Annotated in this window: 52 protein-coding genes and 1 pseudogene (2 of these 53 cut by a window edge); 33 read left to right on the plus strand and 20 right to left on the minus strand. The window is 71.1% G+C overall.

Going from position 1 to position 57248, the window contains the following annotated elements; all coding sequences use genetic code 11:
* Positions 1-262, plus strand: partial view of an IS66 family transposase gene (gene tnpC / locus ACN28F_RS18345; protein WP_421358849.1) — the 3' portion only. 1142 nt of this gene lie to the left of the window's left edge; the window shows 262 of its 1404 coding nt (coding positions 1143-1404); its start codon lies beyond the left edge, outside the window; it ends in the stop codon at positions 260-262.
* Here the strand turns inward: tnpC and ACN28F_RS18350 are convergent.
* From ACN28F_RS18350 to ACN28F_RS18365, 4 genes are all read right to left on the minus strand, one after another.
* Positions 169-786, minus strand: a complete 618-nt coding sequence (locus tag ACN28F_RS18350; protein WP_421358851.1) for a hypothetical protein — start codon at positions 784-786, stop codon at positions 169-171. The genes tnpC and ACN28F_RS18350 overlap by 94 nt on opposite strands.
* Positions 773-1216: a hypothetical protein gene (locus tag ACN28F_RS18355; protein ID WP_289209151.1), complete on the minus strand. Its 444-nt coding sequence runs from the start codon at positions 1214-1216 to the stop codon at positions 773-775. Before ACN28F_RS18355 ends, ACN28F_RS18350 begins: the two co-directional genes overlap by 14 nt.
* Positions 1217-1414: 198 nt before the next feature.
* On the minus strand, positions 1415-1819 hold the full coding sequence (locus tag ACN28F_RS18360; RefSeq protein WP_289209152.1) for a hypothetical protein: 405 nt from the start codon (positions 1817-1819) through the stop codon (positions 1415-1417).
* A complete protein-coding gene (locus ACN28F_RS18365; protein WP_289209153.1) occupies positions 1816-2004 on the minus strand; it encodes a hypothetical protein in 189 nt (62 codons plus the stop codon). The genes ACN28F_RS18360 and ACN28F_RS18365 overlap by 4 nt, the downstream gene beginning before the upstream one ends.
* A gap of 332 nt (positions 2005-2336) precedes the next feature.
* Here ACN28F_RS18365 and ACN28F_RS18370 point away from each other — a divergent pair, with 332 nt between their 5' ends.
* Positions 2337-3098 carry a transposase family protein gene (locus tag ACN28F_RS18370; RefSeq protein ID WP_289205445.1) on the plus strand — a complete coding sequence of 254 codons (762 nt, stop codon included), beginning with the start codon at positions 2337-2339 and terminating at the stop codon, positions 3096-3098.
* Between the two features lie 116 nt (positions 3099-3214).
* Here the strand turns inward: ACN28F_RS18370 and ACN28F_RS18375 are convergent, their stop codons facing one another.
* The gene (locus ACN28F_RS18375) at positions 3215-3454 is read right to left on the minus strand and encodes a winged helix-turn-helix domain-containing protein (RefSeq protein WP_289209154.1); all 240 of its coding nucleotides are present in this window, start codon (positions 3452-3454) and stop codon (positions 3215-3217) included.
* Positions 3455-3862: 408 nt separating this feature from the next.
* Here ACN28F_RS18375 and ACN28F_RS18380 point away from each other — a divergent pair, with 408 nt between their 5' ends.
* The 6 genes from ACN28F_RS18380 (at position 3863) to ACN28F_RS18405 (ending at position 10266) form a co-directional block, all read left to right on the plus strand.
* Positions 3863-4186, plus strand: coding sequence for a DivIVA domain-containing protein (locus ACN28F_RS18380; protein ID WP_421358854.1), 324 nt, complete (start codon positions 3863-3865; stop codon positions 4184-4186).
* Positions 4183-5793, plus strand: coding sequence for a hypothetical protein (locus ACN28F_RS18385; protein WP_289209155.1), 1611 nt, complete (start codon positions 4183-4185; stop codon positions 5791-5793). Before ACN28F_RS18380 ends, ACN28F_RS18385 begins: the two co-directional genes overlap by 4 nt.
* Before the next feature lie 370 nt (positions 5794-6163).
* Complete coding sequence (locus tag ACN28F_RS18390; RefSeq protein ID WP_289209156.1) at positions 6164-8902, plus strand: nitrate- and nitrite sensing domain-containing protein; 2739 nt, start codon at positions 6164-6166, stop codon at positions 8900-8902.
* Positions 8899-9330, plus strand: a complete 432-nt coding sequence (locus ACN28F_RS18395) for a roadblock/LC7 domain-containing protein (protein ID WP_289209157.1) — start codon at positions 8899-8901, stop codon at positions 9328-9330. Before ACN28F_RS18390 ends, ACN28F_RS18395 begins: the two co-directional genes overlap by 4 nt.
* Complete coding sequence (locus tag ACN28F_RS18400) at positions 9327-9692, plus strand: DUF742 domain-containing protein (protein WP_282224191.1); 366 nt, start codon at positions 9327-9329, stop codon at positions 9690-9692. Before ACN28F_RS18395 ends, ACN28F_RS18400 begins: the two co-directional genes overlap by 4 nt.
* Positions 9693-9711: 19 nt before the next feature.
* On the plus strand, positions 9712-10266 hold the full coding sequence (locus ACN28F_RS18405; RefSeq protein WP_421358857.1) for a GTP-binding protein: 555 nt from the start codon (positions 9712-9714) through the stop codon (positions 10264-10266).
* Positions 10267-10314: 48 nt separating this feature from the next.
* On the opposite strand, the gene ACN28F_RS18410 is transcribed toward ACN28F_RS18405, so the two are convergent.
* The 3 genes from ACN28F_RS18410 to ACN28F_RS18420 all read right to left on the minus strand — a co-directional run bounded on the left by ACN28F_RS18410 (position 10315) and on the right by ACN28F_RS18420 (position 14321).
* A complete protein-coding gene (locus tag ACN28F_RS18410; RefSeq protein ID WP_421358859.1) occupies positions 10315-11703 on the minus strand; it encodes a tryptophanase in 1389 nt (462 codons plus the stop codon).
* Complete coding sequence (locus ACN28F_RS18415) at positions 11703-12812, minus strand: tryptophan dimethylallyltransferase family protein (protein WP_421358861.1); 1110 nt, start codon at positions 12810-12812, stop codon at positions 11703-11705. The genes ACN28F_RS18410 and ACN28F_RS18415 overlap by 1 nt, the downstream gene beginning before the upstream one ends.
* Before the next feature lie 420 nt (positions 12813-13232).
* Positions 13233-14321, minus strand: coding sequence for a Ku protein (locus tag ACN28F_RS18420; RefSeq protein ID WP_289209162.1), 1089 nt, complete (start codon positions 14319-14321; stop codon positions 13233-13235).
* 149 nt (positions 14322-14470) lie between these two features.
* On the opposite strand from ACN28F_RS18420, the gene ligD (ACN28F_RS18425) reads away from it, so the two are divergent.
* The gene (gene ligD / locus ACN28F_RS18425; RefSeq protein WP_289209163.1) at positions 14471-15442 is read left to right on the plus strand and encodes a non-homologous end-joining DNA ligase; all 972 of its coding nucleotides are present in this window, start codon (positions 14471-14473) and stop codon (positions 15440-15442) included.
* Between the two features lie 20 nt (positions 15443-15462).
* Positions 15463-16398, plus strand: coding sequence for a non-homologous end-joining DNA ligase (gene ligD / locus ACN28F_RS18430; RefSeq protein WP_421358864.1), 936 nt, complete (start codon positions 15463-15465; stop codon positions 16396-16398).
* Between the two features lie 79 nt (positions 16399-16477).
* On the opposite strand, the gene ACN28F_RS18435 is transcribed toward ligD (ACN28F_RS18430), so the two are convergent.
* The 3 genes from ACN28F_RS18435 to ACN28F_RS18445 all read right to left on the minus strand — a co-directional run bounded on the left by ACN28F_RS18435 (position 16478) and on the right by ACN28F_RS18445 (position 20663).
* The gene (locus ACN28F_RS18435; RefSeq protein WP_289209165.1) at positions 16478-18148 is read right to left on the minus strand and encodes a DNA repair helicase XPB; all 1671 of its coding nucleotides are present in this window, start codon (positions 18146-18148) and stop codon (positions 16478-16480) included.
* A gap of 351 nt (positions 18149-18499) precedes the next feature.
* The gene (locus tag ACN28F_RS18440; RefSeq protein ID WP_421358866.1) at positions 18500-19516 is read right to left on the minus strand and encodes a family 43 glycosylhydrolase; all 1017 of its coding nucleotides are present in this window, start codon (positions 19514-19516) and stop codon (positions 18500-18502) included.
* 88 nt (positions 19517-19604) lie between these two features.
* The gene (locus ACN28F_RS18445) at positions 19605-20663 is read right to left on the minus strand and encodes a LacI family DNA-binding transcriptional regulator (protein WP_289210810.1); all 1059 of its coding nucleotides are present in this window, start codon (positions 20661-20663) and stop codon (positions 19605-19607) included.
* 348 nt (positions 20664-21011) lie between these two features.
* On the opposite strand from ACN28F_RS18445, the gene ACN28F_RS18450 reads away from it, so the two are divergent.
* The 7 genes and pseudogenes from ACN28F_RS18450 (at position 21012) to ACN28F_RS18480 (ending at position 28729) form a co-directional block, all read left to right on the plus strand.
* Positions 21012-21506 carry a carbohydrate ABC transporter permease gene (locus tag ACN28F_RS18450; protein ID WP_289210811.1) on the plus strand — a complete coding sequence of 165 codons (495 nt, stop codon included), beginning with the start codon at positions 21012-21014 and terminating at the stop codon, positions 21504-21506.
* A complete protein-coding gene (locus tag ACN28F_RS18455; RefSeq protein WP_421358868.1) occupies positions 21503-22660 on the plus strand; it encodes a serine hydrolase domain-containing protein in 1158 nt (385 codons plus the stop codon). The genes ACN28F_RS18450 and ACN28F_RS18455 overlap by 4 nt, the downstream gene beginning before the upstream one ends.
* Positions 22661-23008: 348 nt before the next feature.
* Positions 23009-23431: pseudogene (locus ACN28F_RS18460) on the plus strand (hypothetical protein); the annotation flags it as partial.
* 112 nt (positions 23432-23543) lie between these two features.
* A complete protein-coding gene (locus ACN28F_RS18465) occupies positions 23544-24296 on the plus strand; it encodes a hypothetical protein (protein WP_421358870.1) in 753 nt (250 codons plus the stop codon).
* Between the two features lie 842 nt (positions 24297-25138).
* Complete coding sequence (locus ACN28F_RS18470) at positions 25139-26506, plus strand: endo-1,4-beta-xylanase (RefSeq protein ID WP_421358871.1); 1368 nt, start codon at positions 25139-25141, stop codon at positions 26504-26506.
* A 31-nt stretch (positions 26507-26537) separates the two neighbouring features.
* On the plus strand, positions 26538-28253 hold the full coding sequence (locus tag ACN28F_RS18475) for a cellulose binding domain-containing protein (protein ID WP_421358873.1): 1716 nt from the start codon (positions 26538-26540) through the stop codon (positions 28251-28253).
* A 212-nt stretch (positions 28254-28465) separates the two neighbouring features.
* On the plus strand, positions 28466-28729 hold the full coding sequence (locus ACN28F_RS18480; protein ID WP_289209170.1) for a hypothetical protein: 264 nt from the start codon (positions 28466-28468) through the stop codon (positions 28727-28729).
* Positions 28730-28778: 49 nt separating this feature from the next.
* Here ACN28F_RS18480 and ACN28F_RS18485 read toward each other — a convergent pair whose 3' ends face one another.
* Complete coding sequence (locus ACN28F_RS18485) at positions 28779-31271, minus strand: helicase-associated domain-containing protein (protein ID WP_421358875.1); 2493 nt, start codon at positions 31269-31271, stop codon at positions 28779-28781.
* A gap of 108 nt (positions 31272-31379) precedes the next feature.
* Here ACN28F_RS18485 and ACN28F_RS18490 point away from each other — a divergent pair, with 108 nt between their 5' ends.
* Positions 31380-31994: an HAD family hydrolase gene (locus ACN28F_RS18490; RefSeq protein WP_289209172.1), complete on the plus strand. Its 615-nt coding sequence runs from the start codon at positions 31380-31382 to the stop codon at positions 31992-31994.
* A 33-nt stretch (positions 31995-32027) separates the two neighbouring features.
* Positions 32028-32414, plus strand: coding sequence for a cold-shock protein (locus tag ACN28F_RS18495; protein ID WP_282224171.1), 387 nt, complete (start codon positions 32028-32030; stop codon positions 32412-32414).
* 46 nt (positions 32415-32460) lie between these two features.
* Here ACN28F_RS18495 and ACN28F_RS18500 read toward each other — a convergent pair whose 3' ends face one another.
* Genes ACN28F_RS18500 through ACN28F_RS18510 form a run of 3 tightly spaced genes read right to left on the minus strand, consistent with a single transcriptional unit; the run spans position 32461 to position 35867 of the window.
* Entirely contained in the window at positions 32461-33318 is an 858-nt protein-coding gene (locus ACN28F_RS18500) for a 1,4-dihydroxy-6-naphthoate synthase (protein ID WP_421358877.1), read from the minus strand.
* 1 nt (position 33319) lies between these two features.
* Entirely contained in the window at positions 33320-33982 is a 663-nt protein-coding gene (locus tag ACN28F_RS18505; RefSeq protein WP_289209174.1) for a futalosine hydrolase, read from the minus strand.
* A 19-nt stretch (positions 33983-34001) separates the two neighbouring features.
* Complete coding sequence (locus ACN28F_RS18510) at positions 34002-35867, minus strand: MFS transporter (RefSeq protein WP_421358879.1); 1866 nt, start codon at positions 35865-35867, stop codon at positions 34002-34004.
* Between the two features lie 121 nt (positions 35868-35988).
* Between ACN28F_RS18510 and ACN28F_RS18515 the strand changes: the two genes are divergently transcribed.
* Complete coding sequence (locus ACN28F_RS18515; RefSeq protein ID WP_289209175.1) at positions 35989-36780, plus strand: DUF3027 domain-containing protein; 792 nt, start codon at positions 35989-35991, stop codon at positions 36778-36780.
* On the opposite strand, the gene ACN28F_RS18520 is transcribed toward ACN28F_RS18515, so the two are convergent.
* Positions 36749-36976 carry a DUF2530 domain-containing protein gene (locus ACN28F_RS18520; protein WP_289210813.1) on the minus strand — a complete coding sequence of 76 codons (228 nt, stop codon included), beginning with the start codon at positions 36974-36976 and terminating at the stop codon, positions 36749-36751. The genes ACN28F_RS18515 and ACN28F_RS18520 overlap by 32 nt on opposite strands.
* A gap of 279 nt (positions 36977-37255) precedes the next feature.
* On the opposite strand from ACN28F_RS18520, the gene ACN28F_RS18525 reads away from it, so the two are divergent.
* The 3 genes from ACN28F_RS18525 (at position 37256) to ACN28F_RS18535 (ending at position 40750) form a co-directional block, all read left to right on the plus strand.
* Positions 37256-38719, plus strand: coding sequence for an NCS2 family permease (locus ACN28F_RS18525; protein WP_421358881.1), 1464 nt, complete (start codon positions 37256-37258; stop codon positions 38717-38719).
* Between the two features lie 192 nt (positions 38720-38911).
* Positions 38912-39343: a MarR family winged helix-turn-helix transcriptional regulator gene (locus ACN28F_RS18530; protein ID WP_289210814.1), complete on the plus strand. Its 432-nt coding sequence runs from the start codon at positions 38912-38914 to the stop codon at positions 39341-39343.
* A 75-nt stretch (positions 39344-39418) separates the two neighbouring features.
* Positions 39419-40750, plus strand: coding sequence for an MFS transporter (locus ACN28F_RS18535; protein WP_421358883.1), 1332 nt, complete (start codon positions 39419-39421; stop codon positions 40748-40750).
* 30 nt (positions 40751-40780) lie between these two features.
* On the opposite strand, the gene sepH is transcribed toward ACN28F_RS18535, so the two are convergent.
* The 3 genes from sepH to ACN28F_RS18550 all read right to left on the minus strand — a co-directional run bounded on the left by sepH (position 40781) and on the right by ACN28F_RS18550 (position 44596).
* A complete protein-coding gene (sepH, locus tag ACN28F_RS18540) occupies positions 40781-41848 on the minus strand; it encodes a septation protein SepH (protein WP_289209178.1) in 1068 nt (355 codons plus the stop codon).
* 279 nt (positions 41849-42127) lie between these two features.
* A complete protein-coding gene (gene serC / locus ACN28F_RS18545) occupies positions 42128-43255 on the minus strand; it encodes a phosphoserine transaminase (protein WP_289209179.1) in 1128 nt (375 codons plus the stop codon).
* A gap of 234 nt (positions 43256-43489) precedes the next feature.
* A complete protein-coding gene (locus ACN28F_RS18550; RefSeq protein WP_289209180.1) occupies positions 43490-44596 on the minus strand; it encodes a citrate synthase 2 in 1107 nt (368 codons plus the stop codon).
* Positions 44597-44822: 226 nt separating this feature from the next.
* On the opposite strand from ACN28F_RS18550, the gene pdxH reads away from it, so the two are divergent.
* The 7 genes from pdxH to ACN28F_RS18585 all read left to right on the plus strand — a co-directional run bounded on the left by pdxH (position 44823) and on the right by ACN28F_RS18585 (position 52058).
* A complete protein-coding gene (gene pdxH, locus ACN28F_RS18555) occupies positions 44823-45482 on the plus strand; it encodes a pyridoxamine 5'-phosphate oxidase (protein ID WP_289209181.1) in 660 nt (219 codons plus the stop codon).
* 85 nt (positions 45483-45567) lie between these two features.
* Positions 45568-46518: an aldose 1-epimerase family protein gene (locus ACN28F_RS18560; RefSeq protein WP_289209182.1), complete on the plus strand. Its 951-nt coding sequence runs from the start codon at positions 45568-45570 to the stop codon at positions 46516-46518.
* Entirely contained in the window at positions 46518-47138 is a 621-nt protein-coding gene (locus ACN28F_RS18565) for a nitroreductase family protein (RefSeq protein WP_289209183.1), read from the plus strand. The genes ACN28F_RS18560 and ACN28F_RS18565 overlap by 1 nt, the downstream gene beginning before the upstream one ends.
* A 189-nt stretch (positions 47139-47327) precedes the next feature.
* A complete protein-coding gene (locus tag ACN28F_RS18570; protein WP_282224159.1) occupies positions 47328-47639 on the plus strand; it encodes a type II toxin-antitoxin system VapB family antitoxin in 312 nt (103 codons plus the stop codon).
* Positions 47640-47944: 305 nt separating this feature from the next.
* A complete protein-coding gene (locus tag ACN28F_RS18575) occupies positions 47945-48532 on the plus strand; it encodes a DUF4230 domain-containing protein (protein WP_289209184.1) in 588 nt (195 codons plus the stop codon).
* 295 nt (positions 48533-48827) lie between these two features.
* Positions 48828-50042 (plus strand): glycosyltransferase family 2 protein, encoded by a 1215-nt coding sequence (locus tag ACN28F_RS18580; protein ID WP_421358887.1) that lies wholly within the window; start codon positions 48828-48830, stop codon positions 50040-50042.
* 63 nt (positions 50043-50105) lie between these two features.
* Positions 50106-52058 carry an arabinofuranosyltransferase gene (locus ACN28F_RS18585; protein ID WP_421358888.1) on the plus strand — a complete coding sequence of 651 codons (1953 nt, stop codon included), beginning with the start codon at positions 50106-50108 and terminating at the stop codon, positions 52056-52058.
* 34 nt (positions 52059-52092) lie between these two features.
* Here ACN28F_RS18585 and ACN28F_RS18590 read toward each other — a convergent pair whose 3' ends face one another.
* Positions 52093-52299 carry a PspC domain-containing protein gene (locus ACN28F_RS18590; RefSeq protein WP_421358890.1) on the minus strand — a complete coding sequence of 69 codons (207 nt, stop codon included), beginning with the start codon at positions 52297-52299 and terminating at the stop codon, positions 52093-52095.
* Between the two features lie 390 nt (positions 52300-52689).
* On the opposite strand from ACN28F_RS18590, the gene ACN28F_RS18595 reads away from it, so the two are divergent.
* The 3 genes in view from ACN28F_RS18595 to ACN28F_RS18605 are tightly spaced (at most 8 nt apart) and all read left to right on the plus strand, a layout consistent with a single transcriptional unit that may run on beyond the window.
* On the plus strand, positions 52690-54846 hold the full coding sequence (locus tag ACN28F_RS18595; protein ID WP_421358892.1) for a DUF5941 domain-containing protein: 2157 nt from the start codon (positions 52690-52692) through the stop codon (positions 54844-54846).
* Positions 54843-57041 carry a bifunctional glycosyltransferase/CDP-glycerol:glycerophosphate glycerophosphotransferase gene (locus ACN28F_RS18600; protein WP_421358894.1) on the plus strand — a complete coding sequence of 733 codons (2199 nt, stop codon included), beginning with the start codon at positions 54843-54845 and terminating at the stop codon, positions 57039-57041. Before ACN28F_RS18595 ends, ACN28F_RS18600 begins: the two co-directional genes overlap by 4 nt.
* A gap of 8 nt (positions 57042-57049) precedes the next feature.
* Positions 57050-57248: the 5' end (the start) of a glycosyltransferase gene (locus tag ACN28F_RS18605; protein ID WP_421358897.1), read on the plus strand. The gene runs 2111 nt beyond the window's last position; only the first 199 of its 2310 coding nucleotides appear in the window; the start codon lies at positions 57050-57052; its stop codon lies beyond the right edge, outside the window.

Consider the following 57248-nt stretch of genomic DNA (forward strand, 5'->3'; position numbering starts at 1 on the left):
GCGACTACGGGACCGACGCGCCGACTACCTACGCTTCGTCACCGACCCGGCCGTGCCGTTCGACAACAACCCGGCCGAGCGGACCATCCGCATGCCGAAACTCCGGATCAAGGTCTCCGGCAGCATGCGCACCATGACCGGAGCCGAACACTTCGCCGCGATCCGCAGCTACACCGCCACCGCCACCCGACACGGCATCAACATGCTCGACGCACTCACCCGAGCCGCCGCCGGCAGCCCTTGGATCCCCACAACCGCCTGACCCACCTCGCGCGCTTGCGGTATTCCAAGGTCCCACGCACCTATCCAGTCACGGCTACCGTAGGCATCTTCGACCCTCAGCTGGGCGTCGAGGCCGTACTCCTCGGTGGACGCGATGGCCTTCGCGAGGACTGCTTCCAGCTCGTCTGTGCCGATCCTTGCCTGGTCGAGGAGGTGCTGGACGATCGCCACCGCCGATGCTGCCGCCACCTCCTGCGGGATCTCCTCCCGACGCTTCGCGTCCAGCACCGACATGATCATCCCTTCGGTCGCCCGAGTGTCGATCGACGTGTCCGAGGGGAGGTTGAGGCGAAGCTCCGCGACGAAGCGGATGACCTCGCCCCGGCTGGCGCCCTCCGGGAACAGTCGTCTCACGGCGTGAATGAACAGGGAGGTGATGAGGGCTGCCGCGCCGAGCTGGTCCTCAGGTGAAACATCCTCCTGGGCGGTCGGCACGTCTGCGTCATCATCGAGGGTGAGTAGCGCCCGCACGAGGGCAACCGCCCCTGGGCTAATCCTCTTCACTCCACTCCTCCGCGAGTTGACCAACCTCTGCGAGGAAGCGGTCCAACTTGTCGGCCGGTGCGTCCGAAAGCAGGTGCCACAGCACGACGAGCTCGGTTTCAAGTAGTGCGCCCTGCTCGGCGTCCTCGACGTCGTCGGTTTCGCCGGTGAGTGCCGAGACCAGCAACTTTTCGGCCAGTTCCGGATCGAGATTAAGCGTCGTATCCGCGAACTTGCTGCGAATATCGGCGACCAGGTGAATAACCTCGCCTCTGGTGGTCCGGTCCCCGAGTCGTTCGCGCGCGGCGAGGAAAAACGCTGCTCCGAGCACCAGGCCAAGCTCCTGCCACCCTGCTTCGTCAAGCTGCTGGCAGCGTTCCTGGTATATGGCCGGGTTGCCGTGGGTCAGTTCCCGAAGCAGTTCCAGGTGTGGTGTCCGATCAGTCGTCAAGCTTCCGCCTCCGGGTCTTTCGGTCATCTAGTTTCTTGAGGATCAGGGCGACTGTTGCCGCGATGACGATTGCGGCGGACTCGGCAGAGTCGGCGTAACCAGGGGTTTGGTTCGAAGGTCCTGGTGTCGGCGGATGTTGCACCGTAGACGTGCTGCCCTTTGGTCCAAGCTGGGCAATTGCATCCGCGACTTTCCCGGTCACGTCGCCGGCGGTCTCGGCATTCTCGACACTCTTCTTGGCGACCCGTCGGTGCCAGCCCTTCGGGCGTCCGGTGCTGGCGACGATCTCTTCGCCGCTGGTAGGCTGGTGTCGGGGTTGGCCTGGAGGGTGGGCATCGAGCCGGGGATGAGGCAATTGCCGCACCGCGAGAACGCCTCCGCTGACTTGGCGAGCAAGTTGCCGAGCCTGCCGGCCTTGGCTGCTGCGGTCTCCGCCTCGGTGATGGCGTCGCGAATCTCGTTGTGGTTGGAACCGGTCCCGGCGGTCGTGAGGTGCTGGTGAGCCTGGTCCAGGTCAGCCTGGGCGCGGGCGGCTCCGACTGCGGCCTGATCGAGTCGTTCGACGGCGGTGCGGAGCTGAGCGACCACGTCAGCCAGGGTCATCCGAGAGCCCTCCGGTAGGCCTGGGCGTGCTCCACGCAGCTGTCGATCCGCCGGCAAATCATCTCGACCTCATCAATGGCAGCCGTCAAGTGGTGCTCGCCCTCCTTGACGTAGTCGCACTGACTGCCGCGAACGGTGCGAAGGGCCAGGCCACCTGCTTCCGTCGCGACGTCGCTGAGCTGCACGATGAGCCGCTTGCCTCCTCGGCGGCCTCGATGGCCTGCCCGATGCGCACCTTGACATCCTCGACTGTCATGAAGCCGCCCGTCCAGAGAGGGGTAGCGCGGCAGCCTTCTGGTGACATGAAGGCTACCGGTAGTGGCCAACTGCGGGAGGCCCCTCGCGGCACAGTGGAGTCAGGTGGGTGGAAGCGTGGCAAGCCTCTCGACGGACATCAGGGAGGCTTATTCAGCAGGGCCTCGATAGCCCACAGTGGACCCCCTGATAAATGAGACGGCCCGCCCTCCCATAGGATGGAGTTACCACACAACAACCAAAGAAAAGCGGACCGCCGAACATGTATCATACCACCGGCTTCACGACCGATCAGATCCGCGACCTCTGCGTGCTGGTCCGCGCCGAATGCCGGAACCTGGGCATGGAACCGTGGCCACCGATCCTCGGCCTCTACCGCGCCCTCGTGGTCACGTTGACCTACATGCGGCGCAACCGCGTCCAAGCGGAGATCGCCGAGGCGCACGGCGTCTCCCAGTCGACGATCTCACGGGCGGTCACCGCCATCACCCCGGTCCTCGACCGCGTGCTGGCGGGGTTCGTGCCGACCGCCGACGAGCTCGACCCGACCGTCCAGTACATCGTCGACGGCACCCTGTTCCCCTGCTGGTCATGGCGCACGGACCGCTGTCTGTACTCCGGCAAGCACAAGACCACGGGCATGAGCGTCCAGGTCGCCTGCACCCTCGACGGCGCGCTCGTCTGGGTCTCCGATCCCGTCACCGGCAACCACCACGACTCGTACGCGATCAACGACACCGGTGTTCTCGTCAGCCTGAATCCTGCAGGCTGGATCGGCGACAAGGGATACGTCGGCAACGGCATGATCACCCCGTACAAGAAGCCCAAGGGCGGCGAGCTCACAGAGTGGCAGAAGGAATACAACAGGCAGGTCAACAAGATCCGCTGGGTCGTCGAACAGGTCATCGCGAATCTGAAGACCTGGAGAATCCTGCACACCGACTACCGCAGACCGCTCGCGACCTTCACAGAAACGATCTCCTGTGCCATCGGGCTGCACTTCTACAGGATCGCCTGTGAATAGACCTCAGGGTGTGGTGATTCGGATGCGCGTGGGCTGACGAGCCGTCGGCGCGTCGAGTCGATGAGGCGCAGTGGATCATCAATTGAGCAACCCTCGCCGGTGAGCGGGAGAGGGGCCTACGGCTTGCGCATCCACGTCGCCGGATCGGTGACGTAGACACCTTTGCCCTGGTGGCGGTCGATGACCTCGAGTGCTTCGAGGCGCACGAACACCAGGCGGATCGTTGACGGGCTCACGTCGTACTGCTTGCAGAGCTGGGCGATCGACGGCAGTTTGTCGCCGGCCTTGAGTGTGCCGTTCTTGACGTCGGCAACGATGGCGTTCGAAATCTTGAAGTAGTCGGGCAAAACAGGCATGGCGCTCCCTCGCGTGGCGCCTCCATTCGACCACGTCACTTATGTGTGGAGCAAGGTTTAGGTAGCCTCCACGCAGAGGTTGACATCGACGACATCCGCACATAAGTTCATCGCTACGAACGCTCCCTCGCGTGGCAACGACGGAGTGCTCGTGCCCTGGTCGGGGCGGGGTGGTGGCGCGCGGCCTGCCCGCCCCGACCGCCCTACCCGAGCGAACCCCCGCGAAACCCGCAACCCGCGACACCCGTACCCAGGAAACACACCAAAAGCCGCTCCGGGGTCGTACCCGCCGAATGAGGCTGCGACCGGCCGGAGCTGGGGCGACCCGTCGGCTACGAGCACTCCCGCTTACGCCTTCCCTGCCGGCGGGTCGCCCCATCCAACTCCTGATGAAGGGGAACCCCCGCGATGCGCAACCTTCTCCACCGGATCTTCAGTCGGCCCCGCCGCCTCCACCACGTCATCGAGCCGCCGCCGGGGCGGCCCCGCAACGGCGGGGTGTTCCGCCGCCCGCCGCTGCGGCCCCGGATCTACCCCAGCCAGGTCCGCGACCGCCGGTTCCGCGAGGTCCGCCGTGGTCTCGACCCGGACGAGGTGTACGCCTTCCTGCACTACGTCGCCGAGGACCTGACCGCCCTGCGGGACGATCTGCGGCGCACCGACGACGAGAACCTGCGGATCAAGTGTGCGCTGCGCGAGTGGCAGTCGGCTCAGACCCGGATGTACGCATGAGCGGCGGGCCGCGTACCCACCTGGTGTTGACCGTCGCGAACCTGGACACCGGCGCGGTGGCCTCGGCCAGTGTCGCCGCCGGCACCCACGCCGACTTCGGCGGTGGCTGGCGGGTGCCGCTGACGCCGGTACGCGACGAACTCGCCGCACAGGTCAAAGTGGACTGCTCGACGCTGCGCGAGCTGCGCCACCCGGCGTGGACGATCCTGCTCGGGCGGACCGTGGCGGCTGCCCCGGCCGGCGCCGACGGCCGGCTCGGCCGGCTCTGCGCCCTCGCCGACCTGCTCTGCCTGGACCTGGTCGTCGAGGCCCGGCGGGGTGTGTACGCGGCCGGCCTGAACTGGGACCTCCGGTTCGAGGTGCCCGGCGCGGCCGTCCCACGTGACCAGCGTGGGTACGCCGACAGCCTGCCCGCCGCGCTGGAGCGCACCAGCGTGCCCGACGCGCTGGCGGGGCTCGCCGAGCGGTCGTTGACCGCGCCGGCGTACTTCCTGCGGCCGCAGCAGGCCCGGTCGACGCTGCCGCCCGAGGAGATCGACGCCGACCAGCTGGAACGCCGGATCGTCCGGGACTGCGGCGACGGGCCGCCGACGCCCGGGGCGCAGGCCATCTGGCGGGACGGCCGTTGGCGGCACACGTCGCTGCGGCGGATCCTCGGCCCCCGGCCGGCGATCCCGGAGCGTGCGCCGCTGCTGTGCCGGGCTCAGCAGCCGCCAGCGCCGACGTGGTGGGGTGAGCCGATCCCAGGGGTGCCGTGCCTGGACTGTCACGCCACCGGTTGGCGGCACCCGGTGCTGACCTGCCGGCGCTGCGGCGGCCACGGCCGGCGGTACGCCGGTGCCGTCGTCACCGTCACGAATCTGCGGGACCGGGCGACGCACGTCGAGTGGCGGGCGTCGACCAACGACCCCGATCCCGCTTCCGCAGACAGTGCGGACCGGTGGCGGGACCATCGGTTGCCGGAGCGGTTCCGGCTGGGCCGGTGGGCGGGCGTGTTCGGGGTACGGCCGGTGGACCTGCTGGATCTGACCCACGAGCGGGTGCTGTCGCTGTGGCTGCGTGACGGCATCGCGGCGCGCGACGGCAGCTCCGGCAGTTTCGGTCACCCGGTCCGGCGGTACGTGGCCGAGGCCGCCGCCGGCCGGCCCAGTGCCCGGCTGCTGGTGCAGGCCGCCGACTGGGCCGAGTTGCCGGCGTTCGACGCCGTCGCCGCGCTGGTCGTCGGGCTCGGTCTGGCGCTGCGGGTCACCGCCTGTGAACTGCCCCGCGACGTCGACCAGCCGATGATGTCGTACGGCCTGTTCTGGTCGGTCGACGCGGTGCCGGCGGCGGTCCCGGTCGACGAGTCGGCCCCGCTGGACCGGCCGTTGGGCGCGAGTGTGCAGCAGGCGGTCGGTGACTGCCTGTACCGCCTGGAGCTGCGTGCCGCCGAGTCGGTGCCGATCGATCCGGCGCAGCCGGTGCCGGTGCCGCAGCAGTTGGTGCCGCCGTTCGTGCCCGATCTCGTCGGTCGGCTCACCGCGCTGGCCGCCGATGCGGTCGGCCGGGTGGTGGCGGCCCATCTCGACCACGCCGGCTGCCGCTACTGGGCCACCGCCGCCAGCTGACCGGCGACCCGCTGGATGTCGGCGATCTAGAAGGATTGTGGCTGGTATTCCGGCGAAATCCTGCTAGATCACCAGTCCGACAGCGAGAACGGCGACTCCGGGAGCCGAACGACGGCGGTGTTTCTGTCACTCTCAGTTAGACAGTGGTGTACGCCACAATTTGCTGGCGCAACTATCATCCGGGAGCGCTCCCATGGTCCCTGGTGGACCGGTTTAGCCAGGTCGCGCCGAGGGTGAGCGACCCCCTACCCATCGACACCGAAGGGGTGGTGTTGACTACGAGCTCAGCGGTATCGTGCCACGCGCATCGGCGTTGGCCAGCTGTGGACGTGCGCTGCTCCACTCAGGCCGCCATTCGATTGGATACAAGTTGGCACGCACACAGGCCGACGGCCAGCAGCCGAAGAAATCCCGACGCGGCAACGACCGTCAGCAGTCGATCAAGCGTAGGGTCATCCGGCTGGTCCTCATCCCCGGCGTGGCCGCCCTGGCGCTCTGGCTGGCCGCCTCCGGCTACCTGGTCTTCCAGGGCTTCTACAACCGACAGGTCGCCGTCGGCGTCCGTGAGGTGTCGATCCCGGCCGTTCCGGCGCTCGCCTCCATCCAGGAGGAACGCCGCCTCGGCATCGCCTACCTGGCCCAGTCCGACAACGACCTGCAGGAACTGCTCGACCAGCGGCGGCAGACCGACGAGCAGCTGACCGCGCTGCGTACCGTCGCCGAAGGCTCCCTCGCCGCCGCCCCCGACTCGATCATCACCCAGTGGAACACCCTCACCGGGTACCTGGATCAGCTGCCGAGCATCCGGACCACGATCGACTCCCGGTCGGCCAGCGGCCAGGAGGCGTACGAGTTCTACAACGGCCTGCTCGACGCCGCGACCGAGATGTTCGACATCCAGGCCCGGATCGTGCCCGACGTGACCGCCGCCCAGGGTGGTATCGCCGCCACCGAGGCGTTCCTCTCCAGTGACCTGATGTCGCGGGCCGGCTCCCTCGGTGACGAGGCGTTCAGCTCCCGGTCCTTCACCGAGCAGGAACATCTCGCCTTCGTCCAGCTGGTCGGGGCGTACCGGGCCACCCTGGCCGCCGTCTCCCCGCACCTGCACCCCGACGCCCAGCAGCGCTACGAGGAGATCGTCGCCAGCGACGCCTGGCAGCGGCTGCAGATCGCCGAGGACAAGCTGATCGCCGCCGGTGCCTGGGGCAACTCGGTCCCCGGTGGGCTCGGCATCGACCGTGCGCAGTGGGCCCAGCTCACCGCGCAGGTCTCCGCCGACCTGGTCGACCTGACCATCGTGCAGGCCGACTCGGTCTCCGCGCAGACCCTGCGTACCGGTAACAACCAGCTGCTGCTGGCGCTGCTCGGCAGCCTCCTCGCCCTGGCCGTCGCGGTCGCCGCGACCGTCTGGGCGGTCCGGCAGTCGCAGGTCCTGGTCGACCAGGCACTGTCACTGCGCCTGGCGCAGCTCGGCCAGGACGCCTCCGCGATGGTCGACGAGCGGCTGCCGGCGGTCATGGACCGGCTGCGCCGCCGCGAACAGGTCGACCTCTCCGCCGAACTCGCCACCAAGGACTACGGCGCCGACGAGATCGGCCAGGTGGCCCAGGTCATCAACCGGTCGCTGCAGGCGGCGGCGGCCGCCGCCGTCAACGAGGCGCAGACCCGTACGTCGAGTATCACCATGCTGATGGGTGTCGCCCGGCGCCCGCAGCGGCCACTGCAGCGCGGCCTGCGGGTCATCGAGGACCTGCAAGGTCGAATCGGTGACGAGAAGCTGCTCGGCGAGCTGTTCGACATCAACCACCAGCTCACTCAGACCCGGCGCTTCCTGGAGAACCTGGTCATCCTCGCCGGTGGGCAGATCGGCCGTCGGTTCAAGAACCCCGTCCCGGTCCGCCGGGTGCTGCTGGCCGCCTTCGCCGAGTCGCAGCACTACCAGCGGATCACCCTGCGCAAGGCCGCCGACCTGGCGGTGCACGGGCACGCCGTCGCCGGCACCATCCACCTGCTCGCCGAGCTGCTGGACAACGCGCTGGCCTTCTCGCCGCCGGAGACGATGGTCTGGGTCACCTGCAACGAGGTCAAGCACGGCCTCGCGGTGGAGATCGAGGACGCCGGCATGGGGATGCGCGGCGAGGCGCTGGACCGGGCCAACGACCTGCTCGCCACCGCGCCGACCCCGGACGTGATGGCGTTGCGCGACGGCGCCCAGGTCGGTCTGCACGTCGTCGCCGAGCTGGCCAAGCGCGACGGCATCCAGGTCAGCCTGCGGACCTCGGCGTACGGCGGCCTGCTGGCGATCGTGCTGCTGCCGGAGCGGCTGCTCGCCGGCCGTACCGACGACCGGACCGGCCGGGACCTGGAGCAGGAACGGCTCGTCCCGGCCATGGCCGGGGCGGTGGCCCGACCGAACGCGCTGCGGCACCACCCCCGAGCCGCCGCCAACGCCGCAACCGCGACCGCGACCGCGACGGCACCTGCGCAGGCGTCGGCGACCGCGACGGCGCCGGCACACCCGCAGGCACCCTCGGCCACACCGGTTCCGACGACCGTCGGGACGACCGGGGCAGCGGCCACGAACGCCGTCGCGACCGCGGCGGCGCCCGGCAGCACCGTCGGGCCGGCCCCGGTGATCCCCGGACCGGCGTCGACGGCCGGTTCCGCCCCGGTGGGCGGCGGCACGGTGTACGAACGACGGAGCACAGGCGACGTGGCAGGACATCCGTACCGTACCGGCGACCCGGCCGACTACCGCCGCAACGGGGCCGCCCAGGTGGAGTGGCGGCTCGACCCGGAGCCGGCCGAGCCGGACCCGGCGGCCGGCGGCGGCACGACGGCCACCGGTACGCCGCCGTCCGCCCCGCCGGCCCGGCCGCCGCTGCCGCACCGCCAGCCGCAGCAGCACATCGCGCCGGAGCTGCGCGACGAGATCGCGGCGGACGGCGACCCTGGTACGGACGCCACGCCGATGCGCTCCCCGGAGGAGGCCAGGAACCGATTCAGCCGGTACCAGCGGGCCTGGAGCGCAGGTCAGGCGGCAGCCAGCGACGACGTGGCGGCCAACGACGCCCCGGCAACTAATGATGATCAAGGCAGGAACGCGTGACCAACTCTCACCCGCAGAACGACCTGACCTGGATGTTGGACGACCTCGTCGAGGTCCCCGACGTCCTGTACGCGGTGGTCCTGTCCACCGACGGTCTGATCATCCAGAAGTCCACATCGCTGCCACAGGACCAGGCCGAACTGCTCGCCGCCGGGGCGTCGTCGCTGCACAGCGTCGCCGCCGGGGTCAGCCGCCGGTTCGACAGCGGCCCGGTGCACCAGGTCATCGTCGAGTACCGGGGACAGAGCCTGTTCATCGCCGCCGCCGGGCACAACGCCCGGCTCGCCGTACTCTGCGAGCAGAGCGTCGACATGGGCACCGTCGCGTACGAGATGAGCCGGCTGGTCACCCGCATCGGTGAGTACCTGAGCACCGATCCACGGACCGCGGTGACGCAGATCAACGGCAATGCCGGGCCGGGCCGATGACACACGACGTGTGGGACGGCGACGACGACTCGGAGGCGGGCCGACTGGTCCCGCTCTACATCCTGGTCAACGGGCGGACCAGCCCACGCAACACCAACCTCGACCTGGCCACCCAGGTGGTGGCGCTGCCCGCCGACCTGTCCCGGCTGGAACCGGAGTACCGGGAGATCGTCGAGCGCTGCTCGACCTGGATGTCGATCGCCGAGATCGGCGCCTACCTGCACCACCCGCTCACCATCACCAAGGTGATGGTCGACGTGCTCCTCGAGCAGGGCTACCTGGACATCGGTACGCCGGCCCAGCAGAAGATCGCCGACCGTGACCTGCTGGCGACCGTGCTCGCGGGCCTTCAGCGACTGTAGACGAGAAGGACTGATCACCGTGGATCGCAAATCGGTCAAGGTCGTGGTCGCTGGCGGATTCGGCACGGGCAAGACCACCATGGTCGGCTCGGTCAGCGAAATTCCGCCGCTGACCACCGAGGAGGTGCTGACCGAGGCCAGCATCGGCGTCGACGACGTCACCGGCATCGAGGACAAGACCAGCACCACCGTCGCCCTCGACTTCGGCCGGATCACCATCGCCGAGGACGTCGTGCTCTACCTGTTCGGCACCCCCGGGCAGGACCGCTTCTGGTTCATCTGGGACGAGCTGGCCCAGGGCGCGATCGGCGCGGTCGTGCTGGTCGACACCCGCCGGCTGGACAGCAGCTTCGCCGCCATCGACTACTTTGAGCGACGCGGCATCCCGTTCGTGGCCGCGGTCAACCAGTTCTTCGGCGAGTGCCTCTACACCGAGGACGAGATCCGGGGCGCGTTGGAGCTGGATCCGGCCGTACCGCTGCTGTGGACCGACGCCCGGGACCGGGCCTCCTGCAAGGAGACCCTGATCGAGCTGGTCAAGCACGCGATGCGCCGGCTTCCGGTGCCAGGCTGAGCCCCAGCCGCCCGGCTACGCCGGGGCCAGCCGGACCGTTACGCCCGGCTACGCCGGGGCCAGCCGGACCTTGAAGTGGCGCAGCAGCGGCGGTGCGGAGACGATCCGGTAGCCGCCGACCCGCTGCGGATCCTTGGCGATGTCGGCCAGCACCTCGGCGACGTACTCCAGATGGGCGTCGGTGTAGACCCGGCGCGGGATCGCCAGCCGGACCAGCTCGAACGGTGCCGGCGTGACCAGCTGGTGGTTGTCGTCGAGCCCGCCGAGGTACAGCGAGCCCAGCTCGGCGCAGCGGATCCCGCCGTCGAGGAAGAGCTGGCAGCCCAGCGCGTGGCCGGGGAACTGGTGCGGCGACAGGTGTGGCAGCAGCCGGCCCGCGTTCAGGTAGAGGGCGTGGATGCCGGCGGGGGCGACCGTGGCCACCCCGGCGTCGGCGAGCAGCCGGGCCAGCCGGGCGGTCGAGGCCGCACGGGAGCGCAGGTACGCCGGTTCGAGCACCTCCCGGACGCCCTGGGCGAGCCGTTCCAGGTCGTGGCCGGCGAGTCCGCCGTACGTGGAGAAGCCCTCGGTGGCGATCAGGTTGGCCTCGCAGGCGGTGTACCGGGCCTCGTCGCGCAGCCCGATGACACCGCCGATCGCCGACAGGCCGTCCTTCTTCAGGCTGATGACGCAGCCGTCGGCCAGGTCGAAGGCGGCGCGGGCGATCTCGCGCGGAGTCTTGTCGCGGTACGCGTCCTCCCGTTGCGACACCAGCCATGCGTTCTCGGCGAACCGGGCCGCGTCCAGGAAGAACGGCACGTCGAAGCGGCGGCACAGGTCGCGTACGGCGGTCAGGTTCGCCATCGACACCGGCTGTGCGCCGAGCCCGTTGTTGGTGATCGTCATCAGCACCACGCCGACCCGGTGCCCGTCCGGGCCGGCCAGGGTCCGTTCCAGCGCGTCGAGGTCGATGTCGCCCTTGAACGGTGCGTCGTCGTCCAGGTCGGTGGCGGCGGCGCAGGGCAGGTTGACCGCCTGCGCGCCGGCCAGCACCACGTTGGCGTGGGTGGTGTCGAAATGGGTGTTGCTGATGCTGATCTGGCCGGGTTTCAGCAGGTCACCGAAGAGGATCCGTTCACCGGCCCGGCCCTGGTGCACCGGCAGCACGTGCGGGTAGCCGGTCAGGTCGCGGATCTCGTCGCGGAACCGGAACCAGGAGCGGGCCCCGGCGTACGATTCGTCGCCGAGCGCCGCCGCGGCCTCCTGCAGGGTCGAGGTGGCCCCGGTGCCGGAGTCGGAGAGCAGGTCGACGGTGATCTGGTCGGCCCGCAGGTTGAACGGGTTGTAGCCGGCCTCGGCCAGCGCGGCGCGCCGTTCGTCGGCGGTCAGGAACGGGATCGGCTCCACCACTTTGATCCGGTACGGCGGCAGGGTGGTGCGTCGGTCGGCTGGCTGCATCACATGCTCCCGGCGTTCATCGGCGTACGGTCTCGCCCGGGTCGCGGTGCGGCGACCTGGTGGGCTTCGGCGGACAGGTAGACGGTGATGCCGGGGCGGGGGCGGCCGACCCGCAGTGACACGTGCGCGATCAGGCCGACGCCGTCGGCCAACGGCCGGTCGGTGACCGCCTCGATGGCCGGGTCGAGCCGGCTGGCGTCGAGGCCGTACCGGTCGAGCAGTTCGCGGACCCGGTCGCGGGCCTGGACGTCGTCGTCGACGTAGTCGCGGATCGGCACGTACAGGCTGTAGCCGACCGGCTGGGTGGCGCCGGTGGTGAAGGTGTAGCTGCTGACCAGCGGACGCCGTTCGTACGGGCCGGGGCCGCCGGCCGCCGTGGTGCAGAAGTCGGCGACCTGGTCGGGGTCGATGTCGTCGACCACGCTCGCGGCGCGGACGGCGTCGTCGACGGTCGCGTCGTACTGGCTGACGTAGAGCTTGACCCGGGACTGGTCGCCGTCGTGCAGGTCCAGCGCGAAGAACGTCAGCTGGTCGCGTCGGCCCAGCTCACCGGGGCGCAGGCCGCCGTCGACCATCATCGGGTACGCGGCGTCGAGCCCCAGCTTTCGTAGCGCTTCGACGACCAGCGTGGCGCGGTGCTCCTCGCCGCGTACCGCCGGGTTGAAGTAGACCTTGAGTTCGGGTCGGCGGCCGCTGCGGAAGACCAGCGAGTACCACAGTGCGAAGGCACCGCGCGGTCGGTCGGTGTCGAAGACCTCGCGGACCGCGTCGAACCGGCTGGTGGCCAGGTCGAACCGGTCGACCTGGCGGTCCAGGAAGCGGTACGCGGCCTGGGCGTGCGCGGCGAGGTCCCCGGTGGCGGCCTGGGCCTCGGCGAGGATCCGCAGGGTCGGCGGCTCGGCCTCGTTGAACGCGACGGAGTACTCGACCGGGGTGTGGTCGTCGGCGACGTCGGACGGCCAGGCCGGTGGCTGGTCGACGGGCCGGGTCGCGGCCGGGCCGAGCAGGTCGGCGACGAGTTGCCGAGGGACGGCCGGGTCGGCGTCGACGACCGCGCAGAGCCGGGTCAACTGTCCGGCCAGTCGGTCCAACAGGGAGGTTCCGTGCATGTGTCGCCTTCCGCCGCGCCTCGCAACATCCTGGCCCCTTGGTGATCACCCGACTTCACATAGTGATCTCCGACCGAGGTAGTTGTCGAGTGAGACAAATTTCACTGATCCTGAGTGGATTGTCAGGATGAGTGAAATGCCAGCTTGGCGCGGTGGACGAATCCGTCCTATGCGGGAGTAGTGGACCTGTGGCGACTGTGCCGAATAGTGGGATTGACCAAGTTTGATCCGCTGTGGTGCAACGCCGCTGGTCGGCGGGGTCACGCGGTGCGACCAGCAGTTATTCCTGTGTGGAATAAATATTCCACACAGGAATGCACGTCAACGGGAACCTGCGTCGGACTGCCGCCTGCCGCCTGCCGCCTGCCGGCTGCCGCCTGCCGGCCGCCCGGCCGATCAGGCTGCTGGCCGCCCGGCCGATCAGGCGGACTTACGGTCGGTAGCCTTCCTCGCCGTCGAGCTGCGGGAGCTGGCCTTCTTGGCGGCAGCCTTCTTGGTGGCGGTCTTCGTGCCGCCGGTCTGCTTGGCGGCAGCCTTCTTCGCCGGCTCGTTCTTGCTGGCCGGCTCGGCCTGCTTCGCTCGCTGAGTCTTCTTCGCCGGTTCGGCCTGCTTGGCGGGATCGGCCTTCTTCGCGGCGGTCCGGCGCGCCGCCGGGGCCTTGCCGCCCGCCTTCCTCGCCGAGGTGATCGGGGTCGGCTCGGCCGGGGCCCGGTCACTGTCGGCGGCCTCGCCACGGGCCACCCGGGCCCGCTCCACCGAGGCCCGCAACGCCGCCATCAGGTCCACCGCAGCCGGCGGAGCCTCCGCCTCCTCCTCCGGGGCGACGATCTCCCGGCCCTCCACCTTGGCGTCGATGACCTCCTGCAACGCGGCCCGGTAGTCGTCGGTGTACTCGTCCGGGGCGAACTCACCGGCCATCGAGTCGATCAACGACGCCGCCATCGCCAGCTCCGGCGGCCGGACCTGCACGTCGTCGTCGAGGAAACCGAACGACGCCTGGCGGATCTCGTCCGGCCAGAGCATCGTGTTGAGCACCAGCACGTTGTCGCGTACCCGCAGAGTGGCCAGCTGCTCCCGCTGCCGCAGCGCCACCTTCACGATCGCCACCCGGTCGGAGTCGGCCAGGGCGTCGCGCAGCAGCACGTACGGCTTGGTCGCCGTACCCTCCGGCTCCAGGTAGTAGGCCTTGTTGTAGAGGATCGGGTCGACCTGGTCGGCCGGCACGAACTCCAGTACGTCGATCGCCCGCGACGTGCTCAGCGGCAGATCCGAGAAATCCTCGTCGGTCAGGATCACCATCTCGCCACCGCCGAGGTCGTAGCCCTTGGCGATGTCGTCGTAGCTGACCTCCTCGCCGTCGACCGAACAGACCCGCTTGTACCGGATCCGGCCGCCGTCGGTGCGGTGCACCTGGTGGAACCGGATGTCCTTCTCCTCCGTGGCGGAGTACAGGCGTACCCCGATCGACACGAGGCCGAACGACACCGCGCCTTTCCAGATCGCGCGCATGGTGAGTCCCCTTCGCCACCACCGGCGGCCGCCGCCCTGTCCTGCCCTTCCCCAAGGTCAAGATCGTCCAGGTCAGCCCGGTGTTGATCCAGGATCGCATCCGACAGAACTCAGCGCGACCACTTCGTTGCTGGTTTTACAGTGGCAGGATGCCGGGTGGACCGCTGCGGCCGATGCTCGCGACGACCGGGGAGCTGCCCACAGGCCCCGGCTGGCGGTACGAGTTCAAGTGGGACGGCGTCCGCGCGCTGGCCGACATCTCCGGCGGCGCGCAGCGTCTGTACGCCCGCTCCGGCGCCGAGATCACGGTGGCCTACCCGGAACTGTCCGGCCTGCCCCGCGCCCTGGACGACGCCCTGCTCGACGGCGAGATGGTGCTGCTCGACGCCGCCGGCCGGCCGTCGTTCACCGCGCTCGCCGAGCGGATGCACGTACGGGACCCGGCGCGGGCCGCCCGGTTGGCCGCTGGGGCCCCGGCCACGTACATGATCTTCGACCTGCTGCGGCTGCGCGGCGCCGACCTGACCGGCTGGCCGTACCACGACCGGCGGCACGCGCTGGAAGCCCTCGGCCTGGCCGGGCCGGCGTGGGCGGTGCCGCCCGGCTTCGCCGACGGGCCGGCCACCCGGGCCGCCGCCGCTGAACACGGCCTGGAGGGGGTGGTCGCCAAACGGCACGACGCGATCTACCGTCCAGGGGTGCGCAGCCCCGACTGGGTCAAGGTCAAAATCGAGCTGACCAGGGATTTCGTCGTCGGCGGCTGGCGGCCGGGGGTACGCCGCGTCGGCGGGCTGCTGGTCGGCGTACCGGGGCGGGATCCGGCCGGTGCGGCGACCGGTGCCCTGCGGTTCACCGGCCGCGTCGGTGGCGGCATCGGGGCGGCGGCCGAGCGCGCCCTGCTGGCCGCGCTCGAACCGCTGCGTACCGACGGGTCGCCGTTCGACACGCCGCTGCCGCGCGAGGACGCCAGGGGCGCGATCTGGGTCCGCCCCGAGGTCGTGATCGAAGTACGGTACGGCCAGCAGACCCCGGACGGGCGGCTGCGCTTCCCCCGCTTCCTGCGGATCCGCCCGGACGTGCCGGCCACCGACGTCGACGCCGAGGCCGCCGATGGCGGCTGACTTGAGGCGGGGTGCCGCCGATGCCGGCTGACCGGGGAGCGGGCGCGGCCGGGCGGATCCGCGTGGAGGTGGCCGGCCGGGCGCTGGAGCTGTCGAACCTCGACAAGGTGCTCTACCCGGCGGCCGGGTTCACCAAGGGCGAGGTGATCGACTACTACACCCGGGTCTCCGGCGTACTGCTGCCGCACCTGGCCGACCGGGCGCTCACCCGGATCCGCTACCCGAACGGGGTCGACAGGCAGTACTTCTTCGAGAAGAACGCCCCAGCGAGCACCCCCGACTGGGTGCGTACCGCCCGGTTGCCGACCCCTGGGTCCTCGCGCGGCCGCGACGAGATCGACTTCGTCGTCGCCGACGACCTGCCCACCCTGGTGTGGCTGGCCAATCTGGCCGCGTTGGAGCTGCACACCCCGCAGTGGCGGGTCGGCGCCGACCCTGATCTGCTGGTCGTGGACCTCGATCCGGGGGCACCGGCCGGGATAGCGGAGTGCTGCGTGGTCGCGGTGGCGATCAGGGACCGGTTCGCCGACGACGGGATCGCCTGCTGGCCGAAGACCTCCGGCCGCAAGGGCATGCAGCTGTGTGCGCCGGTTTCTGCCACCCAGTCGGCCGAGGTGATCTCGGGGTACGTCAAGCAGGTCGCCGAGGAACTGGAGTCTTCTTCGCCGGCGAAGGTCACCTCCAGGATGGCGAAGCGGCTGCGCCCGGGAAGGGTCTTCATCGACTGGAGTCAGAACAACGCGGCGAAGACGACGGTGGCGCCGTACTCGCTGCGGGCCGGCCCGGTCCCGGCCGCCTCGACCCCGCTGACCTGGCCGGAGGTGGAGGCCGCAGCGGCGGGGGACCTACTAGGGGCCGTCCGCCAGTTCACCGCCGCCGAGGTGCTGGACCGGATCGACGAGTACGGCGACCTGCTGGCCGACCTGCTCACCCCCGGCCCACCCGTCCCCTCATGATCCCGACGATCTTGCGGTTATCGCGAGGATTTGTCGGATTCGGTCAACGATAAGCGCAAGATCGTCGCGATCATGGGGGTCAGGGGAGGGCGGGGCCGAGGACGTCGTCGGCGTCGACGATCGTGTACGCGTAGCCCTGCTCGGCGAGGAACCGTTGCCGGTGTGCGGCGTACTCGGTGTCGACGGTGTCCCGGGAGACCACGGTGTAGAAGTGCGCCTGCCGGCCGTCGGCCTTCGGGCGCAGCACCCGGCCAAGGCGCTGTGCCTCCTCCTGGCGGGAGCCGAACGTGCCGGAGACCTGGATCGCCACCGCCGCCTCCGGCAGGTCGATGGAAAAGTTGCCGACCTTGGAAATGATCAACGTCGGGATCTCGCCGTGGCGGAACGCGTCGAACAGCCGTTCCCGCTCCTTGTTCGTGGTGGCGCCCTGCACGATGGGGGCGTCGAGGTACTCGCCGAGCTGATGCAACTGGTCGATGTAGGCCCCGATGACCAGCACCTGGTCGCCCTGGTGCCGGTCCACCAGCGCCTTGACCACCGGCAGCTTGGTGCGTGCCGTCGCCGCCGACCGGTACCGCTCCTCGGTCTCGGTGACCGCGTACGCCATCCGTTCCGCGTCGGTCAGGGTGACCCGGACCTCGACGCACGCGGCCGGGGCGATCCAGCCCTGCGCCTCGATGTCCTTCCATGGCGCGTCGTACCGCTTCGGGCCGATCAGCGAGAAGACGTCACCTTCCCGGCCGTCCTCGCGGACCAGGGTGGCGGTCAGCCCGAGCCGCCGGCGGGCCTGCAGGTCGGCGGTGAACCGGAAGATCGGCGCCGGCAGCAGGTGCACCTCGTCGTAGACGACCAGGCCCCAGTCGCGGGCGTTGAACAGGTCCAGGTGGGTGAAGGCGCCCTTACGCCGCGACGTCAGCACCTGGTACGTGGCGATGGTGACCGGGCGGATCTCCTTGCGTTCACCGGAGTACTCGCCGATCTCCTCCTCGGTCAGCGAGGTCCGGGCGATCAGTTCCCGCTTCCACTGCCGGCCGGCGACCGTGTTGGTGACCAGGATCAGCGTGGTCGCCTTGGCCTGCGCCATCGCCGCCGCGCCGACCAGGGTCTTGCCGGCACCGCAGGGCAGCACCACCACCCCGGAGCCGCCGGCCCAGAACTGCTCCACCGCCTCCCGCTGGTACGAGCGCAGCGTCCAGCCGGGCTGCCCGTCACCGCCGGCGGTGGCCAGTTCGATCGGGTGCGCCTCGCCGTCGACGTAGCCGGCCAGGTCCTCGGCCGGCCACCCCAGCTTGAGCAGGCCCTGCTTGAGGCGTCCCCGCTCGGACGGGTGCACCGCGACGGTGTCGTCGTCGATCTTCGCGCCGAACATGCCGGCGAGTTTCTTGCTCTTGACCACCTCGGTCAGCACCGCGCGGTCGGTGGCCCGCAGCACCAGCCCGTGCGCCGGGTCGTTGGTCAGCTGCAGCCGGCCGTACCGGTCCATGGTCTCGGCGACGTCGACCAGCAGCGCGTTCGGTACGGGGTACCGGGAGAACTTCAGCAGCGCGTCGACGACGCTCTCGGCGTCGTGCCCGGCGGCACGGGCGTTCCACAGCCCGAGCGGGGTGAGCCGGTAGGTGTGCACGTGTTCCGGGGAGCGTTCCAGCTCGGCGAAGGGTGCGATGGCCATCCGGCAGGCGGTGGCGTCCGGGTGGTCGATCTCCAGCAGCAGGGTCTTGTCCGACTGGACGATGAGCGGGCCGTTGTGCACGTCATTCCCCCTTGTGGCCGACCTGCCAGTCTGGCACACCGGCCGGCCCCGCGCCCCGGCTGCGGTGATCGACGCCACTGTCGGGGTCCCGATTGAAGAGAATCGCTCGGATTACGCAACCGACCTGGCCGGTGTGGCGTCTGTAACCACGACGGCCGTCCCGGTCGGGTGCGTCCGTCACGGTGATCGGTGGGTGTCGCGGGACGCGTTCGATCCGCACAGCGACCCACTCCGGGCGGCAGCGCCGGCCGGAGAGTGCGGCGCGGCGGGCGGAGCAACGGGGGCGAGCGGTCCGTGGGCGGCGCCCGACCGGCACCGTACGGCCGCCGTCCGCTGACCGACCCTCCCCGGTCAGCGGGCGGCGGTCTCCGCGTGCGCGACGGCGGCCTGTGCCGGGGCGGTGGGTGTCCGGGGGGTGGCCGAGGCGTCCGGTCCGGTCGGGACCAGGCCGACACCGGGTACGTAGCGGACCGGGAGCGGGTCGGTGATCTCCCCGATGAACCGGCCGTCCTCGTGGTCGCGGAAGCCGATCAGTTGCCAACCGCCAGCGTCGTCGGGCAGCAGGCGTGGCGCGTAGAGGCTCGGATGGGCGTACGGCATCGCGGCGGCGACGTCCCACGGGCCGGTGGTGGAGGTCCCCGGTGCCACCCAGACCAGGGGCGCGTCCGGACCACCCCGGTCGGCGGTGACCGAGTTGGTGCAGAACAGCATCAGCGGCTGGCCGTCCATCACCACCACCTGCGGCACCTCGAGGTGGCCGAAGCCCGCCGGGGTGGACACCGGTGGCTGGACCTGCCAGGTGAGCAGGTCGTCGGAGGTGGCGTGGCCGGTGACACCACGCGAGTCGGCCGCGCCGTCGCGGGCGCGGGCGGTGATCAGCATGTGCCAGCCGTTGCCGGCCGGGTCCGGGTAGACCCACGGGTCCCGCCAGGCATGTTCGTACCAGGCGTCGGGGTCGAGGGTCTCGTACCAGGTGGGGTCGGCTTCGACGAGCGGTCCGTCGCCGTGGCGGTGCCAGCTGACCAGGTCGTCGGAGACTGCCAGGCCGATCCGCTGGACCAGGCCCTGTTCGGCCCGGCTGACGCCGGTGTAGAACAGGTACCACCGGCCGTCGGGGCCGCGTACCGTGCTGCCGGTCCAGGTGGCCAGGTCGTCCCAGGCGGGGGTGTCGGCGGCGACCAGCGCGTCGGCGACCAGTCGCCAGTCGCGCAGGTCGGTGGAGACCGCGTGGCCGATGGTGGCGCGGTGGTGGCGGCGGTGCGGGTCGAGCAACGCCCGGGAGGCAGGCAGGAAGAACGCGTGCCACAGGCCGTCGTCGTCCCGTGCGTACCAGCTGTCCCACACCCAGTGGTCCGATAGCCGAAGCATGCGTTGGAACCTTACGGTAAATCGGTTTATCGCCAAGCGCGGGGACCGGTCCGGATCGGTCCCTACGCGGCCCGGGGGCGGCTTGAGGTCAGTGCGGCCGGGGGGCGGCGATCGACTTGCGGCGGCGCAGCGGCATCGGCACCACGTACGGGGCGCCGGGTGCGCCGTCGAGCAGGATCTCCACTGCCCGGCGGCCCATCTGCTCGTGCGGCAGGGCCGCGGTGAACAGTCCTGGGCGCAGCCAGGTGGCGATCGGGTCGTCGTCGAACGAGACGATCGAGATGTCCGCCGGGACGGTCAGGCCCGCGTCGGCGACCGCCTGGTACGCACCGAAGGCGAGCCGGTCGTTCATGCAGATCACGGCGGTGGGGCGGTCGGGTCGGTCGAGGATGCCGCGCATCGTGGTGTAGCCGTGTTCGGGCAGCCACTCCCGGCAGGACGGCTCGGCGTACAGCTTCGCCCCGGCGGCGGACAGCGCGTGCCGGATGCCGCGCAACCGGGCCTCGGCGGCGAGGGAGACCTCCGGGTCGCGTTCCTTGAGCCGGTTGCGCCCGATCAGCGCGATCCGGTCCCGGTGGCCCTGCTTGAGCAGGGCCTCGGTGACGGCGCGGCCGGCCTGTTCGTCGTCGGGGAGCACGCAGGGCAGGTCCTCGGCGCTGGTGGCGTTGAGCAGCACCACCGGTCCGCCCAGGATCGCCGGCGGTACGGTCAGCCGGCGGGTCGCCATCGCGGCGTAGATCACCCCGTCGACCTGACGGTCCAGCATGGCCTCGATCGCGTACCGATCGAAGGCCGCGTCGCCCTGGGTCTCGGTGATCAGCAGGACATGGTCGCGCTCCCGGGCGGCGTCCAGTGCGCCCCGGATCAGCCCGCCGGCAAATCGGGTCGTAGCCACAATGTCGGACACGAAGGCAATGGTGGCAGTTTTTCTGGTCCTGAGGCTTCGGGCGGCGACGTTGGGGCGGTAGCCTAGTTCCTCGGCGGCGGCGAAGACGCGCTGATGTGCCTCCACCGACAGGCGCGTCCCCTCCCGGCCGTTCAGCACCATCGACGCGGCGGTCTTGGACAGCCCGGCGCGTTGGGCGACATCTGCCAGTGTCGCCCGATTTCGCGGTGTTGATCCGTTAGATGAGGTTTCTTTGTCCACAGCGTTGCCTCCGCCGGTCAGGCCCATGCTCAATGATGCGATGGTGGGCCGGCCGGGTCACCGGCGGGTCACCGCCGTGGTGGCGCCGGATCGCTGGTAGCGACCGGTTCGCCGGGGTGGCGTCGGCCGATCGGGTGGCCGACCGACGACCGACGGGGTGGGTGTGCCGGGACGGCCGGTCCAGTGTGAACGAGCCGTTTCCGGACCGTTGCCAACTAGTCCTTGACAGCAGCGAGCAATCGGAAGCATGCTCTGATAAATCAGTTTAGCTAGGGAGTTCCCGACGACCTCGGCCGTCGGCCGGTGAACCCGAAACACCAGTTGCGCCGCGTGGGATCGGCGCAACTGGTGAGAACTCAAGGAGTCCCGATATGCGTAGTTTCGCGCGCGGAAGCTCCACGCCGGTCGCCCGGCCGTGGTGCTGGCGCCGCTGATGGCGGCGGCCCTCGCAGTCAGCTCATACCGTTCGGCGTGTTCTGGATGCGGACGCACTTCATCAACGTGCCACCGGAGCTGTCCGAGGCGGCCCGGGTCGACGGCAGCACCACCTGGCAGCTGTTCTGGCGGATCCACCTGCCGCTGGCCCGCCCGGCGATCGCCTCGCTGACGATCCTGCTGTTCCTGTGGACCTGGAACCAGTTCCTGCTGGCCATCGTGCTCGTCGACGACGGCACCAAGCGGACCATGGCCGGGGCGCTCGGCGCCTTCCAGGGCCAGTGGGGCACCGACCAGGTCCTGCACTGCGCCGGATCGCTGCTGATCCTGACGCCGACCCTGATCGTCTTCCTCATCTTCCAGCGCCAGTTCATCAAGGCCCTGCTGCAAGGGTCGGTCAAGGGATGAGCGTGCCGACAACCACTGCCGTGCACGGGGACGTGGCCGACGGCTACGGCCCAGTCGCCGACGTGTTCCGGGACAACTTCGCCACCCGCGGCGAGGTGGGTGCCGGCCTGGTCGTGCACGTCGACGGCCAGGTCGTCGTCGACCTGTACGGCGGACTGGCCGATTCGCGTACCGGACGGGCCTGGACCCGGGAGACACCGGCGGTCGTCTTCTCCTGCACGAAGGGGATCCTGGCGGTCTGCGCCTACCTGCTGGTGCAGTCCGGTCAGCTCGACCTGTCGGCGCCGGTCACCCGTTACTGGCCGGAGTTCGGCGCCAACGGCAAGGCGGACATCCCGGTCCGGTGGCTATTCACCCACCAGGCCGGGCTGCCCGCGCTGGACCGGGACCTGACCCGGGCCGAGGTCATCGCCGAACGGCCGGTGATCGAGGCGATCGAGCAGCAGCGATCGCTGTGGCAGCCGGGGACGGCGTACACGTACCACGCCCTGACGTACGGCTGGCTGGTCGGTGAGCTGATCCGGCGGGTCACCGGGCTGCCGGCGGGGGAGTACTTCCGCCGTACCCTCGCCGGGCTGTTGGGGCTGCGGACCTGGATCGGCCTGCCGGCGGCCGAGCGCGACGCGGTCGCCTGGACCCTGGCCCCGCCGGGCGGCCCGATGCCCTTCCCCGACGAGGTCAGTGAACGGTCGCTGACCATGGGCGGCGCGTTCGACTTCCCGGCCGACGCCGACGGGCTGGTGAGCTTCAACGACCCGGCGATCCAGGCCGCCGGGATCCCCGGCGCCGGCGGGGTGAGCTCGGCCGCCGGGCTGTCCCGGCTGTACGCCGCGTGTGTCTCCGACGTCGCCGGCGGGCCGCTGCTGAGCACCGCGTCGGTCGACGACGCCGTCGTGGTCCGGGTCCAGGGCCAGCAGCGGTACGGCGGACCGGACGCCGGCCAGCGGTGGGGGACCGGGTTCCTGCTGCGCTCGCCCCGGGTCCGCCCGATGCTCAGTGACCGCAGCTTCGGTCACGACGGGGCCGGTGGTCACCTGGCGTTCGCCGACGACCGGTTCCGGGTCGGTTTCGGGTACGTGCTCAACCAGATGGGCGGTGTGGTCGACGACCGGGCGAACCGGCTCACCGAGGCGCTGCGCGGCTGCCTGGACTGACCGCCGCACCGGGCTTGACCACCTGCGGCACGCCGGGCGGGACGTTTCCGTGGCAACGGATCTGTCCCGCCCGGCGTTTCGTCGTGGCAGGCGGCGTTCAGCTGGGGGTATCGGGGGTATCAGCCGTCCCGCCAGCATCTTTCGTATTTCCAGCCGATTTCCAGCCGGCGTCTTGACAGCGGCTGATCACGGCGAGCATGCTCCGAGCTAAATCAGTTTAGCATCGATCTACGACCAGTCGGGGAGTCATCTGGCCACCCCCCCGCACCTGGTAGCGACCCGGTGGTGACCTGGCTGGCACACGCGCTCTGCGCGAAAAGGAAGGACGCAGTGACCCTCCGCAGGAAGATGGTCGCGCTGCTGGCCACGGCCGCAGTGCTGACCAGCGCCGGAGCGGCATACGCTCAAGGTGGCAACAGCACGAACGTCGTCACCGGGATCCAGAGCATCACCCCGATCACCGAGGTCTACACGTACGGCCAGCGGGTCTCCGCCGTCGCCGTCGAGTACAGCGCCAACGTCGACCCCGCCTCGATCGACCCGACGTCGTTCACCGTCTCCGACACGGTGTACAACTTCCGGTTCAACCCGATCGACGAGCTGTCGAAGATGGCCGACCGGACCATCACCAACGTCTACACCAACAGCCGGGCGCACACCCGGCACAACAAGCAGTCCGTCCACGGCCGGTACGTCATCATCGAGCTCGACCCGGCCGACGTCGGTGGGTGGACCGTGATCGTCTCCAAGTGCCCGACGTTCCTGTGCACCGTCAAGGTCAACCCGGACCTGCCGACCACGCTGGTCCAGCGCAAGCCGGTCCGGGCCCTGGGCAACGGCGGGCCGGTGCTCGCCCCCCGGCACCCCGAACCGCGTCCGCGCGATGACCAACGAGCCGGTGAACCTGCTCGTCGACGAGTTCTCCTCCGACGCCTTCCTCAGCGGCGGCATGGTGCTGCCGTACCACTACCACCTGCCGGCCAACTACGACCCGGCCAAGAAGTACCCACTGATGGTCGTCCTGCCCGGTCACGGCATGGGCTGGGACGGGGTCAACACCGGCGTACAGATCGCGGCGGACATCCCAGCGGTGGCCTGGCTGCAGCGCAGCTGGACCGGAAGCGACGAGGACGTCATCGTGCTGGCCCCGCAGAACCAGCGGGTCGGTGCCGCCGCCGAGGCCGACCTGCTGGTCAAGTTGATCGACCAGTTCATCGCCAACCACAGCGTCGACACCAGCCGGGTCTACGCGACCACCGTCTCCTACGGTTCGCAGTTGGCCTGGGAGGCGTTCGCCAAGCGGCCGGACCTGTGGGCGGCCGGCCTGATCACCGGCGGCTTCCAGGTCAACGCCACTCAGGCCGCGGCGATCGCCGAGGCCGAGATCCCGATCTACCTCACCCACGGGGTCAACGACCACCTGCTCAACATCTCGCTGGCCCGCAACTCCCGGGCGGCGCTGACCGCCGCGTACACCGAGGACGGCAAGACCGAGCAGGAGATCGCCGACTTGTTGCGCTACGTCGAGTACGGCAACGAGGAGTTCTCGCTGCCGGACTACCACGCCGCCTACGGTCCGACGTACGAGGATCGCAGCATCCTGAAGTGGGTGCTCAGCCAGCGCAAGGACGGCTGACCAGCCGGCCCTGTCGGCAGTCGTGTTGCCGGACCAGCCTGCTCGGACACCGTGCGGCGCGGCTGACCGGGCGGGAGCCGTGCGGCCGTTACCTACCTACCTACCTACCTACCTACCTACCTACCTACCTAACGCACCAGCGCGACCCGTCTGTCACCGTAGCCGGTGGCGGGCGGGTCGCTGCTTGCCGTCGAAACGGTTCGGCGTTTCGCTATTATAGTCAAGAACTCGGCGGCTGAAGCGTGGGTGGCGTCCTGCGTAGGAAAGACCCCTAAGTGGGATCTGTATTTGATCGGCCGCTCTTGACAACGTTTGGCGATTGTCGCTGCTCGATCTCTTGTGAATGTTGGCAATCACAACTATGCTCATGCTCGAGAGCGCAGGGCACGCTACGTGACTTCCGTGAAGGCCGACGCGGCCCGGCGGAGTCGGCACGGGCAGCGTTTGGACGCCGCCTGTCCGGGCCGCAGTGCCAGGCGCTTCATGCCGTCGATCCGGGCCCGACGGCGACCATCCGTTCCACCGGCCGCTCAGACCATCGATCCGTCACCGATGGCGACCTGGCGTGCCCGATCCCGCACCCCCTCCTGGTCCCGCGAGAAGGCGTACAGCAGTGCAACGCTCAGGTCTTCGACTCCTGACTGACGCGACGGCGGTGGCCACCGTCGAGGCTTCGATCGGGTATTCACGTTGCGCAACGGGTGGCAGTGCTTCGGTACCGGTTCGGGATCTGCAAATCGCGCGACGCGGGTGCTCGGTGGCGCCGTCACCGTCCGACGGTTCGAACTGAGCGTGCCGCGAAATGCCGCACGACACTGCACCCCCCCACGAAAGGCAAGGTAATGAGAAAGACCAGAAGCATCCATCTCATTGTCGCGGCCTCCGCGACGATGGTGATGGCTGCCGGAATGGCGGCGATTGTATCGACGCCAGCCAATGCGGCGACGACGCTTGGCGCGGCGGCGGCAGAGTCCGGCCGCTACTTCGGTGCCGCCACCAACTCGTTCATGCTGAACCGTCAACCACACGCCACGGTCCTCAACCGTGAGTTCAACTCGATCGTGGCCGAGAACGAGATGAAGTGGTACCACACCGAACCCAACCAGAACCAGTTCAACTTCACCGCAGGCGACCAGCTCATTGCCCACGCCCGCGCCCGAGGGATGACCGTACGCGGCCATACCCTCGTCTGGCACGCGCAGCAACCCGCGTGGGCGCAGAACCTGTCCGGCACCGCTTTGCGTAACGCCATGATCAACCACATCAACCGGGTCGCCGGCCACTGGCGGGGCCAGATCCACTCCTGGGACGTGGTCAACGAGGCCTTCGCCGACGGCAGCGGCGGCGGCCGGCGCGACTCCAACCTGCAACGCACCGGCAACGACTGGATCGAGGTCGCTTTCCGTACCGCCCGGGCCGCCGACCCGAGTGCCAAACTCTGCTACAACGACTACAACACCGACGGCGTCAACGCGAAGTCGACCGGCATCTACAACATGGTGCGCGATTTCAAGGCCCGTGGCGTGCCGATCGACTGCGTCGGACTGCAGTCGCACCTGGGCACCACCCTCGACCCCACCTACCAGCAGAACATTCAGCGCTTCGCCGACCTCGGCGTCGACGTACAGATCACCGAGCTCGACATCATGCAAGGCTCGAATCAGGCCAACATGTACGGCCAGGTCACCCGTGCCTGCCTCGCCGTCGCCCGGTGCACCGGCATCACCGTCTGGGGCGTCCTCGACCCCGACTCCTGGCGGACCGGAGCGAACCCGTTGCTGTTCGACGGCAACGGCAACAAGAAGCCCGCCTACGACGCAGTCCTCAACGCACTCAACGCCGGCGGCAACAACCCGCCGCCCGCCACGGCGCCGCCCACCACCGGGCCGCCGCCAATTACCACTCCACCGCCGTCGGGCGGCGGCTGCTCGGCCAGCGTGTCGCTGAACTCCTGGAATGGCGGCTTCGTGGCGACCGTGCGGGTCACCGCCGGATCGTCGGCGATCAACGGCTGGCGGGTGCGGCTCACGGTGCCCTCCGGCGCCACGGTCACCGGCGCGTGGAACGCCAACCGCAGCGGCAACACCGGTGCGGTGGACTTCACCAACGTGGACTACAACGGCCGGGTCGCCGCCGGCCAGTCGACAGAGTTCGGCTTCCAAGCCACCGGAAACGGCTCCATTCCCGCGCCCAGTTGCACCGCCAGCTGAGCCCGAGGTCGGATCGGATGAGGAGTAACAGATGGGAAGACTGAAGACCAACGCCGCCATCGTGTCGACCGGTGCCGTCCTGCTGGCCTCGGCGGCCGTCGCTGCGGCGGTGCCGGCCTCAGCGGCGGCCGGCTGCTCGGTGAACTACACGGTGTCGTCGTCGTGGCCGGGTGGGTTCGGCGCCAGCGTCACCATCACCAACCTCGGTGACGCGGTGACGAGCTGGACGCTGAACTGGAGCTTCGGTGCCGGGCAGACCGTCACCCAGGCGTGGAACACCACATTGACCCAGAGTGGGGCAGCCGTCACCGCGAGGAACGTCAGCTACAACGGTACCATTGCGACAAACGGGACGACGTCGTTCGGCTTCAACGGCTCGTGGAACGGCAGCAACCCCGTACCGACCGCCTTCACGATGAACGGCGTGGCCTGCACCGGCAGCACCACGCCCACGACGGCGCCGCCGACCACCGCGCCGCCGACGACCGCACCGCCCACAACGCGGCCGCCGACCGGCCCTGCGGACATCACGGTGAACACCGGCACCAGGTACCAGACAATCGACGGGTTCGGTGCCGCCACCTGGATCTGGGGCAGCAGCACCTGGTCGACAGCCGAGACCCAGACCCTGGTCGGGCTGGGCCCCAACCAACTGGGGTTGTCGATCGTCCGGACAGGCATCTCGCCGGAGTCCAGCGAATGGTCGAACCAGGTCAACGCGCTGCGAACGGCGAAGTCCGCCGGCTCCGGCGTGAAGATCCTGGCGTCACCGTGGACGGCGCCGGCGGCGTGGAAGACCAACAACAGTCGGATCAACGGCGGCAAGCTGCGGACCGACTACTACGACGACTACGCCAACCATCTGAACAGCTATGTCCAGTACATGCGCAACCAGGGGGTGACCGTCGACGTCACCTCGGTGCAGAACGAGCCGGACTGGCACCCCAGCTACGACTCGATGGACTGGAACGGGACCGAGCTGCGAAACTTCGTCCGCGACCACGGGTGGCGGGTGCAGAACACCGAGCTGATGGTTGCCGAGGCGGTCAACATGAACTACAGCTACACCGATCCGACCCTCAACGACGCAGGCGCGCGCAACAACATCGGCTACATTGGTGGCCATCTGTACGGCCTAGAGTCCCAGGGTCGACTGAAGCCGTACAACCTGGCCAACCAACACGGTAAGCCGGTGTGGATGACCGAGTGGAACCATCACGAGGCCGACGGCAGCGGCTCCAACATCTGGGGCAACCCGAGCAACGTTGCCGTCTGGGACGAGACGCTCGACGACATCATGCGTACCGTGCACCGGATTATGGAGGCCAACTGGGCCGCCTACATCTGGTGGTACGGCAAGCGGTTCTACTCCTTCATCGGTGACGGTGAGTCGGCCTTCGGCACCACGGCGGGGGCACCGCTCAAGCGCGGGTACGCCTTCTCGCAGTACGCCAAGTACGTCCGCCCCGGCTACCAGCGGGTCGCCCTGACCAAGAGCTCCAAGGCGTCACCGCTGGAGGTGACTGCGTACACCGGCGACGGGAAGACCACCCTGGTCATCCTCAACCGGTCGAACAGCGCGGTCAACGGTGCGGTCGTCGCGGCCCCGCAGAACGTCACGCGGGCCGAGCACTACCTCACCTCGCAGTACTCCAGCGCGGCCAGCCAGTCGGTCGGCGTCAACGGTAACCAGGTCACCGTAAACGTCGGCGCACGCAGCATCTCCACGGTCGTGCTCACCCACTGAGCCGATCCCGGTCCCGGTGCCGGTGCGGGCCCACGGCCCGCACCGGCACCGGAGGTCACCGTGCCGGACCTCCCGCCGGCAGGGCAACCTCCCGCCGGCACCGGGTGCCGCCGCCGACATCGGACACGTCGGCCGGCACCGGTTGCTGTCCGATCCCTCGCCGACCTGCCAGTCTGGAGACAGCGGTGTAACGATCGGACCGGGAGGCGGTCATGACGGTCAACGACAAGCCGGATCGACCAGGACCGGCCGACCGGAGCTACCCGGGGCCGGTCTCGCGGGCCACCCTCTTCTGGTACGCGTTCGCGTCCACTCTGCTCGTCGGCTGGTTCCTGTTCGGCTGGCTGGTCCTGCGCCAGGGCTTCATCGACTCCGTCGGCGAAGCCCTCGGCACCGGCTTCACGCTGCTGCTGGCCGTGTCGGTGGTCGAAGCAGCCCGCCGGCACCGACACGACGGCGGACCCCGCCCCGGCTGAAACCGGACGGCAGCCGGTCACCGCACCCCGCGGCCTGCCGCCGCCGTCGTCAGTCGTGCACCACGGCGGCCGTCACCCGCTGCAACGCGAAAGTGTGCAGCGTCTCGGTCCGCTCGTCCTCGGCCCGCAGGAAACCGGCCCCGATCGACACCGGCCGGACCAGACGTGACGCGGCGGCCCCGTGGGCGTCAACGTAACCCACCCAGACCAGCGACTTGTCCCGTACCGCCTGCTGCAGCACGGCCAGGGCCTGCGCGTGCGCCTGCACCGCCGCCAGCCCCTCGACCGGCTGGCCGTTTGCCGCCCGGACCGGCCCGGGGGCCCGCCGCGCCGCCCGGACCGCCGCCTCGCCACGCCGCAGCTGCTCCACCAGCGCGTCGATCCGGGGTTTGGTCAACGGCGGCGCCGCCAACGGGTCGACCGGGCGCATCGTCGCCGGATGCGGCGCCGGTGCCCGGCGTACCCGGGGCGGTCGCCGCAGCGCCGCCCCGGAACCGTCCTCCACCGTCGGCGCGTAGCCGGCCTGCCGCAGCGCGTCCACCAACCGGCCGGCCGTCGCCGCGCTGACCAGCACCGTCGGTGCCAGCCGCCGCAACGCCAGCCCGCCGAGCCGGCGGTCCGCCAGCACCTCGGCCAGCAGCGCCTCGTCGTCGCTGCGCAGGTACCCGCCGGCCGAACCGGCCCGCAGCCCACCGTGGGTACGGGCGGTGTCGTCGACCAGGTAGGTCAACCCCTGCGGCACCGGGGTGCGGGACCGGCGGGCGAACAGCTCGTGCAGATCGTCGGCGGACCAGCCGGCGTCCAGGGCGCGGCGGACACTGGCCGGGGTGACCCGGTGCACGCTCGCGGCCCCGGTCGACTCCGGCTCGGCCACCACCTCCAACTCGGCGGCGAGCGACGGCTCCGGCGGGCCCGGCACCACCACGGTCAGGTCGGCCTGGACCAGGAAATGGTCCACTGGGTCGGGCAGCAGCGCCGCCAACGCCCGCTCCACGGCGGACGCCTCGCCCCGATGCTCCCGCCCGGTCGACCGGACCCCGAGCGGGTCGTCGTCCACACTGGCCCAACCGGTCGCCGGATCGTCGGCGAGCAGCAGCCGGCCGTACCCGGTCAACGCCCCGAGCGCGGTGACGCCCAGGTGGGCCGCTTCGTCGAGCACCTCGCGGTGCAGCTCGTCGCGGCCCCGGCTGCGGCGCGGTGCCTGCCAGGCGAGCAGGGTCAGCACGTCGTCGGCGGTCGGTGCGCCCCCCGGCGCGAGCCCGGCCAGCACCGCCAGCACGGTACGGCGTACCGCCGGTGCGCCGGCCCGTTCCACCGCCGCCGACCGGGCGGTGATCGCCCGGTCCCGGTCGTCGCGGCCACCGATCAGACCGGGCCGGCGGGTCATCGCCAACCACGCCTGCGCCAGCTGCTCCCACCGGCGGGCCGGTGGCCGGGCGCACCACAGGTCGTAGCCGGTGGTCGGCAGCAGTTGCTGGTCGACGGCGGCCCGGTTGGCCGCGCCGCCGGCGTCGACCTCGCCGATCAGCCCGGCGGCGTACCCGACCTCGACCACCAGCCCGGCCAGCTGCTCGCTGACGCCGCCGGCGCGGGCCAGCCGCCGCAGCTCGCGTACGCCGATGCCGCCGGTACGCAGCATCGGCACCGGCTCCGCCGCCACCGCCTCCAACAGGTCGCCGGCGTGCCGGACGAACTCCATGGCCTGACCGGAGCCGGCCGCGTCGACGATTCTCGGCGTCCGCGCAGGGGCGGTCACCAGCGGCGGGTCGGGACGCAGCACGCCGAGCGGGCCGGTTTCCCGGCGCAGCAGCAGCCCGACCTCCCGGGGCAGTTCGACGGTCTGCCCGCCCTCGGCCCTCGGTACGTCGGTGACGACGGCCAGCAGTCCGGCGTCGACGAGCCACCGCACCGGACCCGGCTGGCCGGGCCCGGTCTCCGCGCCGCCGGTGCCGGTGCCGCCGGAGCCGGAGCCCGTGCCGCCGGTGCCGGATCCGACGGTGCCCAGCGGCGGCCCGGCGGCCAGCCGGTCGAGCACCGCCCGCGCCGGCGGTGCGGCGCTGAGCAGCGTACGGCGCAGCTGCGCCGGGTCCGCACACCGCCGCGCCACCTGGTCGTCCAGCTCGGCGGCGGGTCGGCCCAACCCCGCCGGGTACGGCGAACCCGCCTCGTCCACCCCGCCGGCCACCCGCAGCCCGGTCGGCGGACCGTAGAGCAGGCAGCGGGCCCGTAGCCGGTCCAGCGCCTGCCGTACCTGGTCGGTGGTGGCCGCGCCGCGCGGGGTGATGGCCATCGCGAGCACCGCGTCGACCGAGGTGACCCCGTCGGACGGATCCCTGGACAGCCGCGCCGCGTCGAGGATCCGCAGGGTGAACTCGTCCAGGTCGTCGAGGGCACGCGTGGTGGAGATCCGTGACTGGGCGCGGGCGGCCAGCGTCGCCAGGTCGGTCGGTGCCGGCACGACCAGATCCGGGCGCAGCCGCAGCAGTTCACCCAGCTCGGCATCGGAGCGGGACCGCAGGTGGTCGGCGAGTGTGGTGGTCATTGTTGTTCCACGCTAGCCCGCCGACGGCCGGCCGTGGCCCCGGCCGTGCCGCAGTGGGCCGAGTGGCCCGTGCGACGATGGCTGCCTGCCTGGGGAGGGAGCGGTGCGATGCCGCTGGTGGTCGGGTTCGACCTGGACATGACGTTGATCGACTCGCGGCCGGGGATCGCCGCGACGTACCGGGCGCTGACCGCGCGGACCGGGGTGCACGTCGACGCCGCGGTCGCGGTGTCCCGGCTGGGCCCGCCGCTACGCCACGAGATCAGCCAGTGGTTCCCGGCCGAGCAGGTCGACGCGGCGGTCGAGCAGTTCCGGGCGCTCTACCCCCGGTACGCGGTGGCGCCGTCGCTGCCGCTGCCCGGCGCGGTCGCCGCCCTCGACCTGATCCGCTCCCGGGGCGGCCAGGTGGTGGTGGTCACCTCCAAACTCGGCCGGCTCGCCCAACTGCACCTGGACCACCTGGGGCTGACGGTGGACGTTCTCGCCGGGGACCTGTTCGCCGAGGGCAAGGCGGCGGCACTGCGGGAGCACGGCGTACAGGTCTATGTGGGTGATCACACCGCGGACATGGTGGCCGCGCGGACCGCCGGCGTCCCCGGCCTGGGTGTCGCCTCCGGGCCCTGCCCGGCGGCGGATCTGCTGGCCGCCGGGGCGGCGGCGGTCATCGACGACCTGACCGGATTCCCAGCGGCGCTCGATGGTCGGCTCCGGCTAGCCTGGTGAGGTAAATCCGCCCAAGTGAAGTCGAGGTCAGTGGTGCCGACGGGTCGAGTGAAGTGGTACGACGCAGGGAAGGGTTACGGCTTCGTCACCAGCGACGAGGGCGGCGACGTGTTCCTGCCGAAGGGAGCGCTGCCAGCCGGCGTCACCGACCTCAAGTCCGGTCAACGGCTGGAGTTCGGCGTGGTCGACAGCCGGCGCGGTGCCCAGGCGCTCGGTGTGAAGCTGCTCGAGGCGCCACCGTCCGTCGCTGAGCTGCGACGCCGGCCGCCGGAGGAGCTGCATGGACTGGTCGAGGACATGATCAAGGTGTTGGAGGCGAAGGTCCAGCCGGACCTGCGCCGGGGTCGGTTCCCGGACCGCCGGACCGCGCAGACGGTCGCTCAGTTGGTGCACGCGGTCGCCCGCGAGCTGGAGACCTGAGCCACAGCAGGACAGGCAACGCAGCCGGACGCGGGCGGCAGCCCGATCAGCCGGGCGGCAGCGGCGGGGTCAGCCCCTGCGCTGCCGCCCGTTCCAGTAGGGCGGTCACCGCAGCCCGCCCGTCGGTGCCGAGGTCCTCGGTGAACTCGTTGACGTACAGCCCGATGTGCCGGTCCACCACCTCCGGCTCCATCTCCTGGGCGTGCCGCAGCACGTAGTCCCGGGAGGCGGCCGGGTCGGCCCAGGCCCGGCGGACCGAGTCGCGCACCCAGTCGGCGGCCTGCCGCGCGTCGACCGTCGAGCGGCGGGCCAGGATCGCCCCGAGCGGGATCGGCAGTCCGGTGTCGGCCTCCCACCAGGCGCCGAGGTCGACCAGTTCGGTCAGCCCGTACCGGGGGTAGGTGAACCGGGCCTCGTGGATCACCAGTCCGGCGTCGTAGCGGCCGGCGGCCACCCCGGGCATGATCTCGTGGAACGGCACGACCTCGATCCGGGCCGGCGGACGGTCCGCCGACCAGAGCCGCAGCAGCAGGTACGCGGTGGTCCGTTCACCGGGTACGGCGACCGTCGCCCCGGTCAGGTCACCGGTGGCCAGGCCGCTGTCAGCTCGGGCATCGCCGGCCTGCTTGCCGGCCTGCTTGCCGGCGGTGAGCAGCAGCGGGCCGCAGCCCCGGCCGAGCGCCCCACCGCAGGGCAGCAGTTCGTACTGGTCGAGCAGCCACGGCAGCGCCGCGTAGCTGACCTTCACCAGGTCGAACTCGCCGCGCGCGGCGGCGGTGTTGGTGACGTCCACGTCGGCGTAGGTGACGGTCACCGGTGGCGCGCCCGGCACCTGGCCGTGCGCCAGGGCGTGGAACACGAACGTGTCGTTGGGGCAGGGGGAGAACGCCAGGTGCAGAGCCACGTCAGCCACGGTAGTCGGCGTACCGGCCGGTGAGCGCGGCGGCGGCGTCGGTCAGCGCGGCCAGCGCAGGTGGGATGCGCCACGCCGCGCGGTCGCGTGGGCCGACCGGGTTGGAGATGGTCCGCAGTTCCGCGAAGGGCAGGCCGAACAGCCGGGCCGCGACGGCCACCCCGAAACCTTCCATGGCTTCGGCGGTGGCGTCCGGGTAGCGGTCGGCGAGGGTGGCGGCTGTCGCGGCACTGCCGGTGACGGTGTTGACGGTCAGCACCACCCCCGGCACGGCCTGCGGCAGGGCGGCGCGCAGCCAGCTGGTGAGCCGCTCGTCGGTGCCCGCGACCGCGCTGCCGAAGCCGAGTTCGTCCAGGCTGAGGAAGCCGTCCGGGGACTGTGCGCCGAGGTCGGCGGCGACGCTGCGGGTCGCGACGGTGGTCTGTCCCAGGTCGATCCGGCCGGCGAAGCCGCCGCCGATCCCGACGCTGAGCACCCCCTGGTACGGCCGTCCGGCGCTGGCCGCGAGCGCCAGTTGCCGGCTGGTCGCGGCTGCCGCCACGGCGGCACCGACACCGACGGCGACCACCTCCGGCGGCGTACCGGGTGTCGCGGTCAGCCCGTGGCGTACGGCGGCGGCCTCGGCGTCGACCGCCGTCACGATCAGCAGTGGCACGCGGTGGTCCTTCCGGGGGTCACCGGCCCGGTGGCGGCCCGCTGGTCGGGCCCGCTCCGTCGGGGCGTGGCCGGGCCGTCGACGGTCGGTAGATGTGGAAGCCGGGTGGGGTGGCGTCGTCGGGGTCATCCTGCCCGACGTCGGTGCCGGCCGGTGCGGCGGTCGGCGCGCCGCCGGTGGCGGCTGGCCCGGGGGTGGCTCCGGCCGCTGGCCCGGCGGTGGCTGCCGATGTCGCCGGCTCGGCCCCGGTGGCTGAGGTGCCGGCCGGACCGGCGGGGACCGGTGCCGGTGGCGCGGACCGGGAGCGGGGCCGGGGCCGGGCCGGAAAAATGGACCGGCGGGCCCGTGGCGGCACGGGGCCCGGCCCGACCGCTTGCGCCGGGGCGGCCGCCGGGCCGTCCGCGCTGTCGTGGGAAGGGCCGTCGTCGGTCGCGCTGTCGTTTGCTGGGCTGTCGTGGGCCGGGCCGTCGTCGGCCGGGCTGTCGTGGGCCGGGCCGTCGTCGGCCGGGCGACCGTTGAGCCGCTCCCGCCGGTGCCGGCTGGCGACGAACGCGGCCCGCGCCGCCGCGAGTACGGCGAACCCGGCCGCCGCCGCGACCCCGATCCGGCCGTCCATCGGGATGAGACCGAGCGCCCCACCGGCCACGAAGGCCAGCATCAGGATCGTCTCGGAGTGGGCGAAGGCGCTGGCCCGCTGTCGTTCGGCGATCCGTTCCTGGATCGTGGCGTCCACGGCGAGTTTCGCTATCCCGCTGATCACGGCGGTGACGAAGCAGAACAGTGCCACCATCGGCAGGGAGAACTGCACGATGGCGAGCACCCCGACGCCGGCGACGATCACCAGCCCGCTGGACTGCAGCGCCAGCGGTCGGTGGATGCGCATCCGGCTGCCGATCGCGGTGGCGATGAAGCTGCCGGCGGCCAACGCGGCGCCGACCACCCCGAGCGCGCCCTCGTCGCCGAGGTCGCGGCCCAGCACGACGGTGGTCAGGTCGCCGGCCTTGATCGCGAAGGCGAGGTAGAGCAGCAGGAAACCGTAGAGGCAGCGCAGTGTGGCGCTGCCGATCAGGGTCGCGATCACCAGCCGGCCGGTGAGAATCCGCTGCCGGTGTGCCTCGCGACGCAGCCCGAACACGCGCAACGCCCGCGGGACCCGCTCAGGTGGATCCGAGTCGGCGCGTGGCGGCAGGCGCAACGCGATGACCATGCCGACCAGGAAGATCACCGAGGCGACCCGCAGCGGCCACTGCGGTCCGAACCAGAACGCCGCCAACCCCAGCGGGGCCACCACGGCACCGGCGATCGTGCCGTAGACGCTGGCCCGGGCACCGGCCTGGGACAGTCCCAGGCCGGGTGGGAGCAGCCGGGGTACGGCGGCCGAGCGGCCGACGCCGTACGCGCGGGACAGGGCCAGCACCCCGAACGCCGCCGGGTACAGGCCGAAGCCGTTGAGGTGGTCGGCGATCAGCCAGGCCAGGAACGCCCGGCCCAGCATGGTGGTGGCCAGGGCGTACCGCCGGCCGTGCCGGAAATGGTCGAGCACCGGGCCGACGACCGGTGCCAGCAGGGCGAACGGGACCATGGTGACCAGCAGGTAGAGCGCGACGCTGCTGCGGGCCTCGCCCAGCGGGGCGCTGAAGAAGATCGTGCCGGCGAGCCCGATGGTGATCAGCGTGTCGCCGGCGCAGGAGGTGGCGTGCAGGTCGAACAGCCGGGTCATGCCGGGTTCGCCGCCGGCGCCGCGCTGGCGTACCTGCAGGACCTTGCGCCCCGCCCAGCGACTGCTGTACGCGGTGCCGCGCAGCACGGCGCGGGTGCCGCGGACCGCGGTCCCGGTGGTGTGCCCGATCGAGCGGAACAGCCCCATGTGCTCATCCTCACCCATCCGCACACGCCCCGTCTCGGGCTGTACCGGAAATCCGGCACGAGAGGGCGGACGCGGCGGCGGTACGGACCGGTCGGGGAGTGCCTGTCGCCGACGCCGGCCGGTAGGCAACAATGGGAGGGTGACCAGGAGCACCGCTCGCGCCTCCCGCCTCGATGCGGTCTGTGCCAAGGCTGTCGACGTCGCCTACGCGGCGCTTGCCGAGGCGGTGGACCCGGCCGAGATCGGCGACCACCTACAGGCGGTTGCGGAGGGTGAGAGATTGGTCACCCACCTGTTCGAGTGTCGGTTGTCCGGCTATCAGGGCTGGCGCTGGGCGGTCACCGTCACCCGGGTGTCGCGCAGTCGCCAGGTGACTGTCTGCGAGACGGTGCTGCTGCCCGGCCCGGACGCGCTGCTCGCCCCTGGCTGGCTGCCCTGGCACGAGCGTCTGCAGCCGGGCGACCTCGGCGTCGGCGATCTGCTGCCGACGTCGTTCGACGACGACCGGCTGGCCCCCGGCTACCTGCAGTCCGACGACCCCGCCGTGGAGGAGGTCAGTTGGGAGCTCGGCCTCGGGCGCAGCCGGGTGATGTCCCGGCAGGGGCGGGCCGACACGGCGCAGCGTTGGTACGACGGTGAGCACGGGCCGCAGGCACCCATCTCGACCGCTGCCCCGGCCACTGCCCGCTGCGGTACCTGCGGCTTCTACCTGCAGTTGGCCGGGGCGTTGCGGCAGGCGTTCGGGGTGTGCGGCAACGTGTACGCGCCCGACGACGGCCGGGTGGTGAGCGTGGACCACGGCTGTGGGGCGCACTCCGAGGCGCTGTCCGGCCCGGTCGAGACGCCGGTCGACGAGTTGCCGACCATCTACGACGACGGCGAGGTGGAGACGGTCGACGTCACGACGCGGTCGGCGGCTCCGCAGGACTGACCCGCTCCCGGCGGCGGCGTCGGTGGGCGTCGTGCCGCAGCATCACCGCCAGACCGGGCAGCCCGACCAGCAGTCCGGCGAGGCAGGTCCACAGCCAGTCGGTCCGCCCGGTGTCGGCCAGCCAGTCGCGGGCCAGCAGACAGACCAGCCCGGCGAGCGCCCAGGCGATCAGGCCGCCGGCGGCGATCGGCACCATCGGCGGGTCGAGCGGCTCCGGCCGGGGCGCCGACCGCAGCGGTAGCGGTAGGACGCGGCCGCCGCCGGGCTCCGGCGGGTTCGGCGACGGCGATTCGGGCACCAGGCCAGCGTACGTCCTGGTTGATCACCTCGGGGGTACGGATGAGTCCGTCGTCACGGTGTCGTCGACCGGCCCACCGCTGCCGTTGTTGCTGGACGTAACCAGGATGACCTTCCTTGGTAACAGTTGATCTGAGACGATGCGCCCATCCATCCTTATGATCAGCTGTGAGGACCCATGGCGACAGTGCCGGAGGAGACGACCGGGCCGACCCCGGACCGCACCCCGCGTAACGCGTTCGACCGGTTCTTCGAGATCACCGCCCGGGGCTCGACCCCGGGCCGGGAGGTACGCGGCGGGCTGGCCACCTTCTTCACGATGGCCTACATCGTGGTGCTCAACCCGTTGATCCTGGGCAGCGCCGTGGACGGCGACGGGGCCGCGTTGGCGATCCCGGCGATCGCTGCGGCGACCGCCCTGGTCGCCGGATTGATGACCCTGCTGATGGGGGTGGTCGCCCGGTTCCCGTTGGCGCTGGCCGCCGGTCTCGGCGTGAACGCCCTGGTCGCCTTCGAGATCGCGCCGCAGATGACCTGGGCCGACGCCATGGGGCTGGTGGTCATCGAAGGCGTGATCATCCTGGTGCTGGTGCTGACCGGGCTGCGTACCGCCGTCTTCCGGGCGGTACCGACCCAGCTCAAGACCGCGATCGGGGTCGGCATCGGACTCTTCCTGGCGCTGATCGGCTTCGTCAACGCCGGGTTCGTCACCGGCGGCACCGCGTCGCCGCCGCTCGGCCTGGGCGTCAACGGCATGATCGCCACCTGGCCGGCGTTCGTCTTCGTGCTCGGCCTGCTGCTCACCCTGGTGCTGGTGGTCCGCAAGGTACGCGGCGCGATCCTGATCGGCATCCTCGGCTCCACGGTGCTGGCGATCGTCGTCGAGGCGATCGGCCGATTCGGCCCGGCCGGTGGCCCGGACGGCCGGCCCGGCGGCTGGGCGTTGACCGTGCCGAGCCTGCCGGACCAGGTCTTCGGGATGCCGGACCTGTCGCTGCTGGGCAACTTCAGCGTGCTCGGTGCCTGGGAGTCGGCGACCTGGCTGGTAGCCCTGATGTTCGTCTTCACGCTGCTGCTGACCGACTTCTTCGACACCATGGGCACCATGGTGGCCGTCGGCCAGGAAGGCGGTCTGCTCGACGACGAGGGAATGCCGCCGAGGACCAAGGAGATCCTGGTCGTCGACTCAATCGCCGCGGCGGCGGGCGGCATGGCCAGTACGTCGAGCAACACCTCGTACATCGAAAGTGCCGCCGGGGTCGCGGAGGGTGCCCGCACCGGGGTGGCCAACCTGGTCACCGGCGGGTTGTTCCTGCTCGCGGTCTTCCTGTCGCCGCTGGTCGAGGTGGTGCCGTTCGAGGCGGCGTCGACCGCGCTGGTGGTGGTCGGGTTCCTGATGCTGACCGCGGTGCGCACCATCGACTGGACCGACTACGAGATCGCCATCCCGGCGTTCCTGACGATCGTGCTGATGCCGTTCACCTACTCGATCTCCAACGGCATCGGTGCCGGGGTGATCACCTTCGTACTGATCAAGCTGGTGAAGGGCCGCGCGGCGGCGGTGCACCCGCTGCTGTACGGGGTGGCCGTGCTGTTCACCCTCTACTTCCTGCGTCACCCGTTGGAGCTGCTGATCGGCTGACCGCCCGGGCCGGCCTGCTCGGGGACCGGCTGACCGGCCGGGCCGGCCTGCTCGCTGATCGGCTGACCAGCCGGGGCCCGCCCGGGCCCCGGCACCGGCGGTACCCTGGGGGCCGCCGGTGACGGTGGTCATAACGGCTGGGCGATCAGTGGTTCGTTAGTTAGGCTAACGAACGTGACGGAGTGGGCGGTGATGGGAGAGCAGGTCTCAGCCGCGCAACTGGCCGTGTCGTTGCGCGACGCCATCACCCGACTCAACCGACGGGTCCGACAGGCCCGCCCGGTCGGCGACCTGACGGTCACCCAGCTCTCCGCGCTCACCAGCCTGCAACTGGCTGGTGCGCTGACCCCGCGGGAGCTGTCCGAGATCGAGCGGGTCCAGCCGCCGACGATGACCAAGATCGTCGCGAAGCTCGAAGAGCGCGGACTGGTCAGGCGTACCCCGCACCCGACCGACGGTCGGCAGGTGATCCTGTCGGCCACCGAATCGGGCCGCGAGGTGCTCGCCGCGTTCGAGCGGATACGTGACGAGTGGTTGGCCAGCCGGCTCGACGCGCTGAGCCCCGACCAACGCGACACGTTGCGCCAGGCCGCGGAGATCCTGCAGCAGGTGTCGCGCGGCTGACGCGCCGCTCGTCGGCCACCGGGTCCGCTTCGTCCCACGTGGATGACGCGTACGATCCGAGGAGGCGCACCCCGAGTGCGGGCGAAACTGACCACCACTTTCCAGTCCCTGCGGGTCCGGAACTACCGGATCTTCGCCACCGGTCAGCTGATCAAGCTGATCGGCGTGTGGATGATGTTCATCGCGCAGGACTGGCTCGTCCTGCAACTGTCCGACGACTCCGCCACCGCGCTCGGCGTCGTCGTCGCCCTGCAGTTCACCCCGGTGCTGCTGTTCACCCTGGTCTTCGGCCGGCTCGCCGACCGCTACGACAAGCGGATGCTGCTGTTCGTCGCGAACGCGATGTGGTTCGTGCTCGCCCTCGGCATGAGCGTGCTGGTGCTGACCGGCGCCGTGCAACTGTGGCACGTGTTCGTCTTCGCCGGACTGCTCGGCGTCGGCAACGCCCTGGAGACCCCGGTCCGGCAGGCCTTCGTCTCCGAGCTGGTCGGCACCCCGCTGCTGCCCAACGCCCTCGGCCTGTCCTCGGCGACGTTCAACACCGCGCGGATCGTCGGCCCGGCCGTCGCCGGCCTGGCGATCGCCGCGTTCGACGTCGGCCCGGTCTTCCTGATCAGCGCGATCGCGTCGGCCGCCCCGCTGGTGGGCCTGATCCAGATGCGCGCCAGCGAGCTGTACCGTGCCGACCTGCCCGTCGGCGGGGCCCGCGACAGCGCAAAGGTCGCCGACGGGCTGCGCTACGTCGCCCGCCGGCCCGACCTGATGCTGCCGATGGGTCTGATGGCCGTCATGGGGCTGCTGCTGTTCAACTTCCAGATCACCCTCGCCGCGTTGGCCAAGACGGTGTTCGACACCGGGGCGGCGTCGTTCGGTCTGTTCACCACCGCGTTGGCCACCGGCGCGTTGGCCGGCGCGCTCGCCGCCAGCGGCCGGCGCGGTCGCCCATCGGTGTACGTGGTGCTCGGCAGCGCGCTGGCCTTCGCCGGCCTCGCCACCCTGGTCGGGTTGGCACCGACGTACTGGCTGGTGGTGGCGTTGCTGGTGCCGACCGGATTCTTCATGGTCTACTTCGCGCAGGCGTCCAACCAGCGGGTCCAGCTAGGCGTCGACGCCGCGTTCCGGGGCCGGGTGATGGCCCTGTGGGTGCTGGTCTTCCTGGGCACCAACCCGGTCGGTGCGCCGGCCATCGGCTGGGTCGCCGAGCACCTAGGTGCCGGGGCGAGCATCTGGCTCGGCGGCACCCTGTCGTTCCTGACCGCCGCCGCCGCGCTGCTGTGGCAGCTACGCCGTACCGGCGGTCGGCTGCGGCTGCGCTGGGCTCCACTGCCGAGGTTCTACGTCCTCCCCGCCCCACCCGCGACGATCTTGCAGTTATCGCGAGGAAATGTCGAGTTTGTCCAACGATAACTGCAAGATCGTCGGCGACGGGCGGGGTTGTCAGGAGCTGGCGCGGTCGGCCGGGCCGCTGCCGAACAGCACGTCGTCCCAGCTGGGCAGCCGCTTGCGGGGCTTGCCGGTGCCATCGGCTGGGGTCTCACCGCCGGTGCCGGTGGCGGCACGACGGGGCCGCAGCACCGCCAGCGACGGCACGGCTGGGACCTCCTTGGGTGCGTCGGCGTCGTCGTCGAAGGCCGACCCGGCACCGCCGCCGAGCAACGCGGCCGCGCCGCCGGCCACCGGCCGCTGCCGGGGCGTCTCGGCGTTGGCCGCCGGCTCCAGACCGCGACCGGCCGCCGAACCCAGCGGACGGTCCAGCGACGCGAGCAGCGCGTCCCGCCCGGCGCGGATCGGGTCCCGGGAGGGCCGGGGCTGGTCGCCGGGGGCGGCGGGCAACGCGTGCCCGCGACCCAGCTCACCCCGGGACGGCCCGGGCAGGGCGTGCCCGCCACGCTCCGCCGTCGGCTCCTGGCCGAGGATCTGAGTGGGCCGCTCGGTGCAGAGGTACTGCGCCATGTCGTCGTGCGGTGAGATCACCTGACGGCTCTTGTCGAGCTCCCAGATGGCCTGGGCGGTGGCCTTGCCGGACGGCCAGGTGGCGATGATCCGCCAGGTGCCGTCGTCACGCCGGTACGCGTCCCAGGAGATCTTCTCCGCGTCGATGCCGTGCTGGGCCAGTCGCCCGTCCACGACCTCGGCCAGCGGGGCGCCCTTCTCGGAGTTCTTCAGCCGGGTCCGGCGGGCGTGCTGGGCGAGCATCGCCCGCTCCTGCAGCACCGGGCCGGCGTACCGCAGGACCCGGTCGACCGGCACCCCGGCGATGCGGGCGACGTCGTCGGCGGACTCGCCGGCCCGGATCCGGGCCTGGATGTCCCGCGGCGACAGCGACGGCTTCGGGTCACCCGGCGCGCCGGCGACCGCCAGCGTGGCGGGGCTGGTGCCGGGATCGGCCTGTACGGCGGTGGAGACCCGGTCGTCGATGGGCAGGGCGAGCAGTCGGCCGACCTCGTCAGCGAGGACCAGGGCCTGTCCGTCCTCGGAGAGGGCGACGAAGCGTACTGGGCGCATCGCGTTGCCTCCGTCCCGCCGAGCTGCCCCACGCCGTAGGCCGACCTCGCCCCCCGGCGTCCTCAGGCACACGGTACGCCGATAAGTCACCCGATGGGAGTAGGCCACGCCGGGCATGTCGAGTGAGCTGCCCGGATCCGCCCCGGCCGGCGAGTCGGGTGGTCGACAGTGATCGAGGACCGGCGATCACGGATGGTGAGTCCGCCGACCAGATTATACGGCAAATCGGTCGGTTCAGCCACAATCAGTGACTGAACCGACCGTGTCACCCGATTTCGCTCAGAGCCGCTCGATGACGTAGTCGACGCAGGCGGTCAGCGCCTCGACGTCGGCCGGGTCGACCGCCGGGAACAGCGCCACCCGAAGCTGGTTGCGGCCGAGCTTGCGGTACGGCTCGGTGTCCACGATGCCGTTGGCGCGCAGCGCCTTGGCGATCGCCGAAGCATCCACCCCGTCGGCGAAGTCGATCGTCGCGACCACGTTCGAGCGCAGCGCCGGGTCGGTGACGAACGGCGTCGCCACCGTCGAACGCTCCGCCCAGCCGTAGACCGCCGCCGCGCTCTCCGCCGTCCGTTTCGCCGCCCAGGCCAGCCCACCCTGGGCGTTCATCCAGTCGGTCTGCTCGGCGGCCAGGAAGATCGTTGCCAGCGCCGGAGTGTTGTAGGTCTGCTCCAGCCGCGAGTTGTCGATCGCGGTGACCAGGTCCAGGAACGCCGGGATGTACCGGCCCGACGCCTTGACCTGGGCGGCCCGCTCCAGCGCGGCCGGGGACATCAGGGCCAGCCAGATCCCGCCGTCGGAGCCGAAGCACTTCTGCGGGGCGAAGTAGTAGACGTCGGTCTCGGCCGGGTCGACCTCCAGCCCGCCGGCACCCGACGTGGCGTCGATCAGCATCAGGGCGCCGTCGTCGGCGCCAGCCACCCGCCGGATCGGCACCGCCACGCCGGTCGAGGTCTCGTTGTGCGGGGTGGCGTAGACGTCCACCCCCGCCTCGGCGACCAGCGCGGGTGCCGAGCCCGGGTCGGCCTTGTGGACCGTCGGCTCGCCGAGGAACGGCGCGTCGCGTACCGCCTTGGCGAACTTCGCCCCGAACTCGCCGAAGCTGGCGAACTGCGCCCGGTCGCGGACCAGGCCGAACGTGGCGACCTCCCAGAACGCGGTGGTGCCGCCGTTGCCGAGGATCACCTCGTAACCCTCGGGCAGGGCGAAGAACTCGGCGATGCCCCGGCGCAGCCGGGCCACCTCGTCGCGGACCGTCTTCTGCCGGTGCGAGGTGCCCAGGTAGCTGGTCGCGACCTCGGCGAGCGCGGAGACGGCCGCCGGACGGACCTTCGACGGGCCGCAGCCGAACCGGCCGTCGGCGGGCTTGATCTCGTCGGGGATGCGGATGGTCGCAACGTCAGCCACGGTTACCAGAAGTCCTTCCGGGTGCGCTATGGGTCTCCCATCCTCGCACCCGGGGCACCGGGCCCGGGGCGTGGTCTCACGCCTGCGACTGAGGCGTGCCCCACATCCCGGGCCCGTCGTCCGGGCCTCGGGACGTGGGGCCGGCCGAGGAGCGCCGGCCGAGGAGCGCCGGCCGAGGAGCGCCGGCCGACCGGGCAGCGTCGTGCGTGCGGCCGACCGGGCAGCGTGCGTGGGTCAGACGTCGTGCGGTACGGCGTCCCAACCGGCGACGTCGTGCGGCTTGCGCGGGGCCGGGCCGACGTAGCGCGCCGACGGGCGGACCAGCCGCTTGAGCCGCTTCTGCTCCAGGATGTGCGCGCTCCAGCCGCCCATCCGGGCGCAGGTGAACATTGAGGTGAACATGTGCGCCGGCACCTCGGCGAAGTCGAGCACCACCGCCGACCAGAACTCGACGTTGGTGGCCAGCACCCGGTCCGGCTTGCGGTTGTGCAGCTCCTCCAGGGCGGCCTTCTCCAGTGCCTCGGCCACCTCGTAGCGGGGCGCGCCCAGCTCCTTGGCGGTGCGTCGCAGCACCCGGGCGCGGGGGTCCTCCGCCCGGTACACCCGGTGTCCGAAGCCCATCAGCCGTTCGCCGCGGTCGAGCACGCCCTTGACGTACGCCTCGGCGTCGCCGCTGCGCTCCACGCCCTCGATCATGTGCAGCACCCGCGACGGCGCGCCGCCGTGCAGCGGCCCGGAGAGCGCGCCGATGCCCGACGAGATGCAGGCGGCGGCGTCGGCCCCGGTGGAGGCGACGACCCGGGCGGTGAAGGTGGAGGCGTTCATGCCGTGCTCGGCGGCGGAGATGAAGTACGCGTCGACCGCCTTGACGTGCCGTGGATCCGGCTCGCCCCGCCACCGGCGCATGAAGCGCTCGACGATGGTCTGCGCCTTGTCGATCTCCTTCTGCGGCACGGCCGGCAGCCCGAGCCCGCGTGCCGACTGGGCGACGAACGACAACGCGGTGACCGACACCCGGGCCAGGTCCGCGCGGGCCTGCTCGTCGGAGATGTCCAGCAGCTGCGACAACCCCCAGTACGGGGCGAGCATGGCGACCGCGGACTGCACGTCGACCCGGATGTCGCCGGAGTGCACCGGCACCGGGAACGGCTCGGCCGGCGGCAGACCCGGCCCGAACCGGCCGTCGACCAGCAGCGCCCAGACGTTGCCGAAGGAGACCTGTCCGATCAGGTCTTCGATGTCGACCCCGCGGTACCGCAGCGCACCGCCTTCTTTGTCAGGTTCGGCGATCTCCGTCTCGAATGCGATCACACCTTCGAGTCCTGGCTTGAAGTCGGACATATGGCTCTCCTGGGTGGGGATTTTGGTGGTCCGGCCCGAACGCCCGGTAGAACTGCTTCAGGCGGCCCTGACGGCTGCTACGTACGTGTTGCCTTTATGGTGCCCGCGTTGTTGCCTGTCTGGTGTCCGGCCGTGCCGTTTCGGTGATGTGGTGGCTCGGCCTCGTGTCCGGTGGGTAACCAGCCTAGGTTCGAGTGCCGGGGTAGCCCTAGACCAGGAGAGCGACGTGACGGGAGACACACCACGACCGGCCCCGATGCGTCGGGACTACCGCGACGCTCCCGAGCTGCGTCGCAGCGTTCTCGCCGCCGACTGGCACACCCAGTTCGCACGCTGGTTCGCCGAGGCGGTCGCGGCCGGAATCGCCGAGCCGAACGCGATGGTGCTCGCGACGGCGGACGCCGATGGCCGGCCGAGTACCCGGACGGTGCTGCTGAAAGGGTACGACGAGACCGGACTGATCTTCTTCACGAACTACCGGTCCCGAAAGGGTGGGCAGCTCGTCGCCAATCCCGCGGCGAGTCTGCTGTTTCCCTGGTACCCGATGTCGCGGCAGGTCGAGGTGTGCGGATCGGTGGTCCAGGTGCCCCGGGAGCAGACCGAGGCGTACTTCGCGACCCGGCCGCGCGGCTCCCAACTGGGAGCGTGGGCCAGCCCGCAGTCGCAGGTGGTGGCGGACCGCGCGGCGGTCGAGGCTGGTCTGGTCGAAGCGGACCGTCGGTTTCCCGGACCGTCGGCGGTGCCCCCGCCGCCACATTGGGGCGGGTTCCGGGTGGTGCCCGGGACGGTCGAGTTCTGGCAGGGCCGGGCCGGTCGACTGCACGACCGGTTCCGCTACCGTCGGGAGCCGACCGGCGGCTGGTCGATCGAGCGGCTCGCGCCGTAGAGCGACCTTTAATTTACGCTTAGCTGTTGTGGATCATGGGGTCGCGGGTGCGACGGTGCGTGGATCGACCCGTTATCGTCGCCGCATGGACAACGTCGATGCACGTCCGGGCCCACCGTCCGGAGCGCAGTGGACGATCACGGCACACGGACACGAGGCCGTCGTGGTCGAGGTGGGTGGCGGCCTGCGGGCCTACCGGGCCGGTGGATTCGACTACGTCGACTCCTACGCCGAGGACGAGCTCTGCGTGGGCGGCGCCGGCCAGGTGCTGATCCCCTGGCCGAACCGGATCCGGGACGGCCGCTACACCTTCGACGGCGTCGACCGGCAGTTGCACCTGTCGGAGCCGTCCCGGCACACCGCTCTGCACGGCCTGGTCTGCTGGTTGCCCTGGCAGCTGGTGTCCAAGGCGGCCGACGAGGTGGTGGTCGGAGTGACGCTGCCCGCCACACCCGGGTACCCGTGGACGTTGGTGCTGCGTACCAGGTGGCAGGTCGGCGCGGACGGCCTGCGGGTGACCCACCAGGCGACCAACGCGAGTGCCGAGCCGGCACCGTTCGGCCTCGGGGTCCATCCGTACCTGCGGTTGCCGGACACCGACGCCGACGACACCGTCGTGCGGTTGCCGGCCCGCAGTCGGGTCCTGGTCGACGGCCGGTTGCTGCCGATCGGTACGGCGAAGGTGGCCGGCAGCGAGTTCGACTTCACCGCCGGTCGGCGGGTCGGCGCCACCGTGCTGGACACCGCCTTCGGCGACCTGGACCGCGATCCGTCCGGCGGATCGGCGGCCCGGCTGTCCACGACGGACGGTTCGGCGGCCGTGTCGATCTGGGCCGATCCGGCCTTCGGCTGGTGGCAACTGTTCAGCGGCGACACGTTCGCACCGCCGCGCTACCGCCGGTCGATCGCGGTGGAGCCGATGACCTGCCCGCCGGACGCGTTCCGGTCCGGCCGCGACCTGATCGTGCTGGCGCCGGCCGAGACCTGGCAGGCCAGCTGGGGCATCCGCCCCGAGGCTGGGCCGGGCGCGCGCTGATGCAGCTGCGGGAGGTGATCCGCCGCCGGCGGATGGTGCGCAACTACGATCCGGACCGTCCGGTCCCACCCGAGGTCGTGCAGCGGCTGTTGGAGCACGCGATCCGGGCCCCGTCCGCCGGGTTCTCCCAGGGCTGGGGCTTCCTGGTGCTGGAGACCGCGGCCGACCGGGAGCTGTTCTGGACGGCGACGACGCCGGTCGCCGGGGATCCGGACACCGTGCGGCGCAGTCGCTGGTTGACCGGGATGAGCCGGGCCCCGCTGATCATCGTCCCGCACGCCAACCGGTCGGCCTATCTCGACCGGTACGCCCAACCGGACAAGGGCTGGACCGATCGGGACGAGGCCCGCTGGCCGGTGCCGTACTGGCACATCGACACCGGCTTCGCCGCGTTGCTGATGCTGCTGACCGCGGTCGACGAAGGGCTGGGCGCGTGTTTCTTCGGAATCCCGCCGGAACGCACGGACCACTACCGGGCGGCGTTCGGCGTACCGGAGGACTTCATCCCGATCGGCGCGGTGACCGTCGGCTACCGGGCACCGGACACCCGGTCGGCGTCGCTGCGCCGGGGGCGACGCCCGGTCGACGAGGTGGTCCACCGGGGGCGGTGGGGTGCCTAGTGCGGTGAAGCCGACAGCGAGGATCGGCCCGGTCGGTCGGACGAACTCGCTAGTCTGGCAGTCGCGCCGACGTACGGTGGCGGTCCGGCCCGGTGGTGTCCGACGGGTCGCGCCGGGTGACGGCGGCAGTGGCGAGGGGTTGTGAGTGGGCACATCGTTCGGTAGGCGACATGGGAGGAGCGCGCCGTCGTGATCTTCAAAGCGGTGCGGGACGGCCGTCCCTACCCGGAGCACGGGCTGACGCTCAAGCAGTGGGCCGAGATTCCACCCCGGCCGTTACGGCTGGATCAGTTGATCACCACCAAGCGTGAACTGGCACTGGACAAGCTCCTCGCCGAGGATTCGACCTTCTACGGGGATCTCTTTCCGCACGTCGTGCAGTGGAACGGCGCGCTCTACCTGGAGGACGGCCTGCACCGGGCGTTGCGGGCCGCGCTGCAGCAGCGCAACCAGATCCACGCCCGGGTCTACCTGCTCGCCGCCGAGCGGCTCGCCGGCTGAGCGTGGTCGCGCCGGTCGGCGCGACCGGGTCGCCGGCTGACCCGGTGCGGGGCGGCTTGCGGATGCGCGTGTCGTACCGGGGTCGTACGGTGTGCCCAGACGACCCGACCGTGGGCCGTCGTCTGGTGAGGACGGTGATCCAGATGCCCCGTGACGGCGATGGCCACGCAGCGACCCGGGAGTTTCCGGAGTATTCGGGCGGTGGAGCGGATCCGCAGACCGCCGGTGGACCTCCTGCCGAGCCCCGCTCGGGCGGTTGGCGCCGGGGGATGTTCTGGGCGGCGGTCGCTGCCGGCCTGGTAGCGGTGCTGGCGCTGACCACCCAGGCCGCCGGCATGTTGCCCAGCTGGCGTAACCCCTTCGCGCAGGAGGAGACCGACCGCACCCAGCCGCCGGTGCTGCAGTCGATCCAGGATCTGAGTCGGTTCGTCGCGGCGGAGGGCACCTTCCAGGTCGTCGTGGACCTGGAACAGGACCGACGGTACGTTCCGGACTTTCTGCTCAACGAACGTACCCTTTTTGTCGGTGTCGGCGCAGTCGAGGCATATGTTGATTTCGGGCAGATCGGCGAAGATGCGATCATTGTCGCTGAAGACGGTCTTTCCGCAGAAATTCGGTTGCCGGCACCGCAGTTGACCGATGCCGACCTGGACCTCGCCAACAGTTACGTCTTCGCCGAACAGCGCGGTCTGCTCAACCGACTCGGTGAGGTGTTCGGTGGGGACCCGAACCGGCAGCGACAGGTGTATCAGCTCGCCGAGGAGCGGATCGCGGCGGCCGCACGGGACAGTGGGATCGCCGAGCGGGCCGAGAACAACACCCGCAAGATGTTGGCCGGGCTGTTGCGTTCTCTGGGTTATGAAACGGTTACTGTAACGTTCGTGTCGCCCTGAGTGGTGACGTCGACCGACGGTCACTGGTGCGGTAGTAGCGCCGTGAGCTGCGCGATGATCGGCCAACGTGGTGCGAAACTTCCGCACAACTGGGTGACACCCTGAAAGGGTGGCGGCTCCGCGATCCGAATCATCCGCTGGGCCCGCGTTTCTTCACCGGGTCCGAGCGCGTGTCGGATGGCGGCCACGTTAGAGTGCAGCCGAAGGCCATTGTCGTAACGGCGCGCCGGCTGGACCGTCTTCCGTCGCGCGGCTGGCCTGATCGTGGGATCACTAGTTTTCGGGGGTATCACCCGTGCGCAGCGACCAGGTCGAGGTCACCGTCCTGCTTCCCTGCCTCAACGAGGCGGAGACCCTGGAGGTCTGCATCCGCAAGGCCCGCCAGGCGCTCGACGAGTTGGGCGTCCAGGGTGAGGTGCTGGTCAGCGACAACGGTTCCACCGACGGATCCCAGGAGATCGCGGTGCGGGCCGGCGCCCGGGTCTCGCATGCCCCGATCCGCGGCTACGGCGGTGCCCTGATCAACGGAATCGAGCAGGCCCGCGGTCAATACGTGATCATGGCGGACGCCGACGACTCCTATGACCTGTCCACGCTTGAGCCGTTCATTCAGGCGCTGCGTTCCGGTCACGACGTCGTCATGGGCAACCGCTTCCGGGGCGGCATCGCCCCAGGAGCCATGCCGTTCCTGCACCGCTACCTCGGCAACCCGGTGCTCTCCTGGCTCGGCCGGCGGCTGTTCAACCTGAAGGTCGGCGACTTCCACTGCGGCATCCGGGGGTTCAACCGGGACCGGATCCGGCAGCTGCAGCTGTGCATGCCGGGCATGGAGTTCGCCTCCGAGCTGGTGGTCCGGGCGGCGCTCAACGGATACGACATCGTCGAGGTGCCGACCACGCTCAGCCCGGACGGTCGCAGCCGCCCACCGCACCTGCGGACCTGGCGCGACGGCTGGCGGCACCTGCGTTTCCTGCTGGTCTTCGCGCCGCGCAAGACGCTGATCTGGCCAGGTTCGGCGCTGTTCATCCTCGGCCTGATCGGCACCGCGACCCTCGTTCTCGGCCCGCTCGTCGTCGCCGGCATCGGCTTCGACGTGAGCACCCTCGTCTACACCTGTCTCGCGATGCTGGTCGGCGCACAACTGCTGCTGTTCGGGGCGTTCGCGCTGATCTACGGCAGGTACGAGGGCATCACCAACCTGCAGCAGGCCGATCGCTGGGGTCGCTACATCCGGTTCGAGACCTGCACCGCCGGCGGCGTCGCGCTGATCCTGCTCGGCCTCGTCGGTACCATCGTCGCCGTCGCGACCTGGGGCGCGACCGGGTTCGGTGCCCAGGACGTGAGCGCCACGATGCGGGTGGTGCTGCCCTCCTCGACGGCGATCGGCCTGGGTGCCACACTCATCTTCGCCGGGCTCTTCTCCAGCCTGCTCAGCCTGCGACGGGTCTCCGTCGCGGTCGCCGACCAGGAGACCCCGTCGCCGAACACGCTGGCCGCGAGCGCCAACTGAGCGAGGCGGCCCGGGCCGGGCGCGGCGACCGAACCTGACAACGGCGACAGCTGACGGAGCACGATGACTGTCGAGACAACCCCGGCCGATCTCGGCGAGGCGCCGGACGGGGCCCGGCCTGCGCCGGGCGTCGTGGCCACCGCTGCCGCCGACCGTACGGCTGCGACCCGGCGCGGACCTCGACAGCTGGGCGTGGTCCTGCGCCATCCCAGCCTCGTCGCGGTGCTGGTCTGGCTGCTGGCCACCCCGGTGGCCTTCGTACTGCCCGGCATCGTCGGCAAGGACCCGTTCACCGTCGCCGGTCGCGCCTTGCCGGTGGCCGGTGGCCTGCTGCTGGTGTCGGTGGTGCTGGCCGCGGCGGCGGCCGCCCGTCGCTGGGTGCCCGCGGCGCTGGACGCCCTGGCCGGTGCCGCCGCCGGACTGGCCGGTGCCTGGCTGGTGCTGGTGCTACGGTCCGCGCTGTACGGCACCCCGTTCGGCTTCGGTGGCCTCAGCGGCGACATGCTGCGGATGACCGCGTCGGTGACCCGCTACACGGTCACCACCGCCAGCGCGGACACCAACATCGTCGGGCTGCCGTCGGAGTACCCGCCGCTGTACGCCTGGCTGGTCGGCCGGGCCTCGGTGCTGCTCGACCAGCCCGCCTGGCGGTTGCTGGCCGACGCCGAGGTGCTGTTCATCTCCGCGTCACTGCTGGCCGGCTTCCTGCTGTGGCGTCGGCAGGCGGGGGCCTGGACCGCGTTCGCGATCTCCTGTGTCGCGGTGCTCGCCTGGTCCGACCCGCGCAAGGCGTACGAGGTCCTGGCGTTGGTGATCTTCATCCCCTGGGTGCTGGAGACCTTCGCCCGCCCGCCGCGCAACCGCCTGCACTGGCTGAGCTCCGGGTTGCTCGGGGGTCTGCTGGTCGTGCTCTACCAGGCCTGGCTGGTCTACGCCGCGCTCGGGCTGATGGTGATCATCGTGCTGGCGTGGCGGGCGGAGCCGGACCGCTGGGCGTACGTCCGCCGGCTGGCGGGCGTCGCCCTCGTCGCCACCGTCACCTCGTCCTGGTACGTGCTGCCGTACGGCTGGACCCTGCTCACCGACGGCGGTGGGCAGCTGGTCTCCGACCTGTACACCTCGCCGTACTACCTCTCCGGCCTGCTGCCGTTCCTGGACATCCAGTCCTCCGACGGCAGCAACATCCTGCTGCGGGCCCTGCAACTGGTCGGCATGATCGGCCTCGTGTGGCTGCTGCGCCGCGCCTGGTGGGCGCCTCCGCTGCTGCTGATCGCCGGGGCCGCGTTCGCGTACCGACTGTTGTCGATGGTCCGTTTCCTGCTGACCGGGCACACCGCCTTCGCCCACTACACCGTGCGGCTGTACGGCGTGGTGCTGGCGATCGCCGGGGTGCTGACCCTGGTGCACGTCGTACCGCTGGTGCTGCGTCGGCTGCGGGTGGCGCCACCGGTCGGGCTGGTCGGCGCACCGCTCGCGGTACTGCTCGCCTGGGGTGTGACCGCCTACACCGGGGCGTGGATGCCGCCGAGCAACGGGTCCGGCTCGTCCTACGCGACCGCCGCTCACGCCGAACCGCTGCCCGGCGGCGGCTACCCCCGGTACGCGCCGGCCAGCGGGCGCCCGGCCTGGTTCCCGGTCGAGCCGGTCCGCCTGGCCGTCGAGGAGGTCACCGGGCCGGACCCCGAACGGGTGACGGTGAGCGTCGACGAACGGCTCTTCTCCTACCTGCCGTGGCCCGGGTACCTCAGCAACGACCGTACCGCCGGCGGCACGCTCACCCATTGGGACGAGCGCAAGGCCGAGCTGACGGCCCTGGCCGCGCAGCGGGACCCGGCGGCCTTCGCCGCCGAGTCCGCCGCCACGGCGTACGGGCCGATCGACGTCTTCGTGCTCACCCGCGACGGCGACGAGCTGATCTGGGAGGATCTGCGGTTCCAGCGCGCCCAGTTCGACGAGCGGTACTGGGCGGTCCGCGAGGATCTGCCGGCGCAGGTGGCGGTCTTCGTCCGGCGGTGACCGGGCTCAGGGTTCCGCCCGCCGGTGACCACGGTCAGTGCGAGGTGGCGAGGTACCGGTCCTCGTTCGGCATGACGATCCAGAGCGCCAGGTAGATGATCACCTGGGTGCCGGGCAGCAGTAGGGAGAGCAGGAACAGCAACCGGACCATCCCGGCCGAGATGCCGAACCGCCGGCCCAGGCCGGCGCAGACACCGGCGATCATCCGTCCGTCGCGGGGTCGTACCAGTTTGCGGCTCATCGCCACGCTCCTTGTCCACTAGTCTCGGCTGCCCTGTCGGCTGCCGACGGCTGTCGTCACGGTCGTGACCGCCAGCCATCTTCAACGGTAGGGGCGCCGTCGCCCGGCTCCATCAGTCCTGCGACGGATCGGTGACGGTGCCTCCCGTACGGGTCCTACCCTGATCCGATCAAGATCATCGCAGCCGGTCGATCGAGCTGACTCCCGTCCGTGTCACCTGCCGGATGTGTGCGCTACCCGCGTTGTTCACCGACTGCTAACCTTGCCCGCGTCGTCCGCCCGGCGGTGTCCCCAACCGTCGGACAGGTGGTGTCGTCACGGGCCGCCGCTGGGCGACACCACCCCTCGGAGCGCCCGGTCGCTCCCGGCTCGTACGACGGAAGCGCGGATGTGACACTGGCGATCCTCACCCCGGCCACCCGAGCCCCCGCCGCTGACCAGGGCGGACTGCTGAGCGCGGGCGGGCTGACCCTGCCCGATCGGATCCGGGCACAGCTCGCCGAAGCCGGTGCCGACGAGGTGCGCACCGCCGGGCCGGCCCAGCTGGCGGACCTTGCCGAACGGGCGACCGGGCCGGTGCTGCTGTGCGCCGCCGACGTGGTCGCCCACACCGAGCTGTTCCGCCTGCTCGACTCGGGCCCGGCAGGCATCACGAGAGCGTTGCTGCTGCCCGCCGCCGACGGCACCGGTGCCCTCGCGGTCGGGGCCCGGCGCGGGAACCTCGTCACCGCCCCGGCACCGACCGCAGACGGTGCCGCCCCGGCCGGTACGGACGTCGGCGGGCCGGTCTTCGGCGGGGTGCTGCGGGTCGGCGTCGGCGATCTGCCGGCGTTGGCCACCGCCGCCCGCCGGGTCGCCGACCGTCCCGGCGACGCTACCCGCCAACCGCTCGACGCGATCCTCGCCGAGCTGGTGGCCGCCGGCACCACCGTCGGTGCGTACCCGCTGCGTCAGCTGGTCGCGGTCCGGGTCACCGACCAGGCCGGGGTGGTCGCCGCCGAGGCGCAGGTGCGGGCCGTCGACCCGGACCGGGCCCGGCTGCGGCTGGCGGTCAAGGAACACGACGACCTGTTCGCCACGTACTGCGTCAGCAGTTGGTCGCCGCTGGTCACCAAGGGTGCGGCGCGGCTCGGGCTGAGCCCGAGCGGGGTCACCGCCATCTCGGTGCTGTTCGCCGGTGCGGCCGCGCTGCTGTTCGCGGTCGGTGACCGGCCGCCGGTGCTGCTGCTCGGCGCGGTCCTGCTCTACCTGGGCTTCGTCCTCGACTGCGTCGACGGTCAGCTCGCCCGCTACACCGGGCGGTACAGCGCCTTCGGCGGCTGGCTCGACACCATCGCCGACCGGGGCAAGGAATACCTGGTGTACGGCGGACTGGGTGCCGGCGTGCAGCTGTCCGGTGCCGCCGACGGCTGGCTGCTGGCCACCGCCGCGATCGTGTTGCAGACCGTTCGGCACATGACCGACGCCTGGTACGGGGCGCTGCACGACGAGGCCGCCCGCCGCATCCCGGTGGCGTCGGCCGACTCGGGCGCGGCGGCGGGCGTCGGCAGCCGGCTCAGCCAGGTCTCCGACCGGGTCCTGGCCGCCCCCGGGTCACCGGTCTACTGGGCGAAGCGCACGGTGGTCTTCCCGATCGGCGAGCGGTGGGCGTTGATCGCCGTCACCGCCGCCGTCCTCGGCCAACGGGCCGCGCTGCTCGCCGTGCTCGGCTGGGGGGTGCTCGCGTTCTGCTACACGCTGGCGCTGCGGTCGCTGAGGTCACGGTCCATGCGGGTTCCGGTCCTCGCGGCGGTCGACACCGCCCGGTACCGCGACGACGGACCGCTCACCCGGCTGCTCGCCCACCGGGTCGGTGCGGTGGTCGTCGCCGGGTCCGGCCAGTTGCCGCTCGTCGGCGCCGCGGTGGCCGCGGCCACCGCAGCGCTGCTGCTGCCGGCGTTCGGCGTCGCCGGCGGGCTCAGTGCCGCGGCGCTGCTGGTAGGTGCGGGTGCGGCGCTGGTGGCGGGGATCGCCAGTGCGGCCCGGCCGGCCGTGGGGTCGCTGGACTGGTTGGTGCCGGCCGGACTGCGGGCCGTCGAGTTCCTGATCGTCGTCGCCGCCGGCGCGGTCGCCGACGTGCCTGCGCTCGTCACCTACGGACTGCTGTTCGTCCTCGCCCTGGGGCACTACGACCTGACCGCGCGGCTGGAGAAGCGGCTCGGTGCGCCGCCGCTGCACCGGTGGAGCCTCGGCTGGGACAGCCGGGTCCTGCTGATCACGCTGACCAGCGCCGGGGCGACTCTGGCCGCCGCCACCGGGTCGGGCGCGGCCGCCCCGACGACCCTGGCCACCGGCGCCACCGGCGCGCTCGCCGGCTACCTGGCGGTGCACTTCGTGGCCACCGCAGTACTCGACCACCGGCCGACACCGGCGCACCCCGACCACCGGCCGTCGGCCGGGGTGTCGGTGCCGGCTCCCCGCCGCCCCACCGACTTGCCGGTCGACCCGGCAGCACCCCTCAGCTCCGCCGGCCGCCCCGCCGGCCCGACCACAGGTGACCTCGGATGACATTGCTCAGCATCGTTGTGCCGGTCTACAAGGTGCAGGGTTACCTGCGGGAATGCCTCGACTCGATCCTCGACCAGTCGTTCACCGACGTCGAGGTGATCGCGGTCGACGACTGCTCCCCGGACAGCTCCGGGCAGATCCTCGCCGAGTACGCCGCCCGCGACCCCCGGCTGCGGGTGCTGTCCCTGCCGGTCAACGCCGGGCTCGGCGGTGCCCGCAACGCCGGGCTGGACGTGGCGACCGGTGAGTACGTCTGGTTCCTCGACAGCGACGACTGGCTGACCGACGGATCGCTGCGCGCGGTCGCCAACCGGCTCCGCGACACCACCCCGGACGTGCTGATCGTCGACCACGCGAGGGTGTTCTGGAACTTCCACGAATCGGCCAGTGCGCTGCGGCAGGCGTTCCCCACGTCACCCGGTGCCGAGGTGTTCGACGTACGGACCCGGCCCGAGACGCTCAAGGTGCTGCACACCGCCTGGAACAAGGTCACCCGGCGAGAGTTCCTGGTGGACCTGGGGCTGCGGTTCGCCGACGGCTGGTACGAGGACGTCTCGTTCACCTTCCCGCTGCTGGTCGCCGCCGAGCGGGTCACCGTACTCGACCGGGTGTGCGTCAACTACCGGCAACGGCGTACCGGTGCGATCACCCGGACCCGCAGCCCCCGGCACTTCGAGATGTTCGACCACTGGGGACACACCTTCGACTGGCTGGACCAGCGCGGGCCGCAGGTCGACGCCGTACGGCCGCAGTTGTTCGCTCTGATGATCTCGCACTACCTGATGGTGCTCGGCCACAGTGGCCGGCTGCCCCCGCAGCTGCACCAGCAGTTCTTCGCCCGCGCCCACGCCGACTGCCAGCGTCGGCTCCCGCCCGGCGGGTACCCGGTGCCCGGCGGTGTCGAAGGGCTCAAGCGTCGGCTGCTCGCCGCCAACCGCTGGCGGACCTTCGCCGCGCTGCGGGTCGTCCAACGCGCCCGCAAGAAGGCGATCTCCACGGTCAAGCGGATCGGTCGTCCGGTCAAGCGCGGTCTGCGCGAACTGGCCCGCACCGGCCGGCGGACCGCGCTGCTCGGCTACTACCGGATCCAGCTGCGCCTGCCGATGGACCAGTCGATGGCGCTGTACGCCGCTTACTGGTACCGCGGCTACAGCTGCAACCCGGCCGCGATCCACGCCAAGGCGGCCGAGCTGGCCCCACACGTCAACGGGGTCTGGGTGGTCCGCCGGGACCGGGCCGCCAGCATGCCGGCCGGCGTGCCGTACGTCGTCGCCGGCACCTGGCGCTACTACCGGGCGCTGGCCCGTGCCAAGTGGCTGATCAACAACGTGAACTTCCCCGACTACGTGCGTAAACGGCCCGGATCAGTGCACATCCAGACCCACCATGGCACTCCGGTCAAGGTGATGGGGCTCGACCAGCAGCGGCACCCGGTCGGCGCCGCGTCGATGAACTTCCCCCATCTGCTGCGCCGCATCGACCGGTGGGACTTCAGCGTCAGCGCGAACCACTTCTCCACCCAGATGTGGGAGCGGGCCTACCCGGGCGACTTCGTCTCGCTCGACACCGGCTACCCGCGTAACGACCGGCTGGCGCTGGCCACCGACGCCGACGTGGCGGCGGCCCGCGCGGCGCTCGGTATCGGCCCCGACGAGCGGGTCGTGCTCTACCTGCCGACCCACCGGGAACACCAGCCCGGCTGGCAGCCCGACTTCGACGCCGACGCCCTGGCCGAAGTGCTCGGCCCGGACGCCTGGCTGCTCATCCGCAGCCACTACTTCCACGACCGGCAGCGCACCGGCCGGGCCCCGGATGCCCCGGCCAGCGGCCGGATCCGGGACATGTCCAGCCATCCGGTCGTCGAGGACCTGTACCTCGCGGCCGACGTACTCGTCACCGACTATTCTTCGGCGATGTTCGACTACGCGGTCCTGGACCGGCCGATCGTGATCTACGCGCCGGACGCCGAGGCGTACGCGATGGCCCGTGGCGTCTACTTCGACATCACCGCCGAGCCGCCGGGCGCCGTCGCCACCACCTTCGGGCACCTGCTCGACGTCTTCCGTACCGGTGCGGTCGGCGACGACGCCGCGGTCAAGGCCCGGACCCAGTTCCGCGCCCGGTTCTGCCATCTCGACGACGGGCACGCGGCCGAGCGGGTGGTCCGCCGGGCGTTGCTCGGGGAGCAGGGCTGAACCGCCCGATGGGTGCCCTGCTCAGCGTCGTCGTTCCGATCTACAACGTGGCCCGCTACCTGACCGAATGTCTTGATTCGCTGGCTGCGCAGACCCACCCCGACGTCCAGGTCGTCCTGGTCGACGACGGGTCGACCGACGACAGCGGCGACATCGCGGCCGCCCGGGTCGCCGCCGATACCCGGTTCCAGCTGATCCGTCAGTCGA

This window comes from Solwaraspora sp. WMMA2101 (genome assembly GCF_049179175.1).
Lineage (GTDB): Bacteria > Actinomycetota > Actinomycetes > Mycobacteriales > Micromonosporaceae > Micromonospora_E.

Excerpts from the sequence above, each read along its gene's own strand:
- ACN28F_RS18485 (WP_421358875.1), bottom strand. The coding sequence starts at position 31,271 with ATGACCACCACACTCGCCGACCACCTGCGGTCCCGCTCCGATGCCGAG.
- ACN28F_RS18590 (WP_421358890.1), bottom strand. The coding sequence starts at position 52,299 with ATGAGCCGCAAACTGGTACGACCCCGCGACGGACGGATGATCGCCGGT.
- ACN28F_RS18410 (WP_421358859.1), bottom strand. The coding sequence starts at position 11,703 with ATGCAGCCAGCCGACCGACGCACCACCCTGCCGCCGTACCGGATCAAA.
- ACN28F_RS18475 (WP_421358873.1), top strand. The coding sequence starts at position 26,538 with ATGGGAAGACTGAAGACCAACGCCGCCATCGTGTCGACCGGTGCCGTC.
- ACN28F_RS18470 (WP_421358871.1), top strand. The coding sequence starts at position 25,139 with ATGAGAAAGACCAGAAGCATCCATCTCATTGTCGCGGCCTCCGCGACG.
- ACN28F_RS18600 (WP_421358894.1), top strand. The coding sequence starts at position 54,843 with ATGACATTGCTCAGCATCGTTGTGCCGGTCTACAAGGTGCAGGGTTAC.
- ACN28F_RS18370 (WP_289205445.1), top strand. The coding sequence starts at position 2,337 with ATGTATCATACCACCGGCTTCACGACCGATCAGATCCGCGACCTCTGC.
- ACN28F_RS18415 (WP_421358861.1), bottom strand. The coding sequence starts at position 12,812 with ATGCACGGAACCTCCCTGTTGGACCGACTGGCCGGACAGTTGACCCGG.
- ligD (WP_289209163.1), top strand. The coding sequence starts at position 14,471 with ATGCCGGGTGGACCGCTGCGGCCGATGCTCGCGACGACCGGGGAGCTG.
- ACN28F_RS18520 (WP_289210813.1), bottom strand. The coding sequence starts at position 36,976 with ATGGTGCCGATCGCCGCCGGCGGCCTGATCGCCTGGGCGCTCGCCGGG.
- ACN28F_RS18560 (WP_289209182.1), top strand. The coding sequence starts at position 45,568 with ATGGACAACGTCGATGCACGTCCGGGCCCACCGTCCGGAGCGCAGTGG.
- ACN28F_RS18440 (WP_421358866.1), bottom strand. The coding sequence starts at position 19,516 with ATGCTTCGGCTATCGGACCACTGGGTGTGGGACAGCTGGTACGCACGG.
- ACN28F_RS18490 (WP_289209172.1), top strand. The coding sequence starts at position 31,380 with ATGCCGCTGGTGGTCGGGTTCGACCTGGACATGACGTTGATCGACTCG.
- ACN28F_RS18530 (WP_289210814.1), top strand. The coding sequence starts at position 38,912 with ATGGGAGAGCAGGTCTCAGCCGCGCAACTGGCCGTGTCGTTGCGCGAC.
- ACN28F_RS18480 (WP_289209170.1), top strand. The coding sequence starts at position 28,466 with ATGACGGTCAACGACAAGCCGGATCGACCAGGACCGGCCGACCGGAGC.
- ACN28F_RS18585 (WP_421358888.1), top strand. The coding sequence starts at position 50,106 with ATGACTGTCGAGACAACCCCGGCCGATCTCGGCGAGGCGCCGGACGGG.
- ACN28F_RS18455 (WP_421358868.1), top strand. The coding sequence starts at position 21,503 with ATGAGCGTGCCGACAACCACTGCCGTGCACGGGGACGTGGCCGACGGC.
- ACN28F_RS18565 (WP_289209183.1), top strand. The coding sequence starts at position 46,518 with ATGCAGCTGCGGGAGGTGATCCGCCGCCGGCGGATGGTGCGCAACTAC.
- ACN28F_RS18420 (WP_289209162.1), bottom strand. The coding sequence starts at position 14,321 with ATGCGCGCGATCTGGAAAGGCGCGGTGTCGTTCGGCCTCGTGTCGATC.
- ACN28F_RS18385 (WP_289209155.1), top strand. The coding sequence starts at position 4,183 with ATGAGCGGCGGGCCGCGTACCCACCTGGTGTTGACCGTCGCGAACCTG.
- ACN28F_RS18550 (WP_289209180.1), bottom strand. The coding sequence starts at position 44,596 with ATGTCCGACTTCAAGCCAGGACTCGAAGGTGTGATCGCATTCGAGACG.
- ACN28F_RS18360 (WP_289209152.1), bottom strand. The coding sequence starts at position 1,819 with ATGACCCTGGCTGACGTGGTCGCTCAGCTCCGCACCGCCGTCGAACGA.
- ACN28F_RS18375 (WP_289209154.1), bottom strand. The coding sequence starts at position 3,454 with ATGCCTGTTTTGCCCGACTACTTCAAGATTTCGAACGCCATCGTTGCC.
- ligD (WP_421358864.1), top strand. The coding sequence starts at position 15,463 with ATGCCGGCTGACCGGGGAGCGGGCGCGGCCGGGCGGATCCGCGTGGAG.
- ACN28F_RS18465 (WP_421358870.1), top strand. The coding sequence starts at position 23,544 with ATGACCAACGAGCCGGTGAACCTGCTCGTCGACGAGTTCTCCTCCGAC.
- ACN28F_RS18525 (WP_421358881.1), top strand. The coding sequence starts at position 37,256 with ATGGCGACAGTGCCGGAGGAGACGACCGGGCCGACCCCGGACCGCACC.
- ACN28F_RS18380 (WP_421358854.1), top strand. The coding sequence starts at position 3,863 with ATGCGCAACCTTCTCCACCGGATCTTCAGTCGGCCCCGCCGCCTCCAC.
- sepH (WP_289209178.1), bottom strand. The coding sequence starts at position 41,848 with ATGCGCCCAGTACGCTTCGTCGCCCTCTCCGAGGACGGACAGGCCCTG.
- ACN28F_RS18400 (WP_282224191.1), top strand. The coding sequence starts at position 9,327 with ATGACACACGACGTGTGGGACGGCGACGACGACTCGGAGGCGGGCCGA.
- ACN28F_RS18510 (WP_421358879.1), bottom strand. The coding sequence starts at position 35,867 with ATGGGTGAGGATGAGCACATGGGGCTGTTCCGCTCGATCGGGCACACC.